49 protein-coding genes, 1 tRNA gene and 2 pseudogenes (2 of these 52 only partly in view) are annotated in these 57,671 nt (G+C 59.1%); 19 read left to right on the plus strand and 33 right to left on the minus strand.

Annotation, left to right across the window (positions count from 1 at the left end; genetic code table 11):
* The 7 genes in view from nuoH to ndhC are tightly spaced (at most 21 nt apart) and all read right to left on the minus strand, a layout consistent with a single transcriptional unit that may run on beyond the window.
* A protein-coding gene (nuoH, locus tag Q363_RS09905; RefSeq protein ID WP_035349648.1) for an NADH-quinone oxidoreductase subunit NuoH crosses the window boundary here: on the minus strand, positions 1-14 show its beginning. The gene continues 940 nt to the left of window position 1, outside the view; the window shows 14 of its 954 coding nt (coding positions 1-14); its start codon is at positions 12-14; its stop codon lies off the left edge, out of view.
* A complete protein-coding gene (nuoG, locus tag Q363_RS09910; RefSeq protein ID WP_157466712.1) occupies positions 11-2,725 on the minus strand; it encodes an NADH-quinone oxidoreductase subunit NuoG in 2,715 nt (904 codons plus the stop codon). The genes nuoH and nuoG overlap by 4 nt, the downstream gene beginning before the upstream one ends.
* Positions 2,722-3,996: an NADH-quinone oxidoreductase subunit NuoF gene (nuoF, locus tag Q363_RS09915; protein ID WP_035349649.1), complete on the minus strand. Its 1,275-nt coding sequence runs from the start codon at positions 3,994-3,996 to the stop codon at positions 2,722-2,724. The genes nuoG and nuoF overlap by 4 nt, the downstream gene beginning before the upstream one ends.
* Before the next feature lie 8 nt (positions 3,997-4,004).
* Positions 4,005-4,469: an NADH-quinone oxidoreductase subunit NuoE gene (nuoE, locus tag Q363_RS09920; RefSeq protein WP_035349650.1), complete on the minus strand. Its 465-nt coding sequence runs from the start codon at positions 4,467-4,469 to the stop codon at positions 4,005-4,007.
* Between the two features lie 21 nt (positions 4,470-4,490).
* Positions 4,491-6,236, minus strand: coding sequence for an NADH-quinone oxidoreductase subunit C/D (gene nuoC / locus Q363_RS09925; RefSeq protein ID WP_035349651.1), 1,746 nt, complete (start codon positions 6,234-6,236; stop codon positions 4,491-4,493).
* 18 nt (positions 6,237-6,254) lie between these two features.
* On the minus strand, positions 6,255-6,890 hold the full coding sequence (locus Q363_RS09930; RefSeq protein ID WP_035349652.1) for an NADH-quinone oxidoreductase subunit B: 636 nt from the start codon (positions 6,888-6,890) through the stop codon (positions 6,255-6,257).
* Between the two features lie 14 nt (positions 6,891-6,904).
* On the minus strand, positions 6,905-7,282 hold the full coding sequence (ndhC, locus tag Q363_RS09935) for an NADH-quinone oxidoreductase subunit A (protein WP_035349653.1): 378 nt from the start codon (positions 7,280-7,282) through the stop codon (positions 6,905-6,907).
* Between the two features lie 291 nt (positions 7,283-7,573).
* On the opposite strand from ndhC, the gene Q363_RS35965 reads away from it, so the two are divergent.
* Positions 7,574-11,242 (plus strand): protein kinase domain-containing protein, encoded by a 3,669-nt coding sequence (locus Q363_RS35965; RefSeq protein ID WP_084080193.1) that lies wholly within the window; start codon positions 7,574-7,576, stop codon positions 11,240-11,242.
* 20 nt (positions 11,243-11,262) lie between these two features.
* On the opposite strand, the gene Q363_RS09945 is transcribed toward Q363_RS35965, so the two are convergent.
* Positions 11,263-13,782, minus strand: coding sequence for a DUF11 domain-containing protein (locus Q363_RS09945; RefSeq protein ID WP_035349654.1), 2,520 nt, complete (start codon positions 13,780-13,782; stop codon positions 11,263-11,265).
* A 171-nt stretch (positions 13,783-13,953) separates the two neighbouring features.
* Here Q363_RS09945 and Q363_RS09950 point away from each other — a divergent pair, with 171 nt between their 5' ends.
* Positions 13,954-15,549, plus strand: coding sequence for an aldehyde dehydrogenase (NADP(+)) (locus Q363_RS09950; RefSeq protein ID WP_035349655.1), 1,596 nt, complete (start codon positions 13,954-13,956; stop codon positions 15,547-15,549).
* A 65-nt stretch (positions 15,550-15,614) separates the two neighbouring features.
* Here the strand turns inward: Q363_RS09950 and Q363_RS09955 are convergent, their stop codons facing one another.
* Positions 15,615-16,148, minus strand: a complete 534-nt coding sequence (locus tag Q363_RS09955; RefSeq protein WP_035349656.1) for a PEP-CTERM sorting domain-containing protein — start codon at positions 16,146-16,148, stop codon at positions 15,615-15,617.
* A gap of 306 nt (positions 16,149-16,454) precedes the next feature.
* Entirely contained in the window at positions 16,455-18,125 is a 1,671-nt protein-coding gene (locus Q363_RS09960) for a CTP synthase (protein WP_035349657.1), read from the minus strand.
* Between the two features lie 748 nt (positions 18,126-18,873).
* Here Q363_RS09960 and Q363_RS09965 point away from each other — a divergent pair.
* On the plus strand, positions 18,874-20,130 hold the full coding sequence (locus tag Q363_RS09965) for a PP2C family protein-serine/threonine phosphatase (protein ID WP_051978613.1): 1,257 nt from the start codon (positions 18,874-18,876) through the stop codon (positions 20,128-20,130).
* 381 nt (positions 20,131-20,511) lie between these two features.
* Here the strand turns inward: Q363_RS09965 and Q363_RS35970 are convergent, their stop codons facing one another.
* Both Q363_RS35970 and Q363_RS09975 read right to left on the minus strand, forming a co-directional pair.
* Positions 20,512-21,063, minus strand: coding sequence for a cupin domain-containing protein (locus Q363_RS35970; protein ID WP_051978614.1), 552 nt, complete (start codon positions 21,061-21,063; stop codon positions 20,512-20,514).
* A gap of 20 nt (positions 21,064-21,083) precedes the next feature.
* Complete coding sequence (locus tag Q363_RS09975; protein ID WP_035349658.1) at positions 21,084-21,695, minus strand: TetR/AcrR family transcriptional regulator; 612 nt, start codon at positions 21,693-21,695, stop codon at positions 21,084-21,086.
* A gap of 305 nt (positions 21,696-22,000) precedes the next feature.
* Between Q363_RS09975 and Q363_RS09980 the strand changes: the two genes are divergently transcribed.
* Together Q363_RS09980 and Q363_RS09985 are read left to right on the plus strand one after the other, a co-directional pair.
* Positions 22,001-22,579 (plus strand): isochorismatase family protein, encoded by a 579-nt coding sequence (locus Q363_RS09980; protein ID WP_035349659.1) that lies wholly within the window; start codon positions 22,001-22,003, stop codon positions 22,577-22,579.
* A complete protein-coding gene (locus Q363_RS09985) occupies positions 22,579-23,736 on the plus strand; it encodes a GlxA family transcriptional regulator (protein ID WP_245632146.1) in 1,158 nt (385 codons plus the stop codon). Before Q363_RS09980 ends, Q363_RS09985 begins: the two co-directional genes overlap by 1 nt.
* Positions 23,737-23,827: 91 nt before the next feature.
* Here the strand turns inward: Q363_RS09985 and Q363_RS09990 are convergent, their stop codons facing one another.
* The gene (locus Q363_RS09990; protein ID WP_051978615.1) at positions 23,828-24,328 is read right to left on the minus strand and encodes a DinB family protein; all 501 of its coding nucleotides are present in this window, start codon (positions 24,326-24,328) and stop codon (positions 23,828-23,830) included.
* Positions 24,319-24,819, minus strand: a complete 501-nt coding sequence (locus Q363_RS09995) for a YraN family protein (RefSeq protein ID WP_051978616.1) — start codon at positions 24,817-24,819, stop codon at positions 24,319-24,321. Before Q363_RS09995 ends, Q363_RS09990 begins: the two co-directional genes overlap by 10 nt.
* A 110-nt stretch (positions 24,820-24,929) precedes the next feature.
* Between Q363_RS09995 and Q363_RS10000 the strand changes: the two genes are divergently transcribed.
* The gene (locus Q363_RS10000; protein ID WP_035349660.1) at positions 24,930-25,418 is read left to right on the plus strand and encodes a hypothetical protein; all 489 of its coding nucleotides are present in this window, start codon (positions 24,930-24,932) and stop codon (positions 25,416-25,418) included.
* Between the two features lie 333 nt (positions 25,419-25,751).
* Positions 25,752-27,494 carry a glycosyltransferase family 39 protein gene (locus tag Q363_RS10005; RefSeq protein WP_035349661.1) on the plus strand — a complete coding sequence of 581 codons (1,743 nt, stop codon included), beginning with the start codon at positions 25,752-25,754 and terminating at the stop codon, positions 27,492-27,494.
* A gap of 68 nt (positions 27,495-27,562) precedes the next feature.
* Here Q363_RS10005 and Q363_RS40355 read toward each other — a convergent pair whose 3' ends face one another.
* Positions 27,563-27,721, minus strand: coding sequence for a hypothetical protein (locus Q363_RS40355; RefSeq protein WP_157466716.1), 159 nt, complete (start codon positions 27,719-27,721; stop codon positions 27,563-27,565).
* Positions 27,722-27,880: 159 nt separating this feature from the next.
* The gene (locus Q363_RS10010) at positions 27,881-28,174 is read right to left on the minus strand and encodes a hypothetical protein (RefSeq protein ID WP_035349662.1); all 294 of its coding nucleotides are present in this window, start codon (positions 28,172-28,174) and stop codon (positions 27,881-27,883) included.
* A gap of 574 nt (positions 28,175-28,748) precedes the next feature.
* On the opposite strand from Q363_RS10010, the gene Q363_RS10015 reads away from it, so the two are divergent.
* Complete coding sequence (locus Q363_RS10015; protein WP_211256157.1) at positions 28,749-29,609, plus strand: class I SAM-dependent methyltransferase; 861 nt, start codon at positions 28,749-28,751, stop codon at positions 29,607-29,609.
* 75 nt (positions 29,610-29,684) lie between these two features.
* Here Q363_RS10015 and Q363_RS10020 read toward each other — a convergent pair whose 3' ends face one another.
* The 10 genes from Q363_RS10020 to Q363_RS10065 all read right to left on the minus strand — a co-directional run bounded on the left by Q363_RS10020 (position 29,685) and on the right by Q363_RS10065 (position 41,945).
* Positions 29,685-30,278, minus strand: coding sequence for a class I SAM-dependent methyltransferase (locus Q363_RS10020; RefSeq protein WP_035349663.1), 594 nt, complete (start codon positions 30,276-30,278; stop codon positions 29,685-29,687).
* 411 nt (positions 30,279-30,689) lie between these two features.
* The gene (locus Q363_RS10025; protein WP_035349664.1) at positions 30,690-31,442 is read right to left on the minus strand and encodes a glycosyltransferase family 2 protein; all 753 of its coding nucleotides are present in this window, start codon (positions 31,440-31,442) and stop codon (positions 30,690-30,692) included.
* A 107-nt stretch (positions 31,443-31,549) separates the two neighbouring features.
* Entirely contained in the window at positions 31,550-32,800 is a 1,251-nt protein-coding gene (locus Q363_RS10030; RefSeq protein WP_035349665.1) for an O-antigen polymerase, read from the minus strand.
* A gap of 21 nt (positions 32,801-32,821) precedes the next feature.
* The gene (locus tag Q363_RS10035; RefSeq protein ID WP_051978618.1) at positions 32,822-33,958 is read right to left on the minus strand and encodes a glycosyltransferase family 4 protein; all 1,137 of its coding nucleotides are present in this window, start codon (positions 33,956-33,958) and stop codon (positions 32,822-32,824) included.
* A 66-nt stretch (positions 33,959-34,024) separates the two neighbouring features.
* A complete protein-coding gene (locus Q363_RS10040; protein ID WP_035349666.1) occupies positions 34,025-34,990 on the minus strand; it encodes a glycosyltransferase family protein in 966 nt (321 codons plus the stop codon).
* 71 nt (positions 34,991-35,061) lie between these two features.
* Complete coding sequence (locus Q363_RS10045) at positions 35,062-36,288, minus strand: GumC family protein (RefSeq protein ID WP_169746954.1); 1,227 nt, start codon at positions 36,286-36,288, stop codon at positions 35,062-35,064.
* 56 nt (positions 36,289-36,344) lie between these two features.
* A complete protein-coding gene (locus Q363_RS10050) occupies positions 36,345-37,346 on the minus strand; it encodes a GDP-mannose 4,6-dehydratase (protein ID WP_035349667.1) in 1,002 nt (333 codons plus the stop codon).
* On the minus strand, positions 37,343-38,263 hold the full coding sequence (locus Q363_RS35975) for a glycosyltransferase family 4 protein (protein ID WP_169746955.1): 921 nt from the start codon (positions 38,261-38,263) through the stop codon (positions 37,343-37,345). Before Q363_RS35975 ends, Q363_RS10050 begins: the two co-directional genes overlap by 4 nt.
* 304 nt (positions 38,264-38,567) lie before the next feature.
* Positions 38,568-39,902 carry a lipopolysaccharide biosynthesis protein gene (locus Q363_RS10060; protein WP_169746956.1) on the minus strand — a complete coding sequence of 445 codons (1,335 nt, stop codon included), beginning with the start codon at positions 39,900-39,902 and terminating at the stop codon, positions 38,568-38,570.
* Between the two features lie 282 nt (positions 39,903-40,184).
* Complete coding sequence (locus Q363_RS10065) at positions 40,185-41,945, minus strand: right-handed parallel beta-helix repeat-containing protein (protein ID WP_157466722.1); 1,761 nt, start codon at positions 41,943-41,945, stop codon at positions 40,185-40,187.
* A 242-nt stretch (positions 41,946-42,187) separates the two neighbouring features.
* On the opposite strand from Q363_RS10065, the pseudogene Q363_RS10070 reads away from it, so the two are divergent.
* Positions 42,188-42,379: pseudogene (locus tag Q363_RS10070) on the plus strand (hypothetical protein); the annotation flags it as partial.
* 341 nt (positions 42,380-42,720) lie between these two features.
* On the opposite strand, the pseudogene Q363_RS46155 reads toward Q363_RS10070, so the two are convergent.
* The 6 genes and pseudogenes from Q363_RS46155 to Q363_RS10095 all read right to left on the minus strand — a co-directional run bounded on the left by Q363_RS46155 (position 42,721) and on the right by Q363_RS10095 (position 48,350).
* A pseudogene (locus tag Q363_RS46155) lies at positions 42,721-43,347 on the minus strand (site-specific integrase).
* A gap of 175 nt (positions 43,348-43,522) precedes the next feature.
* Positions 43,523-43,798 carry a hypothetical protein gene (locus Q363_RS42735; RefSeq protein WP_211256160.1) on the minus strand — a complete coding sequence of 92 codons (276 nt, stop codon included), beginning with the start codon at positions 43,796-43,798 and terminating at the stop codon, positions 43,523-43,525.
* Between the two features lie 165 nt (positions 43,799-43,963).
* A tRNA-Ile gene (locus Q363_RS10080) sits at positions 43,964-44,039 on the minus strand.
* Positions 44,040-44,078: 39 nt separating this feature from the next.
* A complete protein-coding gene (locus tag Q363_RS10085) occupies positions 44,079-46,778 on the minus strand; it encodes a glycoside hydrolase family 3 C-terminal domain-containing protein (protein ID WP_245632142.1) in 2,700 nt (899 codons plus the stop codon).
* 163 nt (positions 46,779-46,941) lie between these two features.
* Positions 46,942-48,015 carry a class I SAM-dependent methyltransferase gene (locus Q363_RS10090; protein WP_035349672.1) on the minus strand — a complete coding sequence of 358 codons (1,074 nt, stop codon included), beginning with the start codon at positions 48,013-48,015 and terminating at the stop codon, positions 46,942-46,944.
* 113 nt (positions 48,016-48,128) lie between these two features.
* Positions 48,129-48,350 (minus strand): hypothetical protein, encoded by a 222-nt coding sequence (locus Q363_RS10095; protein ID WP_035349673.1) that lies wholly within the window; start codon positions 48,348-48,350, stop codon positions 48,129-48,131.
* 131 nt (positions 48,351-48,481) lie between these two features.
* On the opposite strand from Q363_RS10095, the gene rfbB reads away from it, so the two are divergent.
* From rfbB to Q363_RS10120, 5 genes are read left to right on the plus strand one after another with little or no spacing between them, the layout of a single operon-like run.
* The gene (gene rfbB, locus Q363_RS10100) at positions 48,482-49,612 is read left to right on the plus strand and encodes a dTDP-glucose 4,6-dehydratase (protein WP_051978620.1); all 1,131 of its coding nucleotides are present in this window, start codon (positions 48,482-48,484) and stop codon (positions 49,610-49,612) included.
* Positions 49,609-50,484 (plus strand): glucose-1-phosphate thymidylyltransferase RfbA, encoded by an 876-nt coding sequence (gene rfbA, locus Q363_RS10105; protein ID WP_035349674.1) that lies wholly within the window; start codon positions 49,609-49,611, stop codon positions 50,482-50,484. Before rfbB ends, rfbA begins: the two co-directional genes overlap by 4 nt.
* 2 nt (positions 50,485-50,486) lie before the next feature.
* Positions 50,487-51,392, plus strand: a complete 906-nt coding sequence (rfbD, locus tag Q363_RS10110; RefSeq protein WP_035349675.1) for a dTDP-4-dehydrorhamnose reductase — start codon at positions 50,487-50,489, stop codon at positions 51,390-51,392.
* Positions 51,389-51,826, plus strand: a complete 438-nt coding sequence (locus tag Q363_RS10115; RefSeq protein ID WP_051978621.1) for a VOC family protein — start codon at positions 51,389-51,391, stop codon at positions 51,824-51,826. The genes rfbD and Q363_RS10115 overlap by 4 nt, the downstream gene beginning before the upstream one ends.
* Positions 51,823-52,407, plus strand: a complete 585-nt coding sequence (locus Q363_RS10120; protein WP_051978622.1) for a D-glycero-alpha-D-manno-heptose-1,7-bisphosphate 7-phosphatase — start codon at positions 51,823-51,825, stop codon at positions 52,405-52,407. Before Q363_RS10115 ends, Q363_RS10120 begins: the two co-directional genes overlap by 4 nt.
* Positions 52,408-52,489: 82 nt before the next feature.
* Here Q363_RS10120 and rfbC read toward each other — a convergent pair whose 3' ends face one another.
* The gene (gene rfbC / locus Q363_RS10125; RefSeq protein WP_035349676.1) at positions 52,490-53,053 is read right to left on the minus strand and encodes a dTDP-4-dehydrorhamnose 3,5-epimerase; all 564 of its coding nucleotides are present in this window, start codon (positions 53,051-53,053) and stop codon (positions 52,490-52,492) included.
* Between the two features lie 336 nt (positions 53,054-53,389).
* Here rfbC and Q363_RS10130 point away from each other — a divergent pair, with 336 nt between their 5' ends.
* The 5 genes from Q363_RS10130 to Q363_RS10155 all read left to right on the plus strand — a co-directional run.
* Complete coding sequence (locus Q363_RS10130) at positions 53,390-54,130, plus strand: sugar transferase (protein ID WP_169746957.1); 741 nt, start codon at positions 53,390-53,392, stop codon at positions 54,128-54,130.
* Positions 54,131-54,224: 94 nt separating this feature from the next.
* Positions 54,225-55,136, plus strand: coding sequence for a glycosyltransferase family 2 protein (locus Q363_RS10135; RefSeq protein ID WP_211256161.1), 912 nt, complete (start codon positions 54,225-54,227; stop codon positions 55,134-55,136).
* Positions 55,137-55,487: 351 nt separating this feature from the next.
* Entirely contained in the window at positions 55,488-55,814 is a 327-nt protein-coding gene (gene gatC, locus Q363_RS10145; protein ID WP_035349679.1) for an Asp-tRNA(Asn)/Glu-tRNA(Gln) amidotransferase subunit GatC, read from the plus strand.
* 78 nt (positions 55,815-55,892) lie between these two features.
* Positions 55,893-57,344, plus strand: a complete 1,452-nt coding sequence (gatA, locus tag Q363_RS10150; protein WP_245632143.1) for an Asp-tRNA(Asn)/Glu-tRNA(Gln) amidotransferase subunit GatA — start codon at positions 55,893-55,895, stop codon at positions 57,342-57,344.
* Between the two features lie 209 nt (positions 57,345-57,553).
* Positions 57,554-57,671, plus strand: partial view of a polysaccharide biosynthesis/export family protein gene (locus Q363_RS10155; protein ID WP_169746958.1) — the 5' end (the start) only. 2,663 nt of this gene lie beyond the right edge of the window; 118 of the gene's 2,781 nt are visible here — the first part of the coding sequence; its start codon is at positions 57,554-57,556; its stop codon lies off the right edge, out of view.

Genomic DNA, 57,671 nt, shown 5'->3' on the forward strand with positions numbered 1-57,671 from the left:
AGGACAGCTTTCATAGAGCACCTCTCGTCGAGAGCGCTTCGACTGGAGCAAGCCTGCAGACGGTGGGCAGCGGTGTGCCTTCGAATGGCGGCATGCCGGCAGCTATGCCGGCGAGGCCGTGAGGCAGCTCGGCGCGGAGCGTGACCTCCAGCTCAAACTGGGAGTTGTTGATTATGACCTTGATATGCTCGCCTTCCGTTACGTCCGCTACGGCTGCCTCCGCAGGGTTCAGGGCGAGATAGCGGTGTGGGAGAAGCTGCGCGATTGCGTGGGCGCGGCGGCTGAGTTCTTCGGAGCCGAAGATGTGAAAGATGGGGATGAGGAGCCATTCTCCGGCTCGCGACTGGAAGGCGGGAGGGATGGAGGTGAAGTACGGCGAGCGCGACTTCTGTGTGGGCTCGATCAGGCGGACTCCGGGATCGCCGCCGCGCAAGGGTCCGCCGATCTCGACCTGGAACTTGTTCGCGGCCTGCACGGAGTTCCATCCGGGCGCCCAGAAGAACGGCAGGAGCGAAGGCGGGACCGTTCCCAGGCCGGACTCCATGGAGAAGGCGAGGGCCGAGTCGGGATCGTCGGGCGGCTTTGGCTCGTGCACGGTGATGTTGGCGAGCATCGCGGTGCGCCCGCTGAAGCGGCCGGGCTCGCGTGCGATCTTGTCGGCGCTGGTGCGTCCGGGGGCGACTTTGGGGAGGGCTCGGAGCGTGTCGATGGTTGTGGCGATGGTTGCGGTGAGACCGTCGAGATCATCCCACGGCAGACGGCTGTGGATGCCGGCCGCCGTTGATGCTTCGTGGAGCCATCGCCAGCTGGCCTGCACGTCCGTGCTGGGATCAAAGACCTGGAAGAAGCGTTGCGCGCGGCCTTCGCTGCTCACGAGCGTGCCGTCGGACTCGGAGAAGGTTCCGACAGGCAGCACGAGTTCGGCTGCCTCGGTGGTGGGGTTGGCGAGATGATCGAGCACGATGAGGTGCCTGACGTTGCGCAGCAGCGGTGTCAGCTTATTGGATGGAGAGCGACGGGAGAGATCGTTCTCGAGGACGATCAGCGTAGCTTGCGGAGTGGCGTTGATCACGCGGAGGGCTTCTGAGATGGGTTGCGGATCCAGCAGTGCGAGGCCGAAGCTGTTGCACTCGGGCGTCGTGAAGCTGAGGGCAGCGGGATGATTTGTTCTGCAGAGGGCCCAGGCGATTTGTGCAGCTGCTTCGATGATGCTCTGGCTCCAGCAGCTTGCGCCGGAGACGACGAGCGGACGCTGTGCGCTGCGCAGGGCGTTGGCGATGTTGGAGGCCATCGACTCAAGCTCGGGGGAGAGGCCGGGCACTGGCGGCGCTGACGGGTCGATTGCGTGTGCGATGGCGAAGCCAAGGCGGGCGAGGTCGTCCGGCGCTGCGCGGTAGACGCTTGTTGCGACGGCGTCGAGCTTGGTGGCGTACGGCGAGGCAATGAATAGCGGACCCTTTGCGTCCTGCACGGCCTCGCGCACAGCGTGGTCGAGCCACGCAGGGATATGAAGGCCGTCGGCGATGCGCATGGGGGCCTGGCGGACGGACTGACGCAGGCGCAGCGCCATGATGGGTGCGGTGTTGGTGAGATCTTCACCCAAGACAAGTGCAGCATCGGAGTGCTCGACCTCATCGAGCGAAGGGGATCGCGCCGGACCTTCGCGCAGGATGCGGAGCATGGATTGGAGAAGATGAAGCTCGTTGTCGGGGAGACCGGCGAAGAAGCGGTCGGGGCCGACGAGTGCGCGGAGCGCGAAGTTCGACTCGAGTGAGGCGCGCGGCGATCCGATGCCGATTGCGTTGCCTTCGCGGAGGATCGCGGTGAGGCGTTCGAGCGCTTCGGCTTTGCTGGCGGCGTTGCCGTTGATCGACGGATGACCGATGCGCAGAGGGCTCTCCACGAACTCGTAGCCGAAGCGTCCGCGATCGCAGAGGAAGTAGCCGTTCACTTCGTGGTTGTAGCGATTGACGACACGGCGGAGCGAGCCGTAGCGCTCGCCGACGGTGGTGTTGCAGCCCAGGCCGCAGTGAACGCAGATGGAGGGCGCCATCTGGAGGTCCCATTTGCGGGCGTAGTGGCGCTTGAGGGTGGCGTCGGTGAAGACGCCTGTGGGGCAGATCTCGACGAGATTGCCGCTGAACTCGCTTTCGAGCACGCCGTCTTCGGCGCGTCCGTAGAAGATGCTGTCGCGCAGGTTGAACGCGTTGAGGTCTTCGCCTCCTGCGTACTCGCGATAGTAGCGAACGCAGCGCTGGCACTGGATGCAGCGGTTCATCTCGTGATTGATCAGAGGGCCCAGATACTGGTTGCGAAACGTGCGCTTGCCGAAGCTGTAGGTGCGCAGGCGATGGCCGGTCATGACGGTCATGTCCTGCAGGTGACACTCGCCACCTTCGTCGCAGACGGGGCAGTCGTGAGGATGGTTCTGCATGAGGCCCTGGATGACGGCGGCACGAAAGGCCACGGCATCGGGGTCGGCGATGGAGATGCGCGTGCCTTCGGCGGCGGGAGTCATGCAGGCCATGATGAGCTTGCCAGTAGTGTCCTGTTCGTTGCGGAGCTGTTTGACGGCGCACTGGCGACACGCTCCCACGGACCCGAGCGCAGGGTGCCAGCAGAAGTACGGCAGATCGTAGCCCAGAGTGAGACAGGCGTGGAGAAGGTTCTGCCTGGGGTCGGCCTGTCGGGGCTGATTGTCGATATGGATCGTGGCCACGGTCATCTCCTCCAGGGACACCGGTGTTCGTCGACGTGCCTCTGAAAATCTTCGGCGAAGTATTTGAGTGCGCTCTGCAGTGGCTCTACCGCTCCGGGGGCGAAGGCGCAGAAGGTGTTGCCGGGCGCGAGGAACTTTGTCTGGAAGGCGAGTGTGTCAAGATCGCGCTTGCTTCCGTTGCCCTGCTCCATCGCGGCGAGGATCTTTTCGGTCCACGCCAGTCCGCTCCAGCAAGGGGTGCACCAGCCGCATGACTCCTGTGCGAAGAAGTGTTCGAGGTTGAGGACCATGCCGACTGGGCAGGTCTGGTCGTCGAGCACAACCATGGTTCCGGTGCCTAAGCGGCTTCCCGCTTTTTGGACGTTGTCGAAGTCCATCGGGGTATCGAGATGCTCCTCAACCAGAAAGTCCGTCGATGCTCCGCCGGGCAGAACACCGCGAAGGCGCAGGCCGTCGCGCATTCCGCCGGCATGGTCTTCGATGATCTCGCGCATCGGTGTGCCCATGGGGAGCTCCCAGAGGCCCGGGCGTTTGACTTTGCCGCTGACGCCGTAGAGTTTGGTGCCGCCGTTCTCGGTGCGGCTCAGGCTTCGGAACCAGTCGGCTCCGTGGAGCACGATGTGATGCACGTTGCAGAGCGTCTCGACGTTCTGCACGATGGTGGGCTTGCCAAAGAGTCCGGAGACCTGGGGGAAGGGAGGCTTTGTGCGGGGATGAGCGCGCTTGCCTTCGAGCGCGTTGAGCAGCGCGGTCTCCTCGCCGCAGATGTAGCGGCCGGCGCTGGCGTGGAGATGAAGGTGGAAGCTGTAACCCGAGCCGAGGATGTTGTGGCCGAGGTAGTTGCGCTGCTGTGCCTCGGCGATGGCGCGCGCGAGGCGCTGATTGGAGCACTCGTATTCGCCGCGCAGGAAGATGTAGCCGACGTCGGCCTCGATCGCATAGGCGGCGACGATCATGCCTTCGATCAGTTGATGAGGATCACGCTCCATCAGTGCACGGTCTTTGAACGTACCCGGCTCCATCTCGTCGGCGTTTGCGACGAGATACTTGGGGTGCGGAGCTTCTTTTCCCATGGGGACGAAACTCCATTTCATTCCGGTGGGGAATCCTGCGCCTCCCCGCCCGCGAAGGTTGGACTTCTTGATGAGTTCGGTGATCTCCGGGGGCGACATGAGAAGAGCCTTGCGAAGGCCCTGGTATCCTCCGCGGCTCTCGTATTCGGCGAGGCTTACCGCTTGTTTGTCGGCCCGAAAGTTTCCCGTCAGGGGTGTCTCCATGGAATCACCTATTCGTATTGCGCCAGGACTTCGTTGATTCGCAGCTCATCGAGGTCTTCGTGCAGAGTGCCGTCGATCATCATTGCGGGCGCGTGATCGCACGCGCCGAGGCAGACGATGGGCAACAGCGTGAAGCGCCCGTCTGCCGTGGTTCCTCCGAGCGGCGTGTTGAGGCTGCTGCAAAGACGATCGCGCACGCGGTCGCACCCCATGATCCAGCAGGAGACGCTGTCGCAGAGCAGCGCCACATGGCGTCCGACGGGTTTGCGCCGGATGAGGTTGTAGAACGTCGCTACGCCGTCGAGGTTCGCGATGGAGAGACCGAGAAGCTCCGAGAGATCGTGCAGGCTCTCGGAGGAGATCCATCCGCGACGACGCTGAACGATCAGCATGGCCTCGATGGAGAGGGCCTGCCGGTCGGGGTAGTCGTCCATCTTTTTCTCGATCTCGCTTCGCTCTTCGATGGTCAGCATCGTTTCGCGTTCCTTTCCGCATCACCGGTCGATATCGGCGAGCACGTAGTCCAGGCTTCCAAGGATGGCCAGGAGATCCGGAATCATCAGGCCGCGGCAGAGCAACGGAAGCATCTGCATGTGAACGAAGGATGGCGTTCGGATGCGCGTCCGGTAGGAGCCGGTGCCACCGTCGCTGATGAGGTAGTAGCTGTAGCTGCCCTTGGTTCCCTCGATGACGCCCATGGCCTCTCCGGGCGGGATGACTGGGCCCCAACTGACGCCGAGGAAGTGGTGGATCAGCGTCTCGATGTCGTGCATGGTGCGTGCCTTGGGCGGCGGTGTCGTGAGTGGGTGGTCGGCGTTGCACGGGCCGGAGGGCATGTTGTCGACGCACTGCCGGATGATGCGGAGGCTTTGACGCATCTCCTCGACGTGGATGACGGCGCGGTCGAAGCAGTCGCCGGTTGACCCGACGGGGATATCGAATTCGAGCTGATCGTAGCAGGCGTAGGGCTGCTTCTTGCGGACGTCCCACTCGAGACCGCAGGCGCGAAGGTTCGGCCCGACCATGCCCCACTCCACGGCTTCGCGAATGGTGCAGCCGCCGACGCCCTTTGTGCGCGCTTTGAAGAGGCTATTCCGCAGGACGGTGCGATCGTATTCGTCGAGCTTGGGGGGAAGATAGGCAAGGAAGTCGCGGAACATGCGGTCCCATCCGTTGGGCAGGTCCTGCGCGACGCCGCCGATGCGGAACCAGTTGGGATGCATACGCGCGCCGCAGATGGCCTCGACGATGCCGAAGGCTCGTTCGCGGTCGTTGAAGAGGTAGAAGACCGGCGACATCTGGCCGAGGTCCTGCGCGAAGGTGCCGTACCAGACGAGGTGGCTGATGATGCGAAAGAGCTCGGCCATCATCACGCGTATCATCTGCCCGCGCGGAGGCACGGTGATGCCGGCGAGCTTTTCCACGGCGGTCAGGTAGGCGAGATTGTTCATCACGCCGCCAAGATAGTCGACGCGGTCGGTGTAGGGGATGTAGGTGTGCCAGGTCTGGCGCTCGCCCATCTTCTCTGCGCCGCGATGATGGAAGCCGATGTCGGGCACGGCGTCGACGATCACTTCGCCGTCAAGTTGGAGGGCGATGCGCAGAACGCCATGGGTGCCGGGGTGTTGCGGGCCAACGTTCAGGAAGAGGAAGTCGAGGCCATCGTGCTCGCGAGACATGCCCCACTCCTCGGGGCGGAATTGCAGGGCCTGCTGCTCGGCGTCCTCCTTTTCAGTGGTCAGGCGGAACGGCCCCATCTCGGTGGCACGGGCGGGGTGATCTTTGCGCAGAGGATGGCCGGACCAGGAGCGCGGCATGAGGATGCGCTCGAGATGCGGATGACCGTCGAAGACGACACCGAACATGTCCCACACCTCGCGCTCGTACCAGTTGGCGGCCGGGAAGATATCGGTGATGGTGGGGAGCACAGGCTGGCCATCGCTGAGCGCGACCTTCAGCCGGACGTAGGAGTTTCGCTCGTAGGAGTAGAGGTGATAGACGACGCTGAAGTCGCTTGGGGGCTGATCGTCGCGATGGATGCGGCCGCGTTCATCGATAGCCGTCAGGTCGAAGAGCATCGTGTATGGGAGGGGGACGTTGAAGCGAAGGGAGCGGATCGTCTCGTGGATGTTGTTCTTCGCGACCCAGAAGGTCGGAATGTCGTCGCGAACCGATTGAGGCGCAGCGGTATCCCCCAGCTCCTGTTGCAGTTCCTGTTCGAGGACGAACCCGCTTGCCATACAGCACCGCCGTTACCGCTAAACGCTATCGGGAGTTCTGAGAACGGTCAGCAGCTGCCGCGCTGCCCGCTTCTCATCCCGCATGGAGGGCATCGGAGGCCGCTCCACGCCTTGTGGCCCAACAACCCAGCTGAGAGGCCGCTTCTCTTTTCCAATTGCATCGCGCAACAACAAGACGCCTTCCAGAAATGCGTCCGGTCTTGGAGGACAGCCGGGCACGTACACGTCGACGGGCAGGAACTTGTCCACGCCCTGCACGACGCTGTAGATGTCGTACATGCCGCCGGAGTTGGCGCAGGAGCCCATGGAGATGACCCAGCGCGGCTCCATCATCTGTTCGTAGAGCCGCTGAATGACGGGCGCCATCTTGATGAAGACGGTTCCGGCGATCACCATGAGGTCGGCTTCGCGGGGAGTTCCGCGGATGACTTCGGCGCCGAACCGCGAGATGTCGTACTTGCTGGTGATGCTGGTGGCCATCTCGACGAAGCAGCAGGAGAGGCCGAAGTTGAAGGGCCACACGGAGTTCTTGCGGCCCCAGGCTACGAGGTCGTCGACACGAGAGAGGATCAGCGTGCGGCGAATCGCTTCGTCTGTGGATTCGGATTGTCTGGCCGGGAGGGAATCACCGGGCCGACTGATCGACCAGCGCATAACGGCACCATCCGTTACGAACTCGCTGCTCGCCTGCTTCCCGGTCCCCAGTCGAGCGCGCCGACGCGCCCCAGGTAGACGAGGGTTGCAAGCAAGACAGCGATAAACAATGCTGCTTCGGCATAGCCAGTCCATCCGAGTTCACGGACGGCTACGGCCCAGGCAAAGATAAAGACTGCTTCCAGATCGAAGATGACAAAGAACATCGCGACCAGATAGAACCTGGCCGACAGGCGCACACGGGCGGAGCCTTGCGAGAGAATGCCTGATTCGTAGGGAGATCCTGTTGCTCGATTGTTGTGTCGCTGCCCCAGCACGAACGAGAGGCCAAGCATGGCAACAACCAGCACGACGACAATGACGAGATAGACAGCCAGCGGCCAAAGGTCCATTGTCCTTCGCCTCGATGCGGCCCGTCCGCGCCACATCGCAAGCAAGTATGAAGGAGGTCAATGAGATTCGCAACTCTCTTGATGCGATTTCGGTTTTCCGGGAACGGGAACGACCTTCGACGAGTCGACTTGCTTCGGTCCACGCTGGTGCAGACGCGGCAGCGGATTTGCGGCATCTTTGATGCGCCGAGACTCGACCTTTGCCTATAAAAACGCCGGACAAGAGCATATGATTGGTGATTAATTGCCAGATTTAAAAGGGCCCTGATTCCGGCGGTTCCGCGCTATTCCATGCAGAAAGGCGCGATAGCCCCGCGGCTGACCATTCCAATGAGCGAAGATGGCGGAATCCGGCGAAAGGAAGAACCCCGGTGGACCGGTGCTGCCGGCGTTCGGACTCCGTCCGGGGAGAGTTCTTCAGAACAGCCGACCCTGCTGAACGTCGATGCCAGGGAGGTCTACTCGAAGAGTGCCGGCACTGAGCCGACTGTCTTCGGCACGCCGTCGCTCTCCGGCGGGGCACCTCCTCCGAGCCTACCGCTTCTGGAACCGGGCACGACGATCGGCGGCCGCTACGAGATCCTCGAGATGCTCGGCGTCGGCGGGATGGGCGAGGTCTATAAGGCCCGGGACCTCGCGCTGGGGCGCATGGTGGCCTTGAAGGTGATCCGGCCGGAGCTGGTGCGCAATGCTGCGATCATCGATCGCTTCAAACAGGAGATACTGCTCTCGAGCACGGTCACGCACAAGAACGTCATCCGCATCTACGACCTCGGTGAAGCCGATGGGATGAAGTTCATCACGATGGAGTACGTCGAGGGACGGGACCTTCGTGCAGTCCTTCACGATCGAGGCAAGTTCAGCGTTACCGACGCGATCGCGATCGTGCGGCAGGTCTGTTACGCGCTCGAGGCCGCGCACGCCGCGGGCGTGATCCACCGCGACCTGAAGCCCCAGAACATCATGTGCGAGCCCAGTGGGCGCATCCTCGTGATGGACTTTGGACTGGCGCGCACGCTGGACGACACCGGTCTGACGCAGTCCGGCAACCTGGTGGGGACGCTTGAGTATATGTCGCCGGAGCAGGCGCTGGCCAAGGACATCGATCAGCGATCGGACCTGTTCGCGCTGGGCATCCTCTTCTACGAGCTTCTGAGCGGACGGGCGCCGTTCCAGGCGCACAGCGCGGTCGCCAGCCTGATTCTTCGCACGCAGGAGAGCGTGGAGCCGCTCAGCCATCTTGACCCGGAGATTCCCGAGGGCCTGTCGAACATCGTCTCGAAGTGCCTGGAGCGGGAGGTCGATCTTCGCTATCAAAGCGCCTCCGAGCTTCGCGCCGATCTCGATGCTTATGAGGGCGGCGGTGTTCCTGCGGCGGCAAGCCTTACCTTCCGGTCTGTCTCGCCGCCTTCGTCGAAGATCGCTGCGATTCGTGCGGAGCCGTGGAAGTGGGGCGCAGTTGCCGCTGCGGTAGTTGTAGCTCTTGCGCTGCTCGGCTTCCTGTATCGCGACAGGATCGGCGGGCGGGCGCGCCCGCAATCCGCAGCGGCGACGCCGGGCATCTCGCTTGCGGTGTTTCCGCTTCGCAACGCCTCGGGCATCTCCAGCCTGGACTGGATGAGCGCGAGCCTGGCGGACATGATCAGCACGGCGATCGGCCAGTCCGCACAACTTCGTACGGTGTCGCCGGAGCGGATGCGCCAGGTCTTCGGAGACCTGCGGCTTACACCGGAGTCGACGATCGATGAGCCTACGCTGCGCAGGATTGCGGAGTTTGCCTCGGCCGACACCACGGTCTCGGGCCAGTACACACGGATTGGCGATCAGCTCTACATCGAGGTCGCGATCGAGGACCTGAAGAACGGTCACTCCACGACGCTGAAGGCGCAATCTCTCGAGAAGGATCTTCCGAGGACGATCAACAATCTGGCCGATTCGATTCGCAAGAATCTTGCGCTCTCCTCGTCGGCTATGAAGGAGGTCGAGGCGCAGTCGCTTCAGCCGACCTCGGCCTCGGTGGATGCCCTGCGGGAGTACAACGAGGCCCTGGCGATGACGCGGGCGGGAAGAAACATCGACGCGCAGAGCCGGCTCTCGGCTGCGGTGGATGCCGACTCGCGCTTTGCGCTGGCCTATGCGCTGCTGAGTCACGTAAAGGCCGAGCTTGGCTACCAGGCCGAGGCGGAGCAGATCTCCCGTCGCGCGGTGGAGCTTGCCGAGAGCCAGAACCTTCCCCCGCTTGCGCGGCGCCTGACTCAGGCAAACCATCTTCGCGTGACGCGGCAGAACGATAAGGCGATCGCGGCGTACGAGAGCCTCGCGCGCAACCTGCCCGCGGACGAGGACCTGAAGTATGTGCTCAGCAGCCTGTATATCGAGACGAGCGACTATGAGAAGGCGCGTGCCGAGACCACCAGCCTGCTGCAGGGAGACCCAAAGAGCATTCGCGGCCTCTGGCAGATGGGTGTTATCGAGCTCACGAGTAACAATCCGCAGGCGGCGCTCGATCCGCTGAACCAGGCGCTGAGCCTTACGATCCAGACCGATAACCAGGAGTCGAAGGCGCTGGTGCTGCTTGCGATCGGAATCTCATACCGGCTGCTGAACAAGCCGGAGGACGCGCTGCGCAACTACCAGGAGTCGATTGCGATCAACGAGAGAATCGGGCAGAAGCGGGGCGTTGCGGCGGCGCTGGCGGAGATGGCGCAGGTGCAGGCTGGCTCGGGAGACTCCAACGGAGCGCTGGCCAGCTATCAGAAGGGGCTGAAGCTGCTGCGTGAGATCGGCATGACGAAGGAAGTCGGCGACACCCTGATGGACATGGGGACGCTGCTCCTTGACCGCGGTCAGACCGACCAGGCGCTGGCTGCCTATCAGGAGGCGCTGCGCACGCAGCGGGAGAGCGGCGACGAGAACTTCGAGGCTCTCTGCCTGAGCAACATCGCTTCGGTGTACGGATCGCGGGGCGACACGGGAAGCGCGTTGACCTACTACCAGCAGGCTCTGCATCTGCGAGAGAAGCTTGGCGTGCCGGGCTTCATCGCGGAGAGCCTGATGGGGATGGGCACGACGTACTTTCAGGATGGCCAGTACGATGAGGCGCTCACGTCGCTCGTTCGGGGGCTCGATCTTGCGCGGAAGGCCGACGATACGCGCGAAGCCGCGCGCCTCTCGCACCAGATGGGACTGCTGTTTGTGGAGCGAGGCCGCTACGGGGCGGGCATTAGCTCCATGCAGGATGCGCTGAACGGGCTGAAGAAGGCCGGCGATCAGAAGAGCCGGGATATGGCCGAGGTTCAGAATGATCTGGCGACGGCGTTTGCCCGCGCCGGTCGACTGAATGAGGCGCAGGCTCCGCTTGAGAATGCGCAGACCATAGCTCGCGATCTGAAGAGCGACGCGCTGATGGCGGAGGTTCTGAACACACGCGGCGACATCGAGTTCTACGGCGGCAATTTGTCCGTGGCGAGTCCGCAGTATCAGAAGGCACTGCAGACGATTGGCCGCAAGGACGAGAGAACCATCGTTGCAGAGACGCGGCTGAATCTCGCGCGGGTGGCGCTGGGACAGGGGCGCGCGAAGGAGGCAGAGAAGTTACTCGCTCCTCTGCTAAGCAAGAGCGAGTACCCGAAGCACCTGTCGCTGGCGATCTCGACGGCTTACGCTGAGGCTCTGATCCGCAGCAACGAAGCAGCGCGTGCGCGGCAGATATTGCTGGCGGACCTCGGTGATACGGAGAAGGCCGGCATGCGGCCTCTGACCGCGAACATCTACTACCTGCTGGCGCTTGCAGCGAAGGCCGGTGGAAACCTGGACGATGCTGCAAGCTATAGCCGTCAGGCTGTGAAGGCGCTGGACGCTGTACGAGCGGAGCCGGGCGGCGACAAGGTTCTCGATCGCGCCGATCTGGGCGCTCTTTACAAGGACTGCAACACCCTGATGGCAACGGCGAAACACTAACCGTTGCCATCAAGAGTGGATCAGCGACGCACGAGGGTCTTGGCCGTTGAGGTGTTGTTCCCGGGATGCGGATCGGAGTTGGCGCTTTCGACGCTTACCGTATTCGACAGCACGGCGTTCGCCGGCGCCGTTACTTTGACGACGATCTGCACACCGATGCCGCTGAGGGAAGACAGCGAGAGCGGCTTCAACTGACCGGCATCGCAGACCACCATGTTCCCCGCCACGGAGCAGGCGCTTGCCTGCGGCGCGTGGCATCCGCCAAACAGCGCGCAGGAGATGTCCTCGAAGCCGGCGCTGACGAAGGTCGTTCCCGGAGGCAGCGCATCCTTGATCTTGATCCCGACGGCCGTCGAAGGCCCGAAGTTGACGGCCAGCATGTTGTAGGTCAGCAGCGAGCCTGTCCGAACGGTCGGGGGGGCAAGCTGCAGAATCGACATGTCGGCGGAGGACTGAACCACGTTGTAGGTCAGTTGCGCCGCTGCGCCGGAGTTGCCTGCGAAGTCTACTGTTGGGACAGTGAGGGTGTGGCTGCCCGGAGTTGATGTGTCCAAGGTGGCGGTCAGGGTTCCGGTGTTCAATGTTCCTGGCGCTCCGAGCGTCTTTGCGCCGCAGGTCGCTATTCCAGAGCGGTCGTCGGTGCAGGTATAGCTCGCCGTGACCGGCTGATTCAGCACAAATGCGTTCGGTGTTCCGTTGATGGTCGACGGCTGAGAAGAGAGCGTGAGACCGCCCGGGATCATCGGGGCAACCGTGTCCACGTTGATCGGCACGGTGTAGAACGTGGTTGCCCATCCCCCATTGCCGACCGCGGTGAACTTAAGCTCCTCGGTGCCGGCGCAGTCCTGGGCGAAGTAGTGGAGGGCATACTGCCCATCCGCGGGCACCGAGATGGCCTGCGACGGCGGCACGAACGTAGAAGCTGCCGGCGAGAGAGGATTTGCCGGTGCAGGGCAGCCGGCCGGATTCGTGAGCGTCACGTCACCCGGTACCTGGAGCTTCGTTGGGGGAACCGCGTCAACCGTCGAGATGCCGTAGGTGATGCTCTTGATCGGCGAGGGCACGAAGTTCTGGTGGTTGGATACGGTGTCGGGCAGCATGGGCGGCTCGCTCGACAGCGAGAGGTTGATGTTGTGGCTATTCACCCAGCCCGCGTGCTGTCCCTGCACGGTCACGGTGGTCAGATCTTCGGGGACCTGGGAGACGGAGATAAAGGTGGAGTTGGGATGCGTGCCGGTGCCGTCGAAGTCCATGTCCGCACTGAAGTCGAGCTGAGCAAAGCCGAGGGCAAACTCTGCGTCCTCGCGCGACTCTACAAAGCCGAGCGCGAACAAGGGCGGCCCCGTCATCGATGAGGGGGACGGAGCCGCGGCGAGAGCCGAGGCTCCAGGTGACGAGAGATTGGTGAGCAGGTTCTGCGGGCAGTCCTCTGCCTGCAATCCGGTCGCGGGATCGAAGCCGCACGGGCCGCCGGTCCAGCCTTCTCCCGCCATCAGAAATCCGACGCCCTGGTGGTAGGTCTTTCCGTTCGGCCCGACGATATCCGGCAGGGTGAAGATTGGGCCCGTGAACTTGTCGCTGAAGATCTCATCGCGAAGTTGCGAGACAGGGCAGAGCGCTCCGACGGACGTCGCTCCCGAACCCACCTGGCAGGTGAGGGTGTACAGCTTGCAGGCAGGCGATCCGTTCAGTAGCTCGCCGTTGTGGACGAGGCAGCTTGAGGTGGCGAACGATGTTCCGCGCGCGTACTGGCTCTGCCAGAGAGCAGGATCGAGCGGCATGTCGCTGGTGTTGGGAATGGTGCTGTCGGCGATGCTGACCTGACCGTTCTGTTTGGATTGGGTGAGGTCATAGGTAAAGCCGACGTTCTGTCCGGGTGTCGAGTTGAAGTCGAAGTCTTGGTTCAGGTCGTCCGGCGAAGGATTGTTGCCCGGGATGGGATTGCCCGTGATCATCGCGGGGCCGGTCACGCCGCTCGAGGTGCAGCTCGTCACCAGGTAGAGCGATGCGTTCGCCAGCAGGGATCCCGTGTCCACCACGTCGATCTTCGCCTGTTGCGCGCCATCGACAAAGAGGCTGCTGACGTCGATCGGTGCAACGCCGAAGGTAGCGGTGTAAGTATCGAGGTCGGAGCCGACGAGATCAAACGCCGCGCTGCGATAGTTCTCGTTGAAGCAGTTGTTCTGCGTGCCCGACGGGCCCGGCTCGGTGTTTCCTCCACGACAGATATTGGCGGGTGTGCCCGACGCTGAGCCGGTCGTGACTGCGAGGTTGATGTAGTTGTCGACCAGCACGCTTCCCGTGCCATCGGGCGTCGAGGAGAGGACAACGTGGATGGGGCCGCTCGCGGCGTCGCATGTCAGGTTCACGGTCGCGCTGTTGAACGTGTTCGGCTGGCTGCTCGATGTACCGTCGGTCGAGGTCCGAACATGAGTCGAGCCGAAGAGCTTGACGGCATTCTGGGCTTGGGCAAATTCACTCCCACCCAAGAGAAGTGAAGATGAAACCGCGACGTAGACCAGAAGCCTGCTCTTTGCCATTACATTTCCCCTATTCCTTCCGGAACAGCACATGGAATACAACATGCCTGGACTGGCCCGGAAAACCGCCTTATTGCGGGCCCAAAACACAAGTTACGGGGAGGAGGTTCGATGTTCCGCTCTTGGGAAAGTAATGTCAAGATGCAATACTTTGCCTGCAGGAGGGAAAGAATGGAGCTTCACGGTAAAAACCTGATCGGCGGGGAGCTATCCGCAGAGGGCCAGCGCAGCATCGTGGCCCGCAACCCCGCCACGGGAAAAGATTTGTTCCCTGGTTTCTTCGAGGCGACATCGTCCGAGGTGGACCGCGCCGTTCGACTGGCTGCGGATGCAGCGCTGCCGTTCTCGCAGTGCTCGCCGGAAAAGCTTGCCGCTTTTCTGATCGAGATCGCCGATCAGATTCAGAGACTGGGCGATGAGCTGCTGGCGCGGGCGTCCAGCGAGTCGGGCCTCGGACTGGACCGGCTGACGGGCGAGCGTGCGCGGACGCTGAATCAGATCCGCCTGTTCGCCGAGATCGTTCGCAGCGGCTCCTGGCTGCAGCCGTTCATCGACCGCGCGCTGCCGGATCGCAAGCCGCTGCCGCGCCCCGACCTGCGGCGCACGTGCATTCCCATCGGGCCGGTCGTGGTCTTCGGCGCGAGCAACTTCCCGCTCGCCTTCTCGGTCGCCGGGGGCGATACGGTCTCTGCGCTTGCGGCGGGAAACCCCGTCATCGTCAAAGGCCATCCGGCGCATCCGGGAACCTCGGAGATGGTCGCGACCGCGATCCGCAAGGCAGTGGAGGCCTCCAGTCTTCCGGATGGAGTCTTCTCGCTCGTGCAGGGAGCCTCTCCTCGCGTGAGCATCGATCTCGTCACGCATCCGGACCTTCGCGCGGTGGGATTTACCGGTTCGGAGCGTGCCGGGCGCGCGCTCTTTGACGCCGCGGCCCGCAGAGCGAATCCGATTCCGGTCTATGCCGAGATGGGCAGCGTCAATCCGGTCTTCCTGCTCCCCAGCGCTGTGGCCGATGCCGAACGAATTGCGCGCGGTGTCTTCGGATCGTTCACGCTCGGCGTCGGTCAGTTCTGCACCAAGCCCGGGCTGGTGATCGGTGAGAGCGGCGCGGCGTTCGAGGGCCTTCGCGGCAGGCTGGCTGAACTGGTGCGCGACGCTCCTGCGGGAACGATGCTGTACGGCGGGATTCGCGATGCGTTCCGCCAGCGCGTCGGTGAGGCAGCAGAGGTCGACGGTGTCACGGAGGTCATGGCGGCGGTGCCTGCAGTCGTCGAGACGAGCGATAAGGCCGAGGCGCGTGCTCATCTGCTCTCGGTCGATGCGGGCACGTGGCTCGAAAACCAGGAGCTGCACGAAGAGATCTTCGGACCGGCGACTGTTGCTGTGGGTTGCGACTCGCGAGCGCAGATGACGGCGGTTGCGAATGCGCTCGAGGGCAACCTGACCGCGACGGTTCACGGAACGCCAGAGGAACTTGAAGAGTACGCGGATATGATCGCGATCCTGCGCGGCAAGGTGGGGCGCATCATCTTCAACGGCTATCCCACCGGTGTCGAGGTGAGCTATGCGATGCATCACGGCGGTCCTTATCCGGCGACGACGGACGCGAAGTATACGTCGGTGGGCGCCACGGCGATCTATCGGTTCGTCCGTCCGGTCTGCTACCAGGACTTTCCGGATGCCAGCCTGCCGGACGAACTCAAGAACGCCAATCCACGCGGCCTGTGGAGAGTGGTGGACGGCAGGCTGACGCAGGAGGGATGGTAAGCAAAGGCAGAAGGAGCGAGGATCTCTCCTCGCTCCTTCGGTACAGCAGGTGTGGTTGTGCAGTTCTAAGCAGCGAACTTGCGTGAGGCGAAGCCGACCAGGCCGAGAGCACCGCTGCCGAACAGCAGCAGCGCCGAGGGCTCAGGCGCAGTGGCAGATGCAACGTTCGCGCTGATGGTGCCGACGGAGTTCTTGTTGGTGAGGTCATCGTTGTACGCGTAGAACAACGAAATGGTGTCGAAGTCATTGTCGACTTTGCCCGACGTCAGGCTGCCGTCGTAGTGAAGACCAGCCAGAGCGCCATTGAAGAACGTCGCCCAGGTCAGCGAGGTGGTATCTGCAAGCGTGAAGATGTCGCCTCCGATGTTGAACGACAGACTGGTGATGCGGTTTCCTGAAACTCCAGGCTGAGAGAAGAAATCGAACCCGCTTCCCGGAGTGTCATCCAGAGTGATGGAGCCTGTGCCGCCAGCGACGTTGCCTCCAATGAGGCCGCCGAAGCTGGTGAGCGTGAGGTTGTAGGTGATGGGCGAGGCGTGGGCTGCAGGAACTACAGCCAGTCCGAGAATCAGAACCAGAGCAGACAAGATTTTGCGCATAAAATTGAGTGGGTCCTTTCCCGTAATCGCAGCGTGCGTTATCTCCAAGCTGCAACATGACTTACAGCTCGTCAACGGGAAAGGGTTTTCTTCGAAATGCGCATAAAGCTGCACGTTGGCGGCGTTGGATGGGCAAAACATTGCAGGGCATTTAATGCACCATTCAGCGGCAATGAAAAGTCAGAGCTTAGCGGACGGAGACTGATTGAGCAACATGCAATCTACTGCACATCCCGAAAGTGGTTCGCGCGGCGAAGATTTTCGCTACTGTAACGCGATGCCCATTCCAAGCAGCCAAAGCGATCGTCAGGCCGTCTGCGGAACGGCTGCCGTTGCGGGTGCCTGAGGGCGCTGAGCGATGCCATAGCGATAGCTGGCGGCGACGAAGTCGCGGAAGAGCGGATGCGGCTCGAGCGGCTTCGATTTGAACTCGGGGTGGAACTGGCAGCCGAGGAAGAACGGGTGGCCGGGAATCTCGACGATCTCGACGTAGGTGGCGTCGGGAGTGGTTCCCGTGAGTCGAAGGCCTCCGCCGGTGAGGATGGCCTCGTACTCGCGGTTGAACTCGTAGCGGTGGCGATGGCGCTCAGAGATGTCGGTGGTTTCGTAGGCCTGCGCTGCCAGCGAGCCGGGCTCGAGGACGCAGGGCCAGGCTCCGAGGCGCATGGTTCCGCCCATCTCTTCGACGCCGGTGAGCTCGCGGAGCTTATAGATGATGCGGTGCGGCGTTGCAGGGTCGAACTCGCCGGAGTTGGCGCCGGCGAGGCCGCAGACGTTGCGCGCAAACTCGATGCAGGCGGTCTGCATGCCGAGGCAGATGCCGAAGTAGGGCGTTCCGGTCTCGCGGGCGAAGCGGATGGCGTTGAGCATGCCTTCGATTCCGCGCTTGCCGAAGCCTCCGGGGACGAGGATTCCGTCGAAGCCGGCGAGCTGGTGGATGAACTCGCTGGTTGGCTTGCCTTCGGCGTCGCGGGTCTCGAGGCCCTCGGCTTCGATCCAGGTGACGCGGAGCTTGAGGTTGTGGGCGAGCGCGCCGTGAACGAGGGCTTCCTTGAGGGACTTGTAGGAGTCCTCGTACTCGACGTACTTGCCGACGATGGCGATAGAGACCTCGTCCTGCGGGTTGTAGGCGCGGTAGACGATGTCCTGCCACTTGGAGAGGTCGGGAGCGGAGGCGTTGATGTGGAGGTACTTGAGGGCGAGCTCGTCGACGCCTTCCTGTGCGAAGTTCAGGGGGACTTCGTAGATGCTGGGGACGTCGCGGGCCGCGATGACGGCGGCCTCTTCGACGTTGCAGAAGGCGGCGATCTTCTGGCGCATCTCGCGGGGAACGGCGCGGTCGGTGCGGCAGAGCAGGATATCGGGCTGGATTCCGATGGAGAGCATCTCCTTGACGGAGTGCTGGGTTGGCTTGGTCTTGAGCTCCTGCGCGGCGGCGATCCAGGGGATCAGGGTGACGTGGACGAAGACGGTGTTCTCGCGGCCGAGGTCCTGGCGCATCTGGCGGATGGCCTCGAGGAAGGGAAGCGACTCGATGTCGCCGACCGTTCCGCCGATCTCGACGATGGTGACGTCGGTGTCCTGCGCGACCTTGCGCATGGCGTTCTTGATCTCGTTGGTGACGTGCGGGATAACCTGCACGGTCTTGCCGAGATAATCGCCGCGGCGCTCCTTGGTGATGATCTGCTCGTAGATGCGGCCTGTGGTCAGGTTGTTGTCGCGGGAGAGACGTGCGTGGGTGAAGCGCTCGTAGTGGCCGAGGTCGAGGTCGGTCTCGGCTCCGTCATCGGTGACGAAGACCTCGCCATGCTGGAACGGAGACATGGTTCCGGGATCGACGTTGAGGTAGGGATCGAACTTCATCAGGTTGACGCGGAGACCGCGGGCTTCGAGCAGGCAGCCGATGGAGGCCGCTGCGAGACCTTTTCCTAACGAAGACACAACGCCGCCCGTTACGAAGATGTACTTTGCAGACATTTCCGCGACCTCTTGAGATTGATTGGAAGTTTGTGCGTGCTGTGCACGATTAAGTATCGCAGGGTCTTCCATTCCAATCAAGGCGACGGGAAAGGCCGGGATGCGGGAGGTACCCCCTCCCCTGGGCCCAGCGGGATGTCTTTTTATTTCATCAATTTAGGCGTTTTCAGCAGGCCAAAATATTGAAAAGACATGGTTTACGGGTCAAAATCTTGATTCTAAACGAGAAATCCCCGGATGGTGTCCGGGGCTTTTCTGACTCTGTTTAAAGACTAGCAGATCGAAGGTAATTAATCGGCACTTTATATTTCTTTTGGAATGAGTTGTTTAGGCGAAAATGGGACTTGACAAGGTTTTGGACGGGTAGCGTATGCAGGGATCCTTCTGAAGTTCTTGTCGTTGGAGCAATGTGTGAAAAGCCATACCCCGTGGGCTGAAAGCCCCTTCTCTGTCGGCGGGACGGAGAGAGCCTAGCCTGAAGGCTTGGCGTAGCCAGAGGAGGTTCGAGCTTTGCTCGAATGTCCCACACATGCCGCGATGAGGCTGCGTCATCTATGGGGCACCCCGGCGAAGGCGCGATCCGCTTAGGCGATTTTGGCCGAGGGGGGAAGCCCGAAGGACGAAGCGACTAGAAATCCTCGCTGAACCCACGCCCCGCCCGCCGTCAGGGCAGCCTTTCGTTGACACGAATAGGCAGGAGGACTAGCCTCGCCGCAGAGGAAACTCAAAGCGGAAATCGCGGGTCGGTATGGGCAAACCTCCATCAGACCATCATGCGCATCGGTGCAGTTTTCACCCCGATCGGCGAGACCCTTATCTTCGCCTCAACACAGTCACGGTTTTCGTCCGCGACCAGGAACGAAGTCTTCGATTCTTCGTAGACCAGCTTGGATTTAATCTCGCCTATGATTTTTGCCTTCCCTCAGGCGATCGCTGGCTGGCCGTATCTCCCCCCGACGGCACGGCAATGATTTCGCTGGCCGTTCCAGATCCGTCCGCGGAGGAGTGCAGGCTCATTGGGCGTGCAACACAGATTTCTTTCTTAACCGAGAATATCTCCGCAAAGTTTGAGGAGTGGCGAGAGCGCGGAGTGCATTTTCAAGGAGTGCCCCAGAGTCAACTGGGGGGCGGCATTTCCGTGACCTTCGAAGATGTGGACCACAACTCGTTTACCCTTCTGTGCCTTGACGAGATGACACAGGAAATTGAGTCGGAACGCCTCGCCCACGCCGAGAGGCACGCATTGGAACAACGAACGATCTTGGAATTAGAGGTTGCCAGGCAGACACAGGCAAGACTCTTTCCGCAAACGCCGCCATCTCTTAAAAGCCTCGACTGCGAGGCCGCTTGCTTTCAGGCACGAGCCGTGGGCGGCGATTATTTCGATTTTCTGGACCTCGGGCGCGAACACATGGGATTGGTAATCGGTGATATCTCCGGGAAAGGAACCGCAGCCGCGCTTTTGATGGCCAACTTACAAGCCCATCTGCGCAATCTCTGCCCGACGTATTGGAATCGCCCGTATGTGCCATTCGTCAAGGAGCAGCCAGCGCGATTCCTGCAAACGGTCAATCGGCTCTTCTACGAAAATACGCGCGGAAACGCTTACTCAACACTGTTCTTTGGAGAATTTGACGACAGCACGCGAAGGCTGCGTTATTCGAATTGTGGTCATCCGTCAGCGCTTCTCTTACAAAGCGACGGCCACTTGCAAAGGCTCGACTCAACCTGCACGGTTCTGGGGCTGTTCAATGGCTGGGATGGTGATGTCGGGGAGTGTCAACTCTCCTCGGGCGACACTCTCGCGCTCTATACAGACGGAGTGATCGAAGCGTTCAACGACGCCGGAGAAGAGTTTGGAGAGCAGCGCTTGGTCGAAGCCTTGCAGCAATATCGTGAACTCCCCACGCCGGCGCTGCTTGCCTCGGTGGCGGATGAGGTTCGACAATTCAGCCCTCAGGAACAAACAGACGACTTTACCCTGATCGTAGCCAAATGTAGATGAGCTTAGGCACTTGGCAAATTTCCATAAAAGTGACGGGTGTGAACTCAGGCTCCGCAGGGAACACCAACTTTCCAAGGAGGGTGCCCCATCTGGGCTATTACCAATACCATGCTGTGCCCGGCAACACGAGTGTTCTGATCCGGCGCAGTCAGCGAGCACAGGTGCGGTGGGAGCGACTTACCCCACCGTTGAACCGATGGGTTCCCCAACCTCGCGTCCTGCATCCCTATCCTGACGCACGCTTCTACGCCAACTAATCCATCGTAGGAGCCGTATGCGTAGACGCGCACGCACGGATCTGTGCGATTCTGGATGGCTCACAGGGAGGAAGCGGAGAGAACCAAGGCAATAAGCGGGGGCGGTGCGAGGCCGCCCAACCGCTTAGAAGAGGTAGGCCTTGTTGACGTTTGGCATGGAGGGGTGGGCGAGCAGGTGGGTGATGGCGAAGTCGGATGGGCTGCGGCGGCACTGGCTTGGGGTTTCGCCGGAGTAGGTGTGGCCGTAGCGCTCACCGATCTCTAGGACGCGCTGGATCTGGCCCTGTGAGGGGACGGTGGAGCGGTAGGGGCTCTCGCGGTGGCAGGGGAGGCCGGCGCGCTCGTAGAAGCGGCCGAGGTTGGGGGTGCAGGTGATGAGGAGGCGAACGTCGGAGGTGGTGGGGTTGCGGAAGCCGTGCACGGCTCCGGGTCGGACGTTGATCATCTCGCCGGGGACGGCGAAGCACCATTCGAGGCCTGAGGAGGTCTCGGTGGCGAACTCGGGTGCGCCTTCGAGAACGAGGAAGGCCTCCTGGTCGGGGTGGGAGTGCGGGGGGGCGACGACGCCCGGGGGGACGGTCGCCTCAAGCACGCAGTAACGGTTGTTGGTCTCGACGTCGGTGAGCTTCCACTGCAGTTCGACACCCAGGAGATCAAACTTTTCGGACTTGTTCATGGTTAGTCGCGTTCCCTTTATTATTTTTTCTTCTTTACCTCTACGAGGCGGGGCCCGGTGATGGATTTTGTTGCGTGGATGAGGGTTTCAAGCGCCCAGGAGACGGCCTTTTCGGCCTCGGGTGCGGAGAGCTGGCCGCGATCGCGGAGGAGCTGCCAGAAGGGCGCGCTGTAGACAGAGACGAAGACGGCGATGATGCGTGACTTTTCGCGCTCGGGGAGACCTTCGATGATGGGGGCGAGGCTTTGGGTGAAGGCGGCGCGGCCTTCGACGCCTCCGCGCTCGCGGACCTCGGTCCCGGCTGGGGAGTTGAGGACGGCGCGGACGAGGGTCTCGTTGGCGTCGAACTCGCGGAAGACGGTCTGGGCCATGGGGAGGATCTCGTCCTCGGTGATGGGGAAGCGGGTGTGTGTGGCCTCGCGGAGGCGCTCCCAGAGGGCCTGGAGGAGGCTGGCACGGTCGGGAAAGTGGCGGTAGACGGTGCGGGCGCTCATGCCGGCGGCCTCGGCGATGGACTCGTGGGAGAAGGTGCCGCGGGGGCCCTGGCCGAGCTGGTGCATGGCGATCTCGAGGATCTGCTCGCGGGTGGCTGCGGTCTGTCGGTCGCGGAGGGTGCGGGATTCTGCCGTCATGACAGTATTCTGTCATTATGGCGGATGGCTGTCAAAATTATAATTTTTGTTTTATGGGTGAAAGTTAGCGGTGACTAGCCGGGAATACTGAGGGCGACCCAGCGAGCGGTTGTGCATGCTGGTCCCATTCGACTTCGCTCAGGGCAGGCTCTTCGACTGCGCGCTTCGCGCTCCGCTCAGGACAGGAGAAAGGGATGTCTGTTTCGGTCCGCTTTTTGGCTGGGGTGGTGCTTTTGTGCCGGGCCTTTCAGGGCTAGGATGAGGTTCACATGGGCTGACGGGATGGCCGAAAAGGAGCGTTCGACATGAGCAAAGGGCAGACGGCGCTGGTGGTGGTGGATGTACAGGAATCGTTTCGGCATCGGGCTTACTGGGATGACCGGGATGTTCCGGCGTTTGTGCAGCGGTTGCAGGCGTTGATCGATGGGGCGAAGGCGCAGGGGGTTCCGGTCGTGCAGGTGCTGCATGTGGAGGGGACAGGGGTGTTTTCGGTGGCCTCGGGGCATGTGCGGACTCTGGAGGGGGTGGAGATCGAGCCGGAGGTGCGGTTTGAGAAGCGGAGCCACAGCGCGCTGGTGGGGTCGGGGCTGGATGTCTGGCTGGTGCAGCAGGGGATTGGGCGGCTGATCGTCTGCGGTATACGGACGGAGCAGTGCTGCGAGACGACGACGCGGCATGCGTCGGACCTGGGGTACGAGGTGGACTTTGTGACCGAGGCGACGATGACGTGGGCGATGACAGACCGGCAGGGGAGGGAGTGGTCGCCGGAGGAGATCAGGGCGCGGACGGAGCTGGTGCTGGATGGGCGGTTTGCGACGGTGGTGAGGGTGGATGAGGCTCTGGAGCGCGCATTGGAGGCGGTGGAGCAGGAGGTGGCGGCGTGATGGGTATCTACGGTTTGCGGGAGAATGGTGGCCCAGTCGAAAGAAATGCAGGTCCTTCGACTCCGCTGCGCTCCGCTCAGGGCGACAAATCTTTGGGGGGCGAGAGAACGAACGCAGGTTCTTCGACTTCGCTGCGCTCCGCTCAGGATGACAAATCTTTGGAGGGGCGCGAGGTGGTGCCGGTGTTTGCTGCGCTGACGCAGCCTACGCTGCTGCTGGATGTGGCGGGGCCGATGGAGGTTCTGCGGCTGGCGAATCTCTTTCAGGACGCAGTGCGGTTCGAGGTGCGGTATGTGGGGCCGCTGAACTCGGTGATGACGTCGATCGGGATTGCGCTGACGGGGATTGGGCAGCTGCCGGCGGAGCTTCCGGAGAAGGCGATGGTGATGCTGTTTGGTGACGTGGAGAAGGTGATGATGCCGGCGGGGTGGCCTGCTCCGCAGAGGGATGTAAGGGGGGATGCGGAGATTGTGGCGTGGCTGAAGGATGTGGTGAGGCCGGGACATACGGTGGTGTCGATCTGCGCGGGCGCGATGCTGGCGGCAAGGGCGGGGCTGCTGGATGGCTATGCTTGCACGACGCATTATCTGGATTGCGAGGAGCTGGCGAGTGTGGCTCCGGCGGCGAAGGTGGTGGAGAACCGGCTGTTTGTGGAGGACAAGGACCGCTTTACGAGTGCGGGGGTGACGGCGGGGATCGACCTGATGCTGTATATGGTGAGCCAGAGGCTGGGGGATGCGGTGGCGGCGGCGATTGCGCGGTACCTGGTGGTGTATCTGCGGAGAGGAGGGGCGGAGCCGCAGATCTCACCGTGGCTGGAGGGGAGGAACCATGTGCATCCTGCGGTGCACAGGGTCCAGGACGCGATGATGAAGAATCCGGCGGAGAGTTGGCAGCTGGGCAAGCTGGCGAGAATGGCGGGGGCGAGCAGCAGACATCTGACGCGACTGTTTCAGGAGTATGCGGGGATGAGTGTGACGGAGTACAAGAACAATCTGCGCGTCGCGCTGGCGAGGCAGATGCTGAGTCAGACGGAGATGGATATAGAGCAGGTGGCGGAGAAGGCGGGGTTCGGGTCGGCTCGTCAGATGCGGCGGGCGTGGCGGAGGGTGTATGAGGGGGCTCCGCGGGAGGCGAGGGGTGAGGGCATGCATTAGCCGGTCGTTCCGTGGCGGTCCGATAGGAACTACTGAGATTCTTCGCCTTCGGCGCAGAATGACGACTGTATGAGGCTTCATGACGGTTGTCTTATGCTTTGCCGGGGTGGACGCGGGGGCGGAGGTTGTCGAGGTGGTGCTGCATGTGGGCGATGTAGTCCTCGATGAGGAAGCCGAGGGTGATGGGGTTTCCGGCTACGGCGGCCTGGTTGGGTAGGGCGCTTGGTGGCACGTTGCGGATGGTCCAGACGATGTGCTCGTTGAGGGCGAACCAGAGGGCGAGGACCTCGGCCCACTCGCGGTCGCGGTAGTGCTGGATCTGGACCCAGGACTCCTGGGCGTAGCCGGGCATGTTCTCGGACGCGATCTGCATGCGGACGATGCGGGAGAGGTTGTTGACGGCGGAGTCGGTGAGGTGGCCGATGACCTCTTTTGCGCACCACTTGCCTTCGCGCTCGGGAATGGAGGCGTCGGCGTCGGAGAGGGTGACGAGCCAGGGAACGGCGTTGCGAAGGGTGGCGAAGAGGCGCTCAGAGAGCTCGACGGGGTCGAGGAGAGCGAGGTCGGTTGGTGAGGTGTAGGTCAGGCCCATCCAAAAGCTCCTTGATTGAGTTCGATGTTGAGTTGGATGCTTGGTGCGGGGGTGGATGTTGGAGAGGACTCCAGGTAGATGGAGATGACGTCGAAGCGCACCGGGGCTTCGCGGGCGCGGGGCGGGAGGCGGTGGAGGTAGGCGCGGGCGAGCCGGCGGAGGATGCGCTGCTTGTCGGGGTCCACGGCAAGCTCGGCGGGGACTGCGTCGCGGCGGGTTCGGGTTTTGACTTCGACGATGCAGAGGGTGTGGCCGTGCCCGGCGACGAGGTCGACGTCGCCGCGGAGCTTTGGGGTGCGCCAGCGGTGGGCGACGATGGTATAGCCGAGGCGGCGGAGATGGAAGAGAGCCTCACGCTCGCCGCGGGTGCCGGTCTCGAGGTGTGGGGCGGTGCGGGGTGCGCGCGAGAACGCGGAGAGGCGGCGGAGCGCCCATGCCTGTGCGCCGATCCACAATCTGTGTGTGGAGCTGACCGCGGTCGTTTGAGCCATGCGCTCCAGCTTAATCGATTTGCGCGGCGTGTGGGTTTAAGGGTAGCTAAGATCGTTGCGTTGGGAGGCGAGCGTCTAATATAGCGAGGGAAGATTGAGGTGGAGTGACGATGACGCTATTGAATGCACCGACGTACGACCCAGGCAAGGAGAAGCGAAAGACGGGCCTGGTGTTTGGAGGGATTGCGCTGGTTCTGCTGACGGCGGTGGTGGGAGTGGGAGGGTATCTGCTGGGGCATGGGTGGTTCTTTACGAACCTGCGGGCCGAGCACAGGGTGGATCAGTTCTTTAAGGCACTGGAGGCGCAGGACTACAACAAGGCGTATGCGATCTGGATGAATGATCCGGATTGGCAGAAGCATCCGGAGAAGTATGAGTACACGGTGAAGCGGTTCACGGAGGACTGGACGACGGAGAGTCCGGTGGGGGTGATCAAGTCGCACAAGGTGGACATCTCGAAGACGGACGGGACGGGGACGTTCGGGACGGGAATTATTGTGGCGGTGCGGGTGAATGGGGACCACAAGATCTTTATGTGGTACGAGAAGAAGGATGGGACGCTGACGTATCCGGCTCCGCATGAGCTTGAGTACAACTAGCGGTTTGGTGTTCAGAGGTTTGTGGTTCAGAATAGTGGCATAGAGATCTCCTGGTCCCTATGCTGGCGCACCCGTTCTCCTATCGGCGAGCCAACTCTCAGGAACTCATGCTGCTCTTATATTTATCTGCCGGTAATCATTTGGCTTAATGATCGGCATTGTCTCTGGACGAGAGCGCTTGACGAAACGGTCACTTTTCCAGTTGCAGTCTGATTTTTCGGTTACGGCCTGACTACCTCAGTGTGGTCCCGCCTTGCCTGATCTCCCGGGACACTCTGAAGAGCCTCAAATGCATCAAATGTCCTATTCCCAGGTCACATCAACGGATCAAACATGATCGATACGCGTTCCACGCACGTTCACTACGGAAAGGCCGTCGTTTCCTCTGCACTTGAGCGACTCGAACGGATCTCAGCCGCAATTGAAAGGCTGCCGATTCGCGTGCCAATCCTTTTCTTTCTTGCACTGTACTTCTCGATCGCTATAGCCAAGGCGAAGAGCAGGCTTATGTGGGACGACGAGTTCTTCACTCTATACATCTCCCGGATCGGCACAATGAAGGGCATTCTGGAGGCGCTTGCCACGGGAGCCGACCAGCATCCTCCCCCCTTCTACTACCTCACGCACCTGCTTACGGTTCTCTTCGGCACGAGCCACCTTACGGTGCGTCTTCTGCCGATGCTTGGCTACGGCCTGATGTGTGTTTGTCTCTTTTTGATCCTCTACCGCCGAACGTCTTTACTCTGGGCTTTCCTCGGGATGATTCTTCCCATTGCCTCCAGCGCCTTTTACTACGCCACTGAGGCACGAGGTTACGGGGTCGAGCTTGGCTTCTGCGCTCTCGCCCTGCTCGCCTGGCAACGTGTTACCTCCTCCTCCAGCAAGCGCGCCTGGTGGCTTCTTACTCTCTTCATGGCCTGTGGGATGGCTGTCTCGAGCCATTACTATGCTGTCCTTTTCGTCTTTGCCCTTGCGCTCGGGGAGCTCGCGCGCACGATTCAACTAAAGCGCTTTGATTTCCTGGTCTGGCTCTCATTTTTCGGAGCAGCGATTCCTCTTCTCGTATTCCTCGGCACCATCCGCAAGGCCAGCGAATACTCTGCACACTTCTGGGCAGTTCCCATCTGGGGAGCTCTCCTGGAGTACTACGTACAGATGCTGGGCGAGCTCGCCAACATTCTCGTGGTCGGCGCAGTTCCCTATCTGATTATGCTTCTCCGCTCCGAGAGCCAAGAAGAGAACTACCGTGCCGAGATCTGTCGCTTTTCCACCTACGAGGTGATTGCCTGGAGTGCAATCGCGGCGGTTCCCGTCTTCGCGATGATCCTCGCCAAGACGGTCACCCATGGGTACGTTGAGAGGTACGCCATCTCGGCGATTGTCGGAGCCATTGTTCTTCTCTGTCATTTCGGCTACGCCGTAGCTCCCCGCCCGCGCAGCTTCGCCCTCGTTCTCTGTGTCGCCGGGCTCCTCTACATTGTCCCTTACAGCGTCCGGCTGGTTCTCATCAACCGGCTCGCCGTGGTCAAACTCGGAGGAAATCTGTCGATGATCGACGCTCGCAGCACCTCACCTCTGGTGCTGGGCGATTACACTCTCTTTCATCAGGCATCGTTCTACGCTCCGCGCAAGCAGATCCAGAACTTGCTGTATGTTGCCGATCCGCTTGCATCCGTTGAGTACATCTCCAAGGACACCGTAGACCGTAGTGCCATAGGGATGAGGCCATGGTTCCCGCTTAACATCATGACGCGTAAGGGATTCGTCGCGACCCACAGCGATTTTCTCGTTTACAGCTATGTAGGATCCTGGACCTGGATCACTTATGTACTTTTACCGCCGTACTACGAGACCAGCCTGCTTGATCGCCATGAGGGTGAGATTCTGCTCAAGGCGCACCGTGTTGGCAACGCACCTGCCGACGAAAGCGACGACTCGCCGTTGCAACCGGCTAGCGAGTCGTTATTCGACAAGATGAGCAAGGACGGTCCTTCGCTGTGTAAACAGTGGATGCCACACGACGGCTTCTGTGACGAGGTGGAAAAGCGAAGGCAACAAGCAGATGCGGACCGCTAGCGAACATTCAAAAGCGAAACGTGACGCAGAGACAGGCGCACGGGGTACGTCATGCGCCGGGTGCTGTTTTAGCTTTTGACGGCCTCCCACTTTGCTTCGCCGTATTCGCTCTCCTGGGGGAACGTTGGGTTGCGATCTATGTACGCAAAGGAGGCGGGTGTTCCAAAGGGACAGATGACCTGCACGGTGGAGGGATTTGCGACCGTTCCTTTTGCAGCTTCATTCACCCATTTCCTTCTAAATGAGTTCGTAGCATATGTGCCGCATCGCACAGACGGACAAACTAAACTGCTTCGGACACTATTACTGCGATATTCCACTTGTTCTTCTGAGGTCTGAGAGGATCAAGGGACAACATCCTTTCGAAATATATTGAAGGTCGACGTTCACGCGTTGCGCGCATGCGCGACGATCGCCTCATGACCGAGTTCAATTAGCAACCGGCTTACCCACGGTGAATGCGTTCCGGTCTCCAGTGCGATCCGGCTCCGTGGCGTCGCTCCGAAAGTCTTCTCAGTGCCTTGAGGCGTCGTGCTCACCTTCTGCTCCAGCAAGACCTCACCTGCCTCACCCAGCACGCAATAAGAGCTCGATCTATCGCCCACGTCCAGACCGATGGTCAGGCGTCGGTCCTGCTCGTTGAGTGTCCGCTGAATCATCGTGGTGGTAAGCTTTTTCATCGCCGGTCTCCTCTATCTCCCTGCGCTTCGAGCGCGTCGATAACTTGGGAGCTTAACGCATCCCGCTGGAGACCGGCCTTCTCTTCCATCTGTTGTCAGGAATTAACTTTCATGCAAGGTTATAAAGCTATTGCGGGAACCTGTTTTAGGCGAATGTAGGCATGCCCAAGCTCATTGAAGCCCTTTGAATGTCCTTGCTTCCTGCTAAGACGTGGACTGGATTTCTCGCTTTGCAGTCAACCGATCACTCCCTAGCTACTCCTTCACGCTTGCGCAGAGGACCTCGACTAGACAGCCTCCACTCGCTTTTAGTCGCAGGATCCCCCCGCCCTCAATATCGGTTACCATTCGCGAACGGGCCTCCGCAAAACCCAGGGACGTGACCACGCATACACGCGCTAAGCTGGACCCCATCGCGAGTTGGAAGCAGGGAATGAGTTCCACATGCGACGTCGTTCGCGACACCCTTTAGAACACGATCTTTGGTGATTTGGATTGCCCAAGACTGTTACACTTTACCGCTACAATGGCACCCGCTCTTGTGCATACGCCGAACGTGGATGTGGAAGCGCTCATGAACCGTATTTCCGGAGGTTGCAGGATGAAATGCAAGATCTGCTACGCAGAGAGCCGCTACCAGTTTTCTGAGATTGTGCTCTCGAAGCACTTATGTCGCTATTTCTACTGCGCCGGATGCGGTTTTCTTCAGACTGAGGAGCCCTACTGGTTAGATGAGGCTTATCAAAGCGCAATTGCTGCAGCCGATACCGGCCTTGTACTTCGTAATATCTCCCTCTCGAAGAAACTTGCTCCCCTCCTCTATTTCATGTTTGGTGGTGAAGGCAGGTACCTCGATTTCGCCGGCGGTTACGGTATGTTTACCCGTCTTATGAGGGATATCGGTTTTGACTACTATTGGACCGATCTGTATTGTCAGAATTTGCTGGCGCGTGGATTTGAAATCTCTTCGGCGAAGCTACCGTTTACTGCGGTCACGGCGTTTGAAGTGCTGGAGCACGTTCCTGATCCGATGGAGTTCCTGGCGCAAGCTCTTGATCGTGCTTCAACACGCACGATCATCGTTTCGACCGAATTGTTTGAAGGTGCCCCCCCAAATCAAGACTGGTGGTATTACACGTTTGCAACGGGGCAACACATCTCTTTTTATCAGCGCCGCACACTGGAGTTCCTCGGCGCGAAACTGGGCCTTAATCTCTATTCACATGGCTCACTGCACATGTTTACAGACAAGAAGATTAGACCCTCTATCTACCGGTTCCTGACGTATACACGCGTCAGCAAGCTCTTGTCGATCATTCCGCAGCTTGTCCTGACTTCCAAGACCGTATCCGACCATGTCAGCATTATGAAGGGTCGACTGCAGTCAACAGGAGGCGCTCCAAGTAGCAAAGCCTTAGATGAGGCTTGTCGTTGATCCAGCTTGAGGTGTCGTCTGTCAGACGGTCAAACTAAACGAAGGATCGTCACGCAACATCGTACTCGACCCGCCTTATAGAGGATCAAACCGCAGCCACTGTTGGACCTCGAAACGCCCTTCAGAGCAGAGGATCCACCGATCTATCTCCGGGAAGCCATCGAGTTCCTTGATCGTCCAAGGATTACGAGGTCCTGGAGACCAGGTCGTTGCGCTGTGTGTCTTGGAAGCGGCCTTAATGAGGCGTTCCATCTCCCCTTGGGGATCGGCATAGATATGGGCATGAGTTTCGACGACGATCAGCGAATCCTTCAGGAAGGCAAAAACTTCTTCTGTAAGTACTTTGAATTCCGCGCCTTCAATGTCTATAAGAAACATTGTCTCCTGCGGGTTGATCTTGTGAGCGCGGAGCATATCATCAAAGTGATCCGAGGCAGTGCCTAGGATCGTTATCTTGTCCGAGACGCCGTTTTCAGCAGCCAGCCGGGCGATGGCTGCGCGGCACTCAGGCAGGGATTCGAAAGCTACGGAGCGATCGACTCTGCCACTATGAAGAAGACCGACCGCGTAATATCCGTCTGCAGCGCCGACATCGACAAACACTCGGAAGCGAGCAGGAGCCCCCACAAGGTTCTCGATAACTTCCTGCTCGTATAGGCCAAGAATCATACCCCCCTGCTCCGATCGGCCCCAATGAGGATTGTCTAACCAACGCATCCCAGCAAATGGGCCATACTGAACAATACCGCCGCACTGTGCAAAGATCTTCCGTGACAAGCGACGGCGATAAAGGCCCACAACACGGCGAAAGTTGATGTGACGCCTAAGGGTTTTTGCGACATAGTTAAGCAATGACGGTCCTCGATGCGAATGGGAATCTTACGCCATTGTAAGCTCCTCACGGTAAAAAAGTAGATACGCCAATTGTTATCTCTGGGCGGTCGAGGCTGATTTGCCATGCTCCCGGCCTCGACACAGAACTCTCTACTAAAAGGGAACTGCACTCAACAGGAGGCGCTCCAAGTAGCAAAGCTTTAGATGAGGCTTGTCGTTGATCCGGCTTGAGGTGTCGTCAGATCGTCAGATCGAAGGTCTTCGATTCACAGCTAATGGACGCAGTCTCGCCATAAGACCCCGCCACTTACACATCGCCCATGCCACTGGCAACGATCGCCTGCCATAATTTTTGGCAATGATCTGAAAAAATTCTGTGATTGCCGCTGCAGTTGGCATGTTGGACACGCCGTCGGTTGCATGCAGCGCGACTACAGTGTCGAAAATCCTCGCTCGCGCACCCGCTCGTAAGAGGCGTTGATTCACGTCAAAATCGGCAAAGATTTTGTAGGCTATGTCGTAGGTCGGAAACATCTCGCGCCGGAAGAATGTTCCCTGATGATGGAGCGTGTTGTTGAAGCGCAGGGCCATGCTGTAGCTTGGTCGGAATTCCGAACAGCCATCGAGCGATACACGGAATGCCACAATGTCAAGACCCTCCTCCTTTGCTCTCTGTAGCTCCTCCATCGGGATCGTTAGAAGCTTGTCTCCGGCGTTCAAGTGGAGGAGAAAGGTTCCACGAGCGTGGGCGATGGCTTTGTTCATCGCGTCGTATATTCCGCGATCGGGCTCGCTTAACCAATAATCGATAGAGCTATTCTGCTGCTGCAAAAACTCGACTGTTCCATCCTTGGATCCGCCATCAACAACAATCAACTCAATGTGTTGATTCTTCAGCTTTAGGACAGCATCAAGAAGCTCCGGCAGGACCGAGCGTGCATTGAAGACGACAGTAATGATCGAGACAAGCGGTGATGTAACGAATGCGTCCGTCGCCATCCGGCTACCGCCCTCTCGTCGAATCGGCATTTTGTCCAGTTTTCTCCCTTACCAATAGACATCATGGCATTAGTCGCCGTTCATCACGGATGGTCTAGCCCATGATTTCAAATCTCGTTGCTTGAAGCGACAATTCTTACTCGGTGCGCTCGCGTCGGCGCAGTAGTGTGACCCTCAGTTCCTTCGTTGCCTTCGATTGTGAAGTACCTCTGTGCCCAACCCAATGCAAGGAGTTCAAGCAGAATAATCAAGATTGTCAGAAAGTCTGAGAAGAACATGAATCCCATACAGCCTAGCAAGACTGCTGAGGTCAAATAGTTCCGAGTGAGTCGATTTCCAGCACTGATAAATCCTGCAATAAGTCCCCAAACATAGTTAATTCCAAAGATACCGAATACCCAAAAGTCGATGAAGTACTTGGATATGTAGGTGTGCACCCCATCGACGATCTGTTCGCTTCCCAAATCACTTATTTCAAGCGATTTTGGGGCCCAGAAGCCCGGCAACGCACTATACAAGAAGTTGAAGGAAGGGTGGTCATATGGATAAACGTGGACAATCCAACACAGGTTCGATAGTGGAGTAGATATGTATGAGAGGACCCAGAGATACGCTGCAGGCCAATCGTAGTATGAGTGCTTGATCCGCATGCCCAACAGCAGCGCTTCGCTTCCTAAGCTGTTACGAGTATTGCCAATCAGGTTTGCGAGAAGCACGGCAGCACCAAGGGTGGCTGCAGCCACGAGGTAGATTTTTTTTTGGCTGAGTGTCGTCTTGAGCGAGAAGACAACCAAAGCCTGAAAAAGCATGATGAGTAAATATCCACGGGAACCATAAATCAGGAAGCATGCCGGGGCATACAGATACAGTGCCCAGCGACGCGGTATTGAGACTTCAAGGGGCGCAGAGACAAAAAGCACAAGAATCGCTGGAAATAAGACCTGCCGCAGCGACCCGTACTCTTGGTAATTCAGTGTGTCGGCGCCGAGAAAGCCAAATAAAGGCGGCAGCCCAAATAATTTTAGGTTCATCAGCATAATCGCCAGCGTCACGATTATCGCTCCGAGATGGAAGCGTCGAAGTTTGGAGATATCGATCCGATAGGAGTTGGGACCCACCGGATAGTGTCCTATCGAGAAGTAGGCTAACCGTACTGTGGCATAACCGGCCAGAAACGAGCAGGCCGAACTCGCAAATAAGTAAAACGCAGTCGAGAAGTAGGGGTAAGATGTATACGACACACGCACTTGGAAGCATGCAAGCATCAATGCCCAGACCGCAAAAAACAGCTGGAATGGGTTGCAGTAAAAGGGTACGTCAGTATTTTTCCTGAATCTTCGCCATTCCGACAAAATCATTCCGCACTCCTCTCTACTAAGCTAACTCTGGAGTGCGGATTTGTAGACATCCAGAGTCTGTTGGGCTGCTTTAGGCCAAGTAAACTTGGCGGCCTGATGCAGGGAGGCTTCGCGCAGGGCTGCTCTAAGTGTCTGATCATTCAGGAGCCGATCCAGAGCAGCCGCTATCTCCTTCGTATTATGGGGGTCTACCATCAATGCTGCTGTTCCAGCGACCTCGGGTAAGGAGGAAGTATTGCTGGTGACTGTGGGCGTTCCACAGGCAAGAGCCTCCAGGACGGGTATTCCAAACCCCTCATAAAGTGAAGGGTACGCAAACACGGCCGCAGCAGCGAGCAGGGTAGGCTTATCTCGTTCGGCAACAAAGCCGGTGAAGAGTACCCGAGACTCAAGATTCAGACGGCGAACATTTTCGAATATCTCATCATAGAGCCACCCCTTCATGCCTGCGACCACAAGACTGGTGTTGGAGTTGCTTGCAGCGATCGTTGCGAACGCATTGACGAGTCTCAATAAATTCTTTCGTGGCTCGATTGTGCCGACAAACAAAATGAAACTTGCTGGCAGTGAATATCTGGAAAGTAGATCCGCAATAAGCGTGGGATCGGTAGACGGAACAAACAAATCGCTTTTGCCATGGTGGATCACCGAAGTGGATCCGCGAGGTTGACCGAATCTTTCTCGATAATCATGTTCTGCCGAACGAGACACAAAGATCAGACTGTCCACCCACCGCGCGGATGCCTTGATGAAGCGCCGAAAGATGAAGGTCTTCAGAGGAACATGCACTTCCGGCATGGAAAAGAAGGTCATGTCGTGGATAGTGACCACTGTTTTAGAGGTAAATCGGATGAGTGGAAATGAGTAATGCAAGGAGTGCACCACATCAATTTTGTGCTTCCATAAGAGGAAGGGCAAAATGAGCTGCTCAAGGAGTACGAATCGAAGAGGAAGTATTCGGAAGATCTTCGCTGGTGCCCAGATCATTGTTACGTTTGAATGGTCGCTATAATCCAAATCCTCATCGTCGCTCAGAGCCAGAATAAACAGGTGCGCATCGCGTTTGGCAGACACCAATTCCCGAATTAAATTCTCCGCATAAACGCCGACGCCGGCTCTTTTCCGAGCAATCACTGTCGCGTTGATCAATACGTTCATAGACTCGTTACACGGGGTATAACTATGTTGCAATACAATTTCTTTGCGGTCCTGAGGTATGCGTCTTTACGATCGTCTTTCTGAGAGCCCGGCTCGATCGTTAGACCACTCCCTCCAACCGTCGATTCTTCTTCGGCGTGATGTGAAAAGGCGTCGTTTCATCTCACTAAGCGTCACCGACAGATATTGAGATTTTTGGGGATCGAGGAGATCCTTGAAGGCTCTCCCTGTAAGGCGAACGATGCGTTCAAGCCTCGCCAGGGATCCAAGTTTCATATCCCAAAAGGCGCACTCATCCAGCAGCCCCGCCCGATATCGTTCGACGCTCATTCTCTCCTCTTTACGCAGGAGAGCAAGCTCATGGTGAACGATCACATCTCCGGCGATAAAGACCTTCTTTCCGCTGTTTGCGAGTTTATGAAACATGTTGAGATCGCTGATATCGAGGGGAAAAAATGGATCGTAGCCGCCAATCTGTCTGAGCGCAGCCACGCGCACGGTCGAGGCCGAGTTGACTGCGTAAGTCGGACCCGAGGCTGTTCCAACGAAATTGTTAGCATACCAGCGCGGCAACGCTCCCCCTGCCAACCTAAACGGCGAGAGAGTACGCCCGTCTCCAACGACTTTGGGAACAATTGCTCCGACTTCAGGGTGTGCCGCTTGCTCTGCCGCAATCTCGCTGATTCGTTCGAGAAAGTTTATGGGAACCGACGTGTCTTGATCCAGGGTCAATAGCCAATCGTAGCCCTCCACCTCGGCTATCTGGAGGGCTGAGTTATACGCTTGCGCCAAACCCGGATTGTGTGGTGCTGCCTGGTATCGGACATCTTCGGGAAGATCTCCCGTTTCCTGCCCCCCGGGTGTGTTGTCCTGGATGATAACTGCGAGCTTCAATTTCGAGTTTGCAGCTTGCCGTGCCGCAGCAAGCAAGGTGAGTAGACTCGAGGATGCATCAGGCCGGATCTTAAAAACAACGATCACTGCAAGCAGCTTTACTTCCGGTTGAATAGAGTTGCTTATCGATTCTTGCATCAGACCTTCAGTCTACTTGGGTCTCGGTATGGTCCTCATATCATTCGGCCCCCGGGATGTTTCGGACGACCCTACCAACGTAACCGGACAGCCTCCCGCAGTCGATCAAGCTTGATCGACAACTCTGGAACTTTGCGCATACGAGCGATGGCTGCGCGCAGATAGACCCAAAGGCAGGCACAGCAAAATCCAAGAACCGCGCTGCCTATCATCAGGAGCAGACGTGACGGACCGGATTTTCTATCCGGTGGTACCGCCCGATCGACCACCTGGATGATCGGCGCAGACTTCGCTTCATCAATGCGGGCTGCTTCATATTGTCGTGAGAGTAGCTCGAAGAGGGTGTCGTGATACTTAACTTCGCGTAGTTTTCGCGCATACTCCAGACTCCCTTCGGGAACTTTTCCCGCCGGAACCAGTGTGTCGCCGGGCGCCATTTTCTTCTGATCGTCTTGCTGCTTACTCAATTGCTGGCGCAGTGCATCGATCTCGCGTTGTATAGTGTAGACGCTGGGATTCTCATCCGTGGCGTAGGCACGCATCGCCTGCAGTTCTACCAAGCGACTGGAAATCTGCGCCTGGGTCTGTGCGATACTGCGAATAGCCATCTCTGCCTGACCGGAGACCGTGATCAAGCCGGTTTTTTCCTGCGTTTTCCTGAGATCGTCTTCTGCCGCGGCGAGTGCGCTTTTTTCCTCCGCCAACCGCTGATCGAAGAAGAGCCGTCGTTGACTCGCTTCGGTGATCGCGAGCTTCGAATTCATGGCGTACAACTCATCGACGAAGGCATTCGCAAGGTCACTCGCGCGCCGGGGATCATGGTCCTTGACGCTAATGCTGATCAAACCGTTCTTCGCAACTTCGAATATCGCTTGCTTCGCCAACTTTTTGCGTGTGTCTTCCGACCTCTTCAGTTTCCAGAGCGACTGCAGTTGGAATTTGGCAATTAGATGGTCAGCGATAGTTCGGCTTTGCAGGATTCCTACGTACATGTCCGCGGGGTTTCTGAGCAAGCTGCTTGCGCCGCCTCCGAAGGCTCCTAGAGCACTTAGCTGACCAGCCAGCAGGGAAGCGCTCGATTGTGGAGTCTGCGGCGGGAGGATGATTGCCACGGCGGTAAAGCTAGGCTTCATGGCGAATGCGATCAATGTCCCAACAAGCAGAGCGATCAGGGTGACGGCAATTATCCGACGACGATCCCTCGCCAGAACGAGCAGTATGTCGAGAGCAGGTGTTTCCTGTCTACCTTCCTCCGCAGCTCGTTCAAGGGCAGTTTCTGGTGGGTGAAGAGTGGCCATCCTTGTCATGATAACGCATCAAGGAGCGACGTTCGATTTGAGATCCAGGGCCTAAGCTACACGCGGGAGCTGGGCCAACTCTCGCTGGCTTCTGCACTTAGATGGCGCAGTTCATCCTCGATCATCATTCGGACCACATCTGTCATCTCGTATGTGGCTCGCCAGCCTAGCCGTTCGGCCGCCTTGGCAGGGCTTACCCTGCTATGGATGATATCTGCGGGTCGCAGGAGGCCTGGATCGATCGAGACAAACTCGCGCCAGTCCTTGCCAATATACTTGTACGCCGTCGCAATGAAATCCTGCAATGTCGAAGTGATTCCGGTTGCAATAATGAAGTCCTCCGGTACCTCGCTTTGCAAAATACGCCAGATAGCATCGACATAGTCGGGTGCCCAACCCCAATCGCGTTCAATGTTTAGATTGCCGAGCGACAGCCTACTCTGACTTCCTGACGCCGTTTCCGCAACCGAACGAATGATCTTTCTGGTTACAAAGCGCTTCGGTCGCAGTGGCGAGTCGTGATTCGACAGAATACCGGTACAGGCAAACATCCCATATGCCTGACGATAATTTGCCACCGTCCAATGTGCTGCCGATTTAGCGACGGCGTATGGACTGCATGGGTTGAACTGTGAACTTTCATTTGCTGGAGTGAGTCCCGTATCTCCAAAGCATTCCGTCGAGCCGGCGTTATACAACCGTGTCGTATGACCGGAAACCCTGATTGCCTCCAGTAGATTTAACCCGCCGAGAACGATGCTCTCGATTGTTTCGAAAGGTTGATCAAACGAGAGTCCTACGGAACTCTGGGCTGCCAAGTTGTAGATTTCGTCGGGTCGCACACGGCCGATCAAGCTGATTATTCCACCTACATCGCGCAGGTTCAGCGAGCTCAGCCGTATATCTTGTTTGATCGACAGACGCTGAAGGTTCGGAAATGAAGTCATCTCCGCATCTCTGGAGGTACCCCAGACGTCATACCCTTTGTCGAGCAACAGCTTGGCAAGATAGGTGCCATCCTGCCCCGAAATCCCACAAATAATTGCGCGTTTGCTCAAAGATGCTCCCTAGCTTCTTGTGCTACTCGTTGGTAAAGCTCGACGAACTCCAGCGCCGCCGCGTCGGCGGAATAGCGTTCCAATGCGCGATATCCTCGCGCAACCATCGTCAATCTCAGTTCTTCAGAGCTCAGCAGACGCTCAATGCTTTGACCGAACTCCTCGGGAGAGTTTGGGTCGAAGAAAAGAGCTGCATCCCCACCAACCTCCGGGAGAACAGTTGCGGAGGAACAAGCGACAGGGAGTCCCACGCGGAAGGCTTCGATGATAGGCAACCCAAGGCCTTCGAATTTGCTTGGAAAAACCATGGCTGTGGCGAGACGAAAGATCGCCTGAATCTGCTTGTCAGTGACGAAGCCGAGGAAGTGGATGTGCTGGGCCACTTCCAAGTCCATGGCGAGCTTCTGGAGCGTGTCCCGGTAAGAGTTTGTCGCTCCGGTAAAAACTACATCCACGGCGGTGCCGTGGTGTTGCTTCATCCACGCCAATCCTCGAAGAATCAACTCATGATTTTTGTGCGGCCAAGTGATTGCGGGATAGACGAGGAAAGTGGCAGGCAGGCCAAGCTCCCGTTGGACCTGCTGTACCTCCGTCTTAAGAGGGTTGGAATATGCTTCAAACGCAGAGCCCCAGCGGATGACGTCAATCTTTTCAGGAGGTATGTGGTACTGCTCGACTAGGTCCTTTTTCCCCCACTCCGTCTGGACGCACACTGAATGGGCCTGTTTGCAGAAGGCGGGATAACGAACTTGTCGTAAGCGAAGATCCTCTTGGGAGAAAAACTGTGGCAAGTGACAGTGCTGAAGATCCCAAGGCTGATAGATGCTCGGCACTTTGGTCAGATAGGCCTCTTGGCAGGGGAAGTGAACCACGTCACACCCCATTGACTCTACAAGGCCATCGCTGATCGGAATCATCGATGCGTTCGAGCGTACTTTGGTGTAGAGCTTGCGAAGGAGGGGAATGCTTCTAAGCGCCTTCTTTAGGGTTCCTGACGTCGAACCATTGGAGCTCGGAGCACTGACAATGGAGCAGGGTCCGAAGACATGGGGCCTCAACCATTCGACTGAATGGTCATATACAACAAAGAGATACTCCTGGTTCTTACCCTCGAGGCGACTCAACCCGTGTGCGAGTGCCAGCACAGCTGTTCCGACTCCCTGGCGCGGATCCTCGATCCTGAAATCAATTGCAATCTTCAACTTACCCATATACTCGTCATTATGCTTCCTCGCCCTCGTGCAGGGCGGCAAGCGGGAATGTGATTGCCTCGACGATAGAGAGCGCGGGAGACTTCAATTCAAGGCCTCTCATCGCCTTCGGAACAAAAAACAGGCATGGCAGCATATTGAGTAAGCCGTAACTGATGATAGTCGACCAGGGTACAGCGACAAGCCCGAAATATCGAACGAATATAAGCTTTGAAGCGACGCAACCAACCCCGAACATTAAGGCGACGATTATTTGAAATTTGATGACTGATGCGCCATTCAGGAACATTGCAATCGCATTTCCACAACAATCCATAATCGACCAGATCGCCATGCCGAGTAATAAGGCGAAGGGAGGTTGGATCCTTGATCCTACCCACCAATAGATCAGCTGGTGCGACAGAAGGAGAAGGATAACCGCAGAGCCGATCGAAGCGCCAAGAACAAGTGTCAGCGACCTACGTAGGGTACGTCGCACCCAACCCATGTCTCCTCGCGATATCGCCTCACCATATGCAGGCCACAATGGAGTTAGCAGCATCCCGCTCATCATAGAGACAAGCGCAAACATGCGCTGCGGAATGGCATATTCGGTTACGTTCACAGCACCCAACGTGTGGGCGATAATGAAGTTATCTGCTGAATAAGCAAAAGAAACCACAACCTGAAGCACAAAAAAAAGTGCACCCAGCCGCGCAATCTGTGAGATCGTTTCTCGAGACACCAGGTCGTGGGCTGGTCGTAAATCTGGCCGGGAAAAGCCGAAGAAATGAACAGCGTTCAGTAGCGTCGAAACAACAGGTGCCCCGGCGAGAGCAGCGACCAGTTCCGGAAGGCTCGCATGCATCTGAACGCCTAAAAGGACTGCCAGTAGGCCGGTCATGCTTCCGCACATCTGCCACAAACCATAGCGATAGCCCTGCTGAATTCCTAATTGAACGCGCTGCACAACGTCGAGTGCGATATTCAATGCAAAGCAGCTCGCGAAGACGAGCAGCGCCGGACCCGCCTCCGCCATGGCCTGTGGCGAAGTGACTCGAAATACATGAGCCCAATTTACAAACGGGTAAACCATCAGGAAGAAGGTCAGAGTCGAGGCCGCAATGACGCTGAGAACCGCCATCCCGCTCGAAATTGCTTTGCGGATTCCCAGAATGTCATCACGGCCAAAGGCCGTGGCCACTGAGTTCATGACTCCATTACCGACGCCGAAGTCAGCGAATGCAGCCATGGCAAGAACAGAGCTGATGGTCATCCACAATCCAAAACGCTCGTTCCCGAGATATTTGAGGGTTAGCGGAACGGTGACCAGCGAACTCCCGATCTGGACCAGCCGTGCCAGCATCGAGGCACTCCCTGAGAGGGCAGTACGGCGGTTGCGGTGAGCTGCGCGGATTGTTGCATCGTCCAGCGCGCTTTCGTGAATGCTTCGCACGGCAAGCCCCCTGAAGAGGTGTCCACGTATCATTAGGATATTACTTCGCTGAAAGTTGTACTGCGGATTAGGACCTGCCTGAAGATGGCTATCATTGGTGCGCTGCAGCTTCCAGAATACTATGCGAGCCATGTTGTTCAGCAAATTTTGATAATGCCATGGAGCTGTCGAGCATTCCTACCATACGGCACCCTAACCTCTAAGAATTTCGATTCTCTCGATGCTGAACGTCCCCTTCGAGACACCCTCCTCCGGATCCACCCGCAACATTTCCAAGATGCCGGTCCACCCCGCCACTAAAGACATGTCGAGATCATACGTCTTGTACCCTCCTTCCTCTGGATACAACCAAAAGTCTCGATGCTTGCCCTCGTTCCAGATCAAGTCGGCATCCGTCATGAAGTAAATTTGCCCGAATGCTCCCTTGGTTGCATTTTTCATCACGATCCTGACGAATGTTTTCGCCGAGATGGGTATCCCTAACCCTTCAGGGGACAAGATACTGGGATCGACGCCATCTATGGTTCCTTCGAGGCGGCCGCTGCTAACCTGAAGTTTGCTTATCCCCTTCCCAATTCGCCAACCTTCGAGGTTGCCTTCGGTACCGAACTTCCAGGATTTAGTGGCTGTTGCTTCTGATTCGGGCTGCCCGATATTTTTGTTGCCGCTCAATGTGATCTGAGTCGTATTACCGTCTCCGCCAAAAAACCGCGTGTTCGGCGCGTTACTGTATCTATTGTCAGATATCTTTCCAGTTGGGCAATTACCGTGTTGCCAGTTGGGAACTAAGATTTGATACTGTCCTAGTTTGCGAGCCCAATTGTTTCCTATGAAGGTGCTGTTGCTAATTACAAAATTACGTGTGTAGGGATCGGCGTTGTTTGGGGTAGCTAAGATCTCGATTGCCGGTCCGGCATTATTTTCGAAGCTACAACTGTCAACTACTATGTTCTCGTTACGACACTCGAAGTCGACAGCGGAGTTATCGGGACAGGGGTTGAACGGCGTGTTCTTTATCTTTACTTTTTGCAGAGTTACATTTTTCGAGTACATGATCTGCAATGCTGAAGTTCCTGTCGCGGCGTATTTGCACCCTTTATCGATCGTGGAATTTCTTATCGTGCATCCAGTGACACTTGTGAGGAACAGGCTGGCAAAGGATACAGGGTCAACAGTATTGTCATGCAGGTTCAAGTGCTCCATATAGACATCACCGAACTTATTGTTGAGTGCAAGGCTCCCGTCAACGCAGAAGTGATTACCCCAGTCAAGGGCAATTCCTGCGCCGGTGTTGTAGACCTCAGTATTTGTGATCCTGAGATTAGACAAGACGCGAGTCTGATTATTAGCCGTGTCCTCTACACCAGTCACGCCTATCCCGTAAGACCAACTTACGCGATCCGACTGCCCTCCATGTGGAAGTCCCATAAAGTCATGCGCCACGATATCGTCAAAATAAACTGATCGGTTGTTGTAGGAGTGATCGTAGAAAAGCACTATGCCCGCGCCGCCGTTGCTTACCTCGATGCTAGATACCTTGATGTAAGATGAGTTGTTGAGCCGCATGCACCTATCTGAAGGCTTGCCGTCTCGTTGTATCTTTGGCCTATCTCCAACCCCATATGTGGCGAGAGTAATGAACTGCTCGGGAGTTCCGACGCCATTGATCTTCAGTTCCTCGTGCCAGACGCAACCGCGTTTGAGCAGAATAGAGTCGCCCGGGGCGAAGGTCTTTGCGTTGATGTTCTTAAAGTTTTCCCAAGGTTCTGACATTGATGTGCCACTATTTTGGTTGCTACCAGCAGTATCCACGTAATATGTGGTACCAACCGCTCTTAATGGGACGAAGCGGGTTTCCATCTTCCTGCTTACTCTAAAACTATTGGGAAGCAACATTACGCCAGCAGCCATTCGCGTCGTGTTAGATAGGAAATTTCTTCTGTCTTTTCTCATGTCAGATCAATTCTTACCTGTTTGCCGATGTAGGTGTAGGGGATGATTTAGGATACCCAGACGGATGATCCCCGGATTACCGTAATTTAGAGCAGTTTGCCGCAAGCAAGAAAAGCTGACGGGTGTACGGCTGGTGTACCGGTTTAGGCCTGACGTCGAAATCGCGAAGGGCCATTGTGGGAGGAGAAAAGCCATCAACATAGGGAACCTCTGCACAAGTTCCCGCCTCGCGGCCTGCCTGCATAAAATGGAAGGATGAAGCGGAAGGCGCATTTTCGCAGACATTGGCGGCCCAGACGGGCTTCGAGAAGTACGGCCGCAAGAGCAAGCGGGAGCAGTTTCTCGACGAGATGAACGAGGTTGTTCCTTGGGCGCCGAAGGCGGGCAACGGTCGCCGTCCTGTGGGCCTTGCGATCATGCTGCGCGTGTACTTTGCCGTCTTTCTACGAAAATCCAGTAGCGGAACATAAAGCGCAGACGCACTTTGAAGGTTTTGCTCTTTCTATCTGATTTGCGTTGTGCGTTTTAGGTTGACGCACCCATGCACTATTAGAAGGTCCGTGTGCGTCACAGTTCTATGGAAATGTACATTGCGTTATGGGCCATCCATGCCGCGGCCGAAATCGCCCAACGTCGTTCGGTACACAGGTCGCCTGAGCCGCGCTCAGGGAGAGCGCGTAGTGGCGCTAAAGAAGCAGCTACATGCTTCCATTGACAACGAAGTATTCGATTATCTGGTCAGACGTTGGTCCTGGCGCTGATTCTTCCTTAAACCTTATTTGCGCACGGGCATCTGGTCCAGCCGGCCTACAAGGTCCTCAGCTCTCAAGTGCGTGTAACGTTTCAACATTTGCACGCTTTTATGTCCGCTGATGGCAGACACCTCTTGATCGGAGAAGCCAGCTTCAACGAAGCGACTGACGACCTCGTGGCGAAGGTCATGGAAGCGAACGTCGGCTAAGCCCTGTTTGCGTTTGATCTTGAGCATACTGGATTGAATTGGTAAGGTCGCCTCTTCCCATCTTTGCCCGGTTCTCCATAAAAGATCAGGTCGGTATCAATGGGGCGAGCAGGGGTGATTCATTGCATCGCGAAAAAGGTCGACTGCCGTCACGCTGAGTGGCACAGTACGTGGGGTGGTGTTTTTCGTCTCTAGCAAGCTCACGTTGCGCCTCTTGAGATCGATCTGCATTCGCCGAAGAGTCAAGATCTCAGACGCTCGCATTCCTGTTTCAAGAGCGATCCGAACGATCCAACGCAGCATTGGGTTGGTGTGTTCATCGACAGCGGCTAGTAGGCGCTTCTCTTCGTCGGGAGTAAGGCGGCGGTTGCGGCCTGGCAATGGAGCAGGTCGACGTATGTTCATCACAGGGTTCGACGGGAGTCCAATACCCCACTCCATGATCGCGATTGTAAAGAGATGCCCGAGTAAGGCGAGATACAGTCGAACTGTTTCATTCGACCGTGGCGTGGGCTTGCCCTTTTCGTCTTTTCGATCTTCGCCCGAGAGCGTTTCATCACGGAACTTCGCAACAATTTCAGGGGTAAGTGCGGCGAGCGAGTATTGGCCCAGATGCTTAATTAGGATCTTCCCGAAGGCGTTCTACCTTCGCCGTGGAGGGGCGCTTAGTGGGTGTCACTTCGGCAAGATACCGCGTTAGAGCATCAGCTACTGTAATGCGATCCGCAGTCGCCCGTCGAATGAATGCAACGCGCACCATTTCATCTTCGGTGCGTCGCGACCAGTCCTCGGCATCTCGTTTCGTGCGGAAAGTCTTTGCTGTTGTTGGCCAACCTGTCTTGCGGACGACAGCTTTCCAGGTTCCTGAAGGTGTCTTGACGATGGTTGCCATAACCCTCTACTACGAGTATTGGTGTACCGGCGCTGTACCGAAATTGTACCGACCTGCCTAAATTTCACTCTACCGGGTTCGAGCTAAGTCATTTAGCAAGAAACGTCGACTCCCGTAACTTGCTCAATATTATGGCATTTATATTCGAAATTAGGGTGGAAATTTTGGTGGGCCCGGAGGGATTTGAACCCCCAACCAAGGGATTATGAGTCCCCTGCTCTAACCGTTGAGCTACAGGCCCCACTGGGATAGGTTGTTTTCTCAGTGTATCGGCTTTTCTTCAGTGGGGTAGCTCGTGGGTGCCTGTGATGTGGAAGGTGGCGGTTGCTCCTGTGCCTTCGGCGGGTTGCGAGCCTCCGAGGAAGAGGGTGTAGTCGCCAGGGCGGTCGGCGCGGACTCCTTGTTCGTCGACGAAGGAGAGCTGGCGGGCATCAAGGGTGTAGGTGAGGCGGCGGGTCTGGCCGGGGAGAAGGTGGAGGCGCTGGAAGCCTGCGAGGGCGTAGCGCGGTGCTCCGGAGGTCTGGGGCGGGGTGAGGTAGAGCTGGGCGACCTCGTCGCCGGCTCGGTTGCCGGTGTTTTTGATGTCGACCTCGATCTGGAGGGGCTGGCCGGCTGAGACGTGGTCGGTGCTGAGCTTGAGATTCGCGTAGCTGAAGGTGGTGTAGCTGAGGCCGTAGCCGAAGCCGTAGAGAAGCTTGCCCTTGAAGTAGCGATAGGTGCGATTGGCCATCGAGTAGTCCTCGAAGGGCGGAAGGTCGCTGAGGCCGGCGTAGAAGGTGACGGGGAGGCGGCCCGCGGGGTTGTTTTTGCCGCTGAGGGTCTCGGCGATGGCCTGGGCGCCGGCCTGTCCGGGGTACCAGGCTTCGAGGATGGCGTCGGCGTTCTGCTGTGCCCACGTGACCGCGAGGGCGGAGCCGTTGAGGAGGACGACGACGAGGGGCTTGCCTGCGGCTTTGGCGGCTTCGAGGAGTTGCTGCTGCGCTGCGGGCAGGGCGATGTCGGTGCGGTCGCCGCCGGAGAAGCCGGGGAGGTCGACGCGCATCTCTTCGCCTTCGAGTTCGGGCGAGAGGCCGACGAATGCGACCACGGCGTCTGCCTGTTTGACGATCTCCATGGCTTGAGCGCGGAGAGGCTCGACGGGAGGGACCCACTTGAGGGTGAGGCCTGCGCCGAAGAGGCGGGCCTTGTGGGAGTAGGTGACCTCGAAGGCGTGCGGTTTGGTGTCGCTGAGGTGCATGACCGAGCTCTCGGTGGTGGAGCTGTGGTGGTCCTGGGTCTCGTTCGTGGCGAAGGAGGTGATGTTTTTGCCGTCGAGACGGATGGTGATGTGCTCGGCGTTATTGCAGGGGTAGCAGTGAGCAAGGCTGGCGGTGATGGGGTAGTCGCCGGGTGCGGGCGCCTGGATGGTACCGCTCCAGCGCACGGAGAAGGACTTGGGGTCGAGCGCGGGCGCGGGCGAGGCGGCGTTCCAGTCGAAGTTGATCTGCGGGTCGACGCGGGTGAGGGCTGGTTTGCCGGTGAGGGTGTCGTTGGCAAAGTACTCGGCGTGAAGGCCCTGGGTGGAGGAGCCGGAAGCGGTGCGGAACTGGGTGCGTGGGATGACAATGGGGCCACCTTCGGCGTAGGGAGCGCCCTGCGCGTAGAGGACCTTCGCGGAGCGGAACTCGTGCGCAATGCCGTCGATGGGCATGACGGGATCTTTGGGGACGGCGTTGTAGTTGCCCTCGAGGGCGGAGAGTTCGGCGGCGTTGGGGCCGATGACGGCGATGGTCTTGATGGTGGGTGCGAGCGGCAGGGTGTCGCGGTCGTTTTTGAGCAGGACCATGGACTCGCGCGAGGTGCGGAGCGCGAGCGCGGTGTGCGCGGGCGACATGACCTCGGTGAAGGGGAGCGTAGAGTACTTCATCTGCGCGGGTGGATCGAAGAGGCCGAGGCGCATACGCGCTAGGAAGAGGCGTTCGAGGGAGACGTCGATCTCGCTCTCCTGAATGAGGCCGTCGTGCACGGCTTTCGCGAGGTTCTTGTAGGTGGAGCCGCAGTTGGTGTCGGTGCCGAGGAGGACGCCTTCGGCGGAGGCGTGCAAGGCGTCGGGGGAGGTGTGGTGAGCCTTGGCTTCGAAGAAGTCGTCGACGGCGCCGCAGTCAGAGGTGACGAAGCCCTTGAACTTCCACTCGCCGCGGAGGATGTCTTTGAGAAGGAGGTCGCTGGCGCAGGCGGGCTTGCCGTTGACGGCGTTGTAGGCGCACATGATGGAGTAGGCCTTCCCGTCGACGATGGTGGAGCGGAAGGCGGGGAGGTAGGTGTCCCAGAGGTCGTGCGGGGTGGGATCGACGTTGAAGCGGTGGCGCTCGCTCTCGGGGCCGCTGTGGACGGCGTAGTGCTTGGGAGTGGCGATGGCGCGGAAGTATTTGGGATCGTCGCCCTGGATGCCTTTGACGAAGGCGGCGCCGAGGCGGGCGGTCAGGAAGGGGTCTTCTCCGTAGGTCTCCTGGCCGCGTCCCCAGCGCGGGTCGCGGAAGATGTTGATGTTGGGCGACCAGATGGTGAGGCCGTAGTAGATCGAGTGGATGTCGTGCTTCACGGCCTCGTTGTACTTGGCACGGGCCTCGACGGAGACGACCTCGCCGATGTTGCCGAGCAGGGGCTCGTCGAAGGTGGCGGCCATGCCGATGGCCTGGGGGAAGAGTGTGGCGTAGCCGGAGCGTGCGATTCCGTGGAGGCCCTCGCTCCAGAAGTCGTAGGCGGGTACGCCGAGGCGGGGGATCGCGGGCGCGGTGTTGACCATCTGGGCGGCCTTCTCGTCGACGGTCATGCGGGATACGAGGTCCTTTGCGCGCCGCTCGAAGGGGAGGGAGGGGTTCTGGTAGGGCAGGGTGCCGGAGGACTGCGCGGCGCAATGGGCGTGGAGGAGAACGGCGGAAAGGAGAGCGAGGCTGACGCGGCGAAGCGGGAGCGAGGCAGAGTTCATTCGGGACCCCATATATTTGTTCCCACGAAATTTATCAGAAGATGGGGTGGATGGATTTGGCGTGCGTTCAGCTTCCGACAAAAAAGGGCGGCTACCGATGGTACCCTCTCGACTCGCGTCGAGAGGGTACGCATTTAAGGTGGAGGTTCGAACTGCGCCATGAGCGTGTTCGGACTCAGGGTTTGGCTTCGTAGACGAGGTTGAAGGGGGTCTCGGCGGCGCGGCGGAAGTTGGTGAAGCCCCCAGAGAGGACTACATCGCGCATGCGGGCTTCGCCTGCTTGCGCGCCCAGGGCGAGGCCGACCTCCTGAGAGCGGGAGGCGGGGGTGCAGATCATGGTTGAGGCGGAGTAGTAGACACGGCCGACGGGGTTGAGATTGTCCTCGACCTTGTCGTTGGCGAAGGGCTCGACGATCATCCAGGAGCCGTTGGGCGCGAGGGTGGAGCGGACATGTGCGGAGGCTCCGACGGGGTCGCCCATGTCGTGGAGGCAGTCGAAGAAGGTGATGAGGTCGTAGTCTTTGCCAGGGTAGTCTTTGGCTGCGGCGACCTCGAAGGTGATGTGGTCGGCGACTCCTGCTTCTTTTGCTGTCTGGCGGGCCCGCTCGATGGAGGCTGGGTGGTAGTCGAAGCCGAAGAAGGTGGATTTGGGGAAGGCTTTGGCCATGAGGATGGTTGAGGAGCCGTGGCCGCAGCCGACGTCGGCGACGCGGGCTCCGGATTCGAGCCGCTCCTTGACGCCGGTGAGCGAGGGAATCCATTGAGAGATGAGGTTGGCGGCGTAGTTGGGGCGGAAGAAACGCTCGGTGCCCTGGAAGAGCTCGGCGTCGTGCTCGTGCCAGCCGACGCCGCGGCCAGTGCGGAAGGCGTCGGTGATCTTGGGCGCGTCGCGCATGACGGCGCTGATCATCTGGAAGGCTCCCGGGAGGAAGGCGGGCGAGTCCTCGACGGCGAGGGCGAGGGCCTGTTCCGGTGGCAGGGTGTAGGTCCTGGTGGCGGGGTTGTAGGCGATGTAGCCGCCGGCGGCGTTGGCGTTGAGCCACTCGCGGACGTAGCGCTCATCGGTACTGGTCTTCTGGGCGAGCTGGGCGGGGGTGAGGGGGCCGGCTCCGGCCATGGCTTTGTAAAGACCGAGCTTGTCGCCGACGACAACGAGGGCAGCGTGCATGGCGGCGCCCATGTCTTGGACGGCCTGTCCCATAAAGGCGTTGAGTTTGGATTCGTCGATTGCGGGTACTGGGGTTGCCATTGGATCCCTCCTGTGGGGGCCTGGGAGAGTAGCGCGCAGCGGGCGTGGTGCGGCGCGAAGTTGAGTGCAACCTATGTTGCTCCCGGCGTCGGGGAATGGCAAGCGGGAGGGGGCTACTTTTCGGGTGTCGTGCCGGGGGTGGAGTTAACGTCCTCGGGAGAGGGCCGGAGATGTCCTTCCGCGTTCTCGGGCGTATCGGAGCGGACCGAGGTGGGGCCGGGGCCGGCGGTGGCGGGATTGTCGCCACGGGGACCGGAGGGCTCGATGGCGTGGCGCGTTGTCTCGGGAGACCTGGGATCGACCGGTGTACCAACAGGTTGCGACTTTGGGGCCATGGAAGGAATCCTCACTGTGTGTTGGAGCGGGCCGGGCTGGCTGCCGTTGCCTGTTAAGACAAAGGCGCGAAATCTCCGGTAGTCTGTAGCTTGCCGCGCCAAGGGCGCGGGGGGAGGCATCTGGCAAAAGCATGAGCTCGCATCGGACAACGAGTGATCGTAGAGCCCCGATTCTTGTGACTGGCGGGGCAGGGTTTATCGGCTCGAACTTTGTGCTGGAGTGGCTGGCTGCGGGCAAGGGCCCGCTGGTGAACCTGGACAAGCTGACCTATGCCGGGAATCCGGAGAACCTGGCCTCTGTGGAGGCAAACTCGGATTATGCGTTCGTGCAGGGGGACATCTGCGATGCGGCGCTGGTGGCTCGGCTGATGGAGGAGCACAGGCCGCGCGCCGTGGTGCACTTTGCCGCGGAGAGCCACGTGGACCGGTCGATTCTCGGGCCGGAGGCGTTTCTGCGGACCAACATCGACGGAACGTTTACGCTGCTGCAGGCGGCGCGCACCTACTATGGCTCGCTTGAGGGAGAGGAGCGCGAGGGGTTCCGGTTCCTGCATGTCTCGACCGATGAGGTATATGGGACACTTGCTCCGGAAGATCCGGCGTTCCGTGAGGAGACGCCGTACGCGCCGAACTCGCCCTATGCGGCGTCGAAGGCGGCGAGCGATCACCTGGTGCGGGCCTGGGTGCATACGTACGGGTTGCCGGCGATGATTACGAACTGCTCGAACAACTATGGGCCGTACCAGTTTCCGGAGAAGCTGATTCCCCTGATGATTGCGCATGCGCTGAAGGGGAAGAATCTGCCGGTGTATGGGGATGGCCAGCAGGTTCGCGACTGGCTGTATGTGGTGGATCACTGCCGGGCATTGATGACGGTGCTCGAACGGGGCCGCGTGGGCGAGACGTACAACGTGGGCGGAGGCAATCAGCGCAGCAATCTTGAGGTGGTGACGACGCTGTGCGGGCTGCTGGACGAGTTGGTGCCGGAGTCGAGGTTCCGGCCGCACTTCGAGTTGGTGAAGTTTGTCGAGGACAGGCCGGGGCATGACCGGCGGTACGCGATCGATGCACGGAAGCTGGAGAGCGAGCTGGGGTGGCGTGCGCAGGAGAGCTTCGAGACGGGACTGCGGAAGACGCTGGAGTGGTACCTGGGGAACGCGGCGTGGGTGGAGCACGTGACCAGCGGGTCGTATCAGCACTGGGTGAAGCAGAACTATGATGCGCGCACGGCGGCCGCCGTGGTCGCGGAGAGTGCGCGATGAAGGGAATTATTCTCGCGGGTGGCTCCGGGACGCGGCTTCACCCGGTGACGCAGGCGATCTCAAAGCAGCTGTTGCCGGTGTACGACAAGCCAATGATCTACTATCCGCTGTCGGTGCTGCTGGCGGCAGGGATACGGGAGATCCTGGTGATCTCGACCCCGGAGGACACACCGCGTTTTCGGCAGCTGCTGGGAACCGGCGAGCAGTGGGGAATCCGGCTGGAGTATGCGGTGCAGCCGTCGCCGGACGGGCTGGCGCAGGCGTTCCTGATCGGGAGGAAGTTTCTTGCCGGCGGGCCATGCTGCCTGGTGCTCGGCGACAACATATTTTATGGGCACGATATGGTGAGGACGCTGCGCTCGGCTGCGGCAAACAGAGAGGGCGCGACGGTGTTTGCCTATCCGGTGCTCGACCCGGAGCGCTATGGCGTGGTGGAGTTCGACGCGAACCGCAGGGCGATCTCGATTGAGGAGAAGCCTGCGAAGCCGAAGTCGCGCTATGCGGTGACGGGGATCTACTTCTATGACTCGCAGGTCGTGGGGGTGGCTGAGGGACTGAAGCCATCGCCGCGAGGTGAGCTGGAGATCACGGATGTGAACCGCTGGTACCTGGAGCGCGGACAGTTGCGGACCGAGGTGCTGGGGCGAGGGATGGCGTGGCTGGACACGGGAACGCACGACTCGCTGCTGGAGGCGTCGACCTTTATCCAGACGATTGAGAAGCGGCAGGGGCTGAAGATCGCCTGCCCGGAGGAGATTGTGTACCGGCTGGGGTACATCGACGCCGAGCAGCTGCAGGGCTTAGCGGCGAAGATCGGGAAGAGCACGTACGGTCAGTATCTGCTGCGTCTGCTGTCGGAGCCGGTGTTCTGAGCATGACGGAGCGGATTCTGCTGACGGGAGCGACGGGTCAGGTGGGGTGGGAGCTGGCGAAGTCTCTGGCGCCGCTGGGCGAGGTTGTGGCGCGGGGGCGCGAGGAGATGGACCTGTCCGATGCGACGTCGGTTCGGGAGAGAATTCGGGCGGTCGAGCCGCGCTGGATCGTGAATCCGGCGGCATACACGGCGGTGGACAAGGCGGAGAGCGAGCCGGAGCTGGCGTACGCGATCAACCGGGACGCGGTTCGCGTGATCGGGGAGGAGGCGCGTGCGATCGGGGCGGGGGTGATCCACTTCTCGACCGACTATGTCTTTGAGGGTACTGGAATTACGCCTTATCGGGAGACAGACGCGACCCGGCCGGTAAGCGTGTATGGCGCGAGCAAACTGGCGGGGGAAGAGGCGCTGGCTGCGTCAGGGGCTGGTTACCTGATCTTTCGGACGAGCTGGGTGTACGGAGCACGAGGGAAGAACTTTCTGCTGACGATTCTGAAGGCGGCGCGGGAGCGCGAGAGGCTTCGCGTTGTGGCGGATCAGCACGGCGCGCCGACGTGGAGCCGCGACCTGGCGAGGATGACGGCGCGGGCGATCGAAAGGGTTGAGGAGTCGGCGGCGGGGAGGGGTTTGAGTGAGGCGCTTGGCCCGTGGAGCGGCGTGTATCACGCCTCGGGCGCGGGGGAGACGACGTGGCATGGCTTTGCCGGCGAGGCGGTGCGTCTTGCGCGGGAGCGCAACCCGGAGGCGCGGCTGGCGGAGATTGAGGCGATCACGACGGCCGAGTATCCGACGCCGGCGCGGCGGCCCGCCAACTCGCGGCTGAACTGCGAGAAGCTGGCGGAGAGGTTCGGGTGGAGGATGATGGACTGGCGTGAGTCGCTACGCGAGGTGATGAAGGAGCTATGAGTCAGCTGAAGTTTGACCACATCGGCCTGGTAGTGGCCGATATGGCCGATGGGCGGGAGTTTCTGGAGGGGATGTTCGGGATCGACCGCTGGACGCAGGTGTTTGAGGATTCGGGGATCGGAGTATATGTGCAGTTTGGCCGGACGGCGGAGGGGCCGTGCTATGAGCTGATCTCTCCGCTGGGGGAGGCGAGTCCGGTGACGACGGCGCTGAAGCGCGGGGTCAATATTCTGAACCATGTGGCGTACCTGACGGCCAATCTGGATGCCGATGCGGAGCGGTTGCAGGCGCGGGGCTCGATCATGGCCGGGCCGGCCAAGCCGGCGGTGGCGTATGACGGAGCGAGGGTGCAGTTCTGGATTACGCCGCAGAGATTCATGGTGGAGCTGATCGAAGCTCTCGGGCATGAGCATGTGTATGAGGCGAAGGGATGAACAGCGGGGCGGGAGTCAAGCCGCGGGCAGAGATCAAGCCGCGGGCGCTGTTTCTGGACCGGGATGGCGTGGTGAATGTCGAGGTGGGTTACCTGCACCGAGTGGAGGATGTGCGGTTCGTTCCTGGGATCTTCTCACTGTGCCGGACGGCGATGGGGCTGGGATACCGGCTGGTGGTGGTGACGAATCAGGCGGGAATTGCGCGCGGCTTCTACACGGAGGCAGACTTTGAGGCTCTGATGGTATGGATGCGGGGGGCGCTGCGGGTTGAGGGGGTGGAGCTCGACGCGGTGTATCACTGCCCGTATCACCCGGAGCATGGAGTGGGGGAGTACAGGCGCGAACATGAGGACCGGAAGCCTGGGACGGGGATGTTGCGGCGGGCGGCGAGGGAGTTCGGGGTCTCGCTTGCTGATAGCGTGATGGTGGGGGATCGTTGCAGCGACATTGCGGCGGCGAATAGCGCGGGGCTCAGGGAGGCGTTCCTGGTGGCCGGGACTGAGGGGGCGGGGTGTGGAGGGCGCTACCTGGCGGTTCGGGATCTGGGCGAGGTTGAACGGTGGCTGCTGGAGCGCGGCTGAGGGCGCGCCCAGGAACCGATTCAGAATGGGACTGGATCTGGTAACGAGCTTGATTCATGGGGAAGATTTAGGCGATACGTTCTCATGGGAGGTCGGCGGAGAGGAACGGACTGCCGGCGGCGTCCTTTGTGCTGACGGAAGGGGTGAGGCTGTCGAGGGCGTCGAGAGGCCAGGCGATGTTGAGGGTGGGGTCATTCCAGAGAATGGAGCGTTCGCCGGCGGGGTAGTAAGGATTTGTGGTCTTGTAGAGGACTTCGGCGGTCTCGGAGAGCACGAGGAAGCCGTGGGCGAAGCCTTCGGGGATCCAGAGGAGCTCGAGTTCGCCAGCGTCGTTGCGGGGTTTCAGGTGGAAGCCGGCCCACTTCCCGAAGTCCGGCGAGCTGCGGCGAAGGTCGACGGCGACGTCCCAGATGTGGCCGGAGAGGACGCGAACGAGCTTTCCCTGGGGCTTGCCGAGCTGATAATGAAGGCCGCGAAGGACTCCGCGGACCGAGAAAGACTGGTTGTCCTGAACGAAGCTGGTGGGCAGGCCGACGGAGGCGAAGGCGGAGGCATTGAAGACTTCGGCAAACCAGCCGCGACTGTCGCCAAAGCGTTGGGGCTGAAGCAGTTTGACATCGTGCAGCGGAGTAGTGATAACTTGCATCACAAAAGTTTAGCCCAGCGGAGGTTCACAACCTTGGTATAGAGGTAAAGCGTTGGGCTGAACCCGGGATTCCAAGAAAGTGCTGTGGTAAAAAGGGAAGGGCCCAGTAGAATAAAGAGGTTGTGCGACTAAATTTCTTTTCTCAGATGTCGATGAAATTGAGAGCTAAGAGTTGAATCAGCCCAGACGACGGAGCTGAGAGGGCAGAGAGTAGCGATTTTTTGAATTGGTTGTTGGACTTTGAGGTCACTGCCGCGACATTCGCTGCACGACTAACCCGTATGACAGAACCACCGCAAGAAGGCGAGGGTAGCGTTATACAGACACGGGATTTCAATGCAGGCTGAATATCAATCTCCCGAGTCGCGTACTGCGGCTATTGAAGATTCCTATTCGTACAGCGAGACCATCGTCAGACCGGTGGCCAGGCCACGTCGCCTGGACCGGCTGCCCTCGGAGCTATTCCGGTATAGGGTGGTAAAGCGGTGTTTCGATGTCTTTCTGATCGTCGCCTCGGCGCCCTTAGCGCTGTTGGCCGTAGGAATTGTGTCCGTGATGGTGATGCTCAGCTCGCCGGGACCTATCTTTTACTCGCACCGGCGCATCCGGAAGAACGGCGCGTTCTTCTCGATGTGGAAGTTCCGGACGATGTGTGTCAACTCGGCGGAGGTGCTGGAAGAGTATCTCTCGCATCATCCTGAGGCGCGCGCGGAGTGGAATAAGACTCATAAGCTGCGGAACGACCCGCGGATCACGCCGATTGGAGCGTTTCTGCGTCGCTACAGCCTGGATGAGCTGCCGCAGCTGTGGAATGTGCTGAGTGGACACATGAGCCTGGTGGGGCCGCGGCCGATTGTTGCCGCCGAGGTGGAGAAGTACGCGGATTCCTTCGAGTGCTACTGCAGAGTGAAGCCCGGTTTAACGGGATTGTGGCAGGTCTCGGGGCGGAGTGAGCTGACCTACGACGAGCGTGTGGCTCTGGACTGCGACTATGTGAACCGCTGGTCGCTGCGACGGGATCTAAAGATTCTCCTGAAGACCGTTGCCGTCGTGCTGACGCAGGATGGTGCTTACTGATAAGCGATGGAACCGCGATCGAGTATTTATCGTTGAGTGTTACGCGGCAGGGCCTTCATAGGCCTTTGGGGTCCGGCAATCCGTGAAGTTAAGTGTGTACGCAGTTGTTCCGACGTTGAATGCCGCTGCCGATTGGGCAAGATTCGCACCAATATTGTCGGATTGCATCTCGCCAAGACTGGTTCTCATCCTGGATTCGTCATCGCACGACGGTACGCCGGAATTGGCTCGAACGGCCGGCTTCGCCATTCGAAACATTCCAAGGGCAGAGTTCAACCACGGAGGTACGCGTCAGTTTGGGATCGAACTGCTTTCGGACGCAGATGTCGTTGTCTTCCTGACGCAGGATGCAATATTGGCTGATGCAACCGCCATCAATATGTTGATTCGTGCCTTTGACGATCCGACGGTGGGTGCAGCGTACGGGCGTCAACTCCCGAGGCCGGGTGCCGAACCCATTGAGGCTCACGCTCGATTATTTAACTATGGCCAACAGTCAGTCGTTCGTTCGATTGCGGATCGTGAGCGATTGGGCTTTAAGTCGATATTCATTTCTAACTCATTTGCTGCCTATCGCAGGACGGCTTTGCTGGCTGTGGGCGGCTTTCCCAAGCATGTGATTTTTGGAGAGGACACGGTAGTCGCGGGCAAACTTTTACTCTCTGGTTGGAAGATTGCGTACACGGCGGAAGCGGAAGTGTACCACTCGCACTCTTATACGATGACTCAGGAGTTCAGGCGCTACTTCGACATCGGTGTGCTGCATGCACGTGAAGGTTGGTTGAGACGAGAGTTTGGCAGTGCCGGCGGTGAAGGGATGCGCTTTGTTCGATCGGAATTGAGCTATCTCTGGGGGCACTGCAAATGGCTTATTCCGGATGCTTTATCCCGTACTTGCTTGAAGTGGATCGGCTACCGTCTTGGACGGATCGAGAACAAGCTGAACATTCGGTGGAAACGAATGTTCAGCTTGCATGCCAGCTTCTGGCACGAAGACCAGAGGTAAGGCCCGCGGAATACATTTCGTTTAGTCTCTATGTAGGGAAGGGCACCTTCCGAGGTGGGCATGTGAATGGTATTCGATCGCTGCTCAAGAGTTCCTTGGCGCGTAGTCTACAGGGATTTTGTGATGAGGATAAGCTCGCTGCAGCTTGGCTTGTAGCGTGCGGAGGGCCTCTGGCAGGCCAGGGCAGCGTTGCGGGTTACCGCGACGGCTTAGTGCAGATCGAGGTACGCGACCTAGTCTGGCTGGAGCAGATGGAGGGAATGAGTTCGCAACTTCAGACTGATCTGGCCCGGATCGCAGGAGTCAGAGTAAGCAAGCTACACTTTGTAATGAAAAGGGAACCGCCAAAAGATGAGTGACCAATCTGGAGTAACGATCGAGGACGTGCGCCGGGTGGCGGAGTTGGGCAATTTGGAGCTGACGCCCGAGGAAGAGCCCCGGATGAAGGACGACTTAAATGCGGTGCTGGGATACATCGCACAACTTGGGGAGCTAGATACTGCGGATGTTCCGCCGATGGCACAGGTCGGTGAGATTGCCGGCGGGGCGATCCAATCTTGCGGCGAGATATTGAGGGTTGATTTAGTGCAGCCCTCGATCAACAGGACCGAAGTGATGGCTGGAGCACCGGAGACGGATGGGCGCTTTTTTAAAGTTCCTAAGGTGATTGAGCGATAAGCATGCTTATTTACACCCCGCTTCGGTCGAGGACTGTTGTGGGGATTCTCTGAGTGACCATATGTGTGGAGATGGGACTTGACGGTAAACAGCCTGACTGAACTGACGATTGCCGAGGTGCGAGAAGCTATCGCGGCTGGCCGCACCACCGCCACCGAACTGGCGGCGATGCACTACAAACGCATTGCCGCGGAAGATGTAAAGATTAACAGTTATCTTGCATTAAGCCGGGACCGTGCTCTGGCTCAAGCGGCGAAGATCGACGCGATGGCAGACCGGGGGGAAGTTCTGCCGCCTTTGGCCGGCGTGCCGGTAGGCATCAAGGACGTGTTGGTGATGCGGGGTGCTCCTGCGACCGCAGGTTCACTGATTCTGAAGGATTATCGGCCTCCCTACGACGCGACCTCAGTCGCGAGGTTGGAGGCGGCGGGCGCGGTTTTGCTGGGGAAGTTGAACTGCGACGAGTTTGCGATGGGCAGCTCGAATGAGAATTCAGCATATGGGCCCGTGTTGAATCCGAGGGCTCTGGACAGGGTTCCGGGAGGATCGAGCGGAGGCTCAGCGGCGGCGGTGGCGGCTGATCTTGCGGTTGCGACACTCGGCACGGATACGGGCGGCTCGATTCGGCAGCCGGCGGCATTTTGCGGGGTGGTTGGCGTGCTGCCGACCTATGGGCGAGTGAGCCGTTACGGGCTGATTGCGTTTGCCTCTTCTCTTGATCGTGTGGGCCCGTTGACGAAGAACGTGAAGGACGCGGCGATCATGCTGGAGGTGCTCGCCGGAAAGGATGCAATGGACGCTACCTCATCGGACCGTCCGGTGGGCACGTACGTGGCCGATCTAGAGCAACCGGTGGAGGGACTGCGGGTAGGGGTGCCGAAAGAGTACTTCGGCGAGGGTCTCGATCCGGAGATACGTGCTGCCATCGAGGGGGTTTTGGAGGCGCTAAAGGCTGCCGGCTGCGTGATAAAGACAGTCAGCCTCCCTCACACGAGGTATGCGATTCCAACCTACTATGTGATTGCGACGGCAGAGGCCTCGTCGAACCTGTCGAGGTTCGACGGCGTGCGGTTCGGGCTGCGCGACGCAGAGGCCAGGTCGCTGGCCGATATGTACCGCAAGACGCGCGACGCAGGCTTTGGCGCTGAGGTGAAGCGAAGAATTCTTCTGGGGACCTATGCGCTGAGCGCGGGATATTACGACGCGTACTACAAAAAGGCGCAGCAGGTTCGGACGCTGCTTACGCGGGATTTCCTGGCGGCCTTCGGCGAGGTCGACGTGCTGGTGGCTCCTGTGACGCCAACTCCAGCGTTCAAATTGGGTGAGAAGACCGACGACCCGCTGCAGATGTATCTGGAAGACATCTACTCCGTTGCGGCGAGCTTGGCGGGCATATGCGGGATGAGCGTTCCATGCGGCGTAACGAAGGATGAACTGCCGATAGGAGTGCAGGTCATGGGCCGGCACTTCGACGAGGGCACGATGCTGCGAGTGGCGAAGGCGGTGGAGGCCAACCAGAAACGGAACTAGGGATTGCCCGTCGTCGAATAGTGACGAGACGGTATCTCGCTCGCTGCATAGAGAGCCTTTCTTCTGGCCTTGCGGGCCTGTTCGAGTATGCTGGAAGCAACGACTCTGAAAGATATCTTGCGGTTTGCGGGTATCGATCGATCGTTATGGTGAGCGAGAGGTTGAGGAGGATTTTGAAGGGCTTGAGCGGTTTGCGAGGATTAGGGCAGATGTGGTCTGGTTCCATGCGGCATGCAGTTGGCTGTGCGATATTGCTGTCTTGCGGAGCGGCCGCCTCGCTTGCCCAACTGCCGGTTCAGACTCTTGGGGGATCGGGACAGCAGGTTA

Source organism: Edaphobacter aggregans DSM 19364, assembly GCF_000745965.1.
Classification (GTDB): Bacteria; Acidobacteriota; Terriglobia; order Terriglobales; family Acidobacteriaceae; genus Edaphobacter; species Edaphobacter aggregans.

Coding starts and splice junctions, on each gene's coding strand:
- Q363_RS10040 (WP_035349666.1), bottom strand. CDS start 34,990: ATGCAAGAATCGATAAGCAACTCTATTCAACCGGAAGTAAAGCTGCTT.
- Q363_RS09950 (WP_035349655.1), top strand. CDS start 13,954: ATGGAGCTTCACGGTAAAAACCTGATCGGCGGGGAGCTATCCGCAGAG.
- Q363_RS09985 (WP_245632146.1), top strand. CDS start 22,579: ATGGGTATCTACGGTTTGCGGGAGAATGGTGGCCCAGTCGAAAGAAAT.
- rfbD (WP_035349675.1), top strand. CDS start 50,487: ATGACGGAGCGGATTCTGCTGACGGGAGCGACGGGTCAGGTGGGGTGG.
- Q363_RS10045 (WP_169746954.1), bottom strand. CDS start 36,288: ATGGCCACTCTTCACCCACCAGAAACTGCCCTTGAACGAGCTGCGGAG.
- Q363_RS10065 (WP_157466722.1), bottom strand. CDS start 41,945: ATGAGAAAAGACAGAAGAAATTTCCTATCTAACACGACGCGAATGGCT.
- Q363_RS10120 (WP_051978622.1), top strand. CDS start 51,823: ATGAACAGCGGGGCGGGAGTCAAGCCGCGGGCAGAGATCAAGCCGCGG.
- Q363_RS09960 (WP_035349657.1), bottom strand. CDS start 18,125: ATGTCTGCAAAGTACATCTTCGTAACGGGCGGCGTTGTGTCTTCGTTA.
- Q363_RS10095 (WP_035349673.1), bottom strand. CDS start 48,350: ATGGCCCCAAAGTCGCAACCTGTTGGTACACCGGTCGATCCCAGGTCT.
- rfbC (WP_035349676.1), bottom strand. CDS start 53,053: ATGCAAGTTATCACTACTCCGCTGCACGATGTCAAACTGCTTCAGCCC.
- Q363_RS09975 (WP_035349658.1), bottom strand. CDS start 21,695: ATGACGGCAGAATCCCGCACCCTCCGCGACCGACAGACCGCAGCCACC.
- Q363_RS09930 (WP_035349652.1), bottom strand. CDS start 6,890: ATGCGCTGGTCGATCAGTCGGCCCGGTGATTCCCTCCCGGCCAGACAA.
- Q363_RS09980 (WP_035349659.1), top strand. CDS start 22,001: ATGAGCAAAGGGCAGACGGCGCTGGTGGTGGTGGATGTACAGGAATCG.
- Q363_RS42735 (WP_211256160.1), bottom strand. CDS start 43,798: ATGGCAACCATCGTCAAGACACCTTCAGGAACCTGGAAAGCTGTCGTC.
- ndhC (WP_035349653.1), bottom strand. CDS start 7,282: ATGGACCTTTGGCCGCTGGCTGTCTATCTCGTCATTGTCGTCGTGCTG.
- Q363_RS10060 (WP_169746956.1), bottom strand. CDS start 39,902: ATGCTGGCACGGCTGGTCCAGATCGGGAGTTCGCTGGTCACCGTTCCG.
- Q363_RS35965 (WP_084080193.1), top strand. CDS start 7,574: ATGCAGAAAGGCGCGATAGCCCCGCGGCTGACCATTCCAATGAGCGAA.
- nuoG (WP_157466712.1), bottom strand. CDS start 2,725: ATGACCGTGGCCACGATCCATATCGACAATCAGCCCCGACAGGCCGAC.
- Q363_RS10090 (WP_035349672.1), bottom strand. CDS start 48,015: ATGGCAACCCCAGTACCCGCAATCGACGAATCCAAACTCAACGCCTTT.
- Q363_RS10085 (WP_245632142.1), bottom strand. CDS start 46,778: ATGGGGTCCCGAATGAACTCTGCCTCGCTCCCGCTTCGCCGCGTCAGC.
- Q363_RS10005 (WP_035349661.1), top strand. CDS start 25,752: ATGATCGATACGCGTTCCACGCACGTTCACTACGGAAAGGCCGTCGTT.
- Q363_RS10130 (WP_169746957.1), top strand. CDS start 53,390: ATGCAGGCTGAATATCAATCTCCCGAGTCGCGTACTGCGGCTATTGAA.
- Q363_RS10035 (WP_051978618.1), bottom strand. CDS start 33,958: ATGAACGTATTGATCAACGCGACAGTGATTGCTCGGAAAAGAGCCGGC.
- Q363_RS10010 (WP_035349662.1), bottom strand. CDS start 28,174: ATGAAAAAGCTTACCACCACGATGATTCAGCGGACACTCAACGAGCAG.
- Q363_RS10015 (WP_211256157.1), top strand. CDS start 28,749: ATGAACCGTATTTCCGGAGGTTGCAGGATGAAATGCAAGATCTGCTAC.
- Q363_RS09955 (WP_035349656.1), bottom strand. CDS start 16,148: ATGCGCAAAATCTTGTCTGCTCTGGTTCTGATTCTCGGACTGGCTGTA.
- Q363_RS35975 (WP_169746955.1), bottom strand. CDS start 38,263: ATGATTCCGATCAGCGATGGCCTTGTAGAGTCAATGGGGTGTGACGTG.
- Q363_RS09965 (WP_051978613.1), top strand. CDS start 18,874: ATGGGCAAACCTCCATCAGACCATCATGCGCATCGGTGCAGTTTTCAC.
- rfbB (WP_051978620.1), top strand. CDS start 48,482: ATGAGCTCGCATCGGACAACGAGTGATCGTAGAGCCCCGATTCTTGTG.
- Q363_RS10000 (WP_035349660.1), top strand. CDS start 24,930: ATGACGCTATTGAATGCACCGACGTACGACCCAGGCAAGGAGAAGCGA.
- Q363_RS10115 (WP_051978621.1), top strand. CDS start 51,389: ATGAGTCAGCTGAAGTTTGACCACATCGGCCTGGTAGTGGCCGATATG.
- Q363_RS10020 (WP_035349663.1), bottom strand. CDS start 30,278: ATGATTCTTGGCCTATACGAGCAGGAAGTTATCGAGAACCTTGTGGGG.
- nuoF (WP_035349649.1), bottom strand. CDS start 3,996: ATGGAGACACCCCTGACGGGAAACTTTCGGGCCGACAAACAAGCGGTA.
- nuoC (WP_035349651.1), bottom strand. CDS start 6,236: ATGGCAAGCGGGTTCGTCCTCGAACAGGAACTGCAACAGGAGCTGGGG.
- Q363_RS09945 (WP_035349654.1), bottom strand. CDS start 13,782: ATGGCAAAGAGCAGGCTTCTGGTCTACGTCGCGGTTTCATCTTCACTT.
- Q363_RS09990 (WP_051978615.1), bottom strand. CDS start 24,328: ATGGGCCTGACCTACACCTCACCAACCGACCTCGCTCTCCTCGACCCC.
- rfbA (WP_035349674.1), top strand. CDS start 49,609: ATGAAGGGAATTATTCTCGCGGGTGGCTCCGGGACGCGGCTTCACCCG.
- nuoE (WP_035349650.1), bottom strand. CDS start 4,469: ATGCTGACCATCGAAGAGCGAAGCGAGATCGAGAAAAAGATGGACGAC.
- Q363_RS09995 (WP_051978616.1), bottom strand. CDS start 24,819: ATGGCTCAAACGACCGCGGTCAGCTCCACACACAGATTGTGGATCGGC.
- Q363_RS10025 (WP_035349664.1), bottom strand. CDS start 31,442: ATGGCGACGGACGCATTCGTTACATCACCGCTTGTCTCGATCATTACT.
- Q363_RS35970 (WP_051978614.1), bottom strand. CDS start 21,063: ATGAACAAGTCCGAAAAGTTTGATCTCCTGGGTGTCGAACTGCAGTGG.
- gatC (WP_035349679.1), top strand. CDS start 55,488: ATGAGTGACCAATCTGGAGTAACGATCGAGGACGTGCGCCGGGTGGCG.
- Q363_RS10030 (WP_035349665.1), bottom strand. CDS start 32,800: ATGATTTTGTCGGAATGGCGAAGATTCAGGAAAAATACTGACGTACCC.